This is a genomic window from Actinoplanes sp. NBRC 101535, assembly GCF_030269225.1.
Lineage (GTDB): Bacteria > Actinomycetota > Actinomycetes > Mycobacteriales > Micromonosporaceae > Actinoplanes > Actinoplanes rectilineatus.
This window is the reverse complement of sequence record NZ_BSSY01000016.1, coordinates 56341-113056: the sequence shown is the minus strand read 5'-3', so window position 1 is coordinate 113056 and position 56716 is coordinate 56341. Positions and strand designations below refer to the sequence as shown.

The 56716-nt window shown below is 72.2% G+C and carries 55 protein-coding genes (2 of these 55 running past the window's edge); 34 read left to right on the top strand and 21 right to left on the bottom strand.

The features are described 5' to 3' along the window. A protein-coding gene (locus tag QSK32_RS34275; protein WP_285474207.1) for a LysR family transcriptional regulator crosses the window boundary here: on the top strand, positions 1–647 show its 3' portion. It extends 235 nt beyond the left edge of the window; only the last 647 of its 882 coding nucleotides appear in the window; its start codon lies beyond the left edge, outside the window; its stop codon occupies positions 645–647. A 156-nt stretch (positions 648–803) separates the two neighbouring features. Beyond that, positions 804–1712: a phosphatase PAP2 family protein gene (locus tag QSK32_RS34270; RefSeq protein WP_045741925.1), complete on the top strand. Its 909-nt coding sequence runs from the start codon at positions 804–806 to the stop codon at positions 1710–1712. A gap of 10 nt (positions 1713–1722) precedes the next feature. Here the strand turns inward: QSK32_RS34270 and QSK32_RS34265 are convergent, their stop codons facing one another. The 6 genes from QSK32_RS34265 to QSK32_RS34240 all read right to left on the bottom strand — a co-directional run bounded on the left by QSK32_RS34265 (position 1723) and on the right by QSK32_RS34240 (position 6786). After that, positions 1723–2997 carry a flavin-containing monooxygenase gene (locus tag QSK32_RS34265; RefSeq protein WP_285474206.1) on the bottom strand — a complete coding sequence of 425 codons (1275 nt, stop codon included), beginning with the start codon at positions 2995–2997 and terminating at the stop codon, positions 1723–1725. 16 nt (positions 2998–3013) lie between these two features. After that, positions 3014–3661, bottom strand: a complete 648-nt coding sequence (locus QSK32_RS34260) for an amino acid ABC transporter permease (RefSeq protein ID WP_045741923.1) — start codon at positions 3659–3661, stop codon at positions 3014–3016. Continuing rightward, on the bottom strand, positions 3661–4302 hold the full coding sequence (locus tag QSK32_RS34255; RefSeq protein WP_045741922.1) for an amino acid ABC transporter permease: 642 nt from the start codon (positions 4300–4302) through the stop codon (positions 3661–3663). The genes QSK32_RS34260 and QSK32_RS34255 overlap by 1 nt, the downstream gene beginning before the upstream one ends. A gap of 1 nt (position 4303) precedes the next feature. Next, positions 4304–5089, bottom strand: a complete 786-nt coding sequence (locus QSK32_RS34250) for an amino acid ABC transporter ATP-binding protein (RefSeq protein ID WP_045741921.1) — start codon at positions 5087–5089, stop codon at positions 4304–4306. 62 nt (positions 5090–5151) lie between these two features. Then, entirely contained in the window at positions 5152–6021 is an 870-nt protein-coding gene (locus QSK32_RS34245; RefSeq protein WP_052720365.1) for a substrate-binding periplasmic protein, read from the bottom strand. A 48-nt stretch (positions 6022–6069) separates the two neighbouring features. Next, positions 6070–6786 (bottom strand): SDR family NAD(P)-dependent oxidoreductase, encoded by a 717-nt coding sequence (locus QSK32_RS34240; RefSeq protein WP_045741920.1) that lies wholly within the window; start codon positions 6784–6786, stop codon positions 6070–6072. Positions 6787–6910: 124 nt separating this feature from the next. Here QSK32_RS34240 and QSK32_RS34235 point away from each other — a divergent pair, with 124 nt between their 5' ends. The 3 genes from QSK32_RS34235 (at position 6911) to QSK32_RS34225 (ending at position 10190) form a co-directional block, all read left to right on the top strand. Further along, on the top strand, positions 6911–7861 hold the full coding sequence (locus QSK32_RS34235; protein WP_045741919.1) for a LysR family transcriptional regulator: 951 nt from the start codon (positions 6911–6913) through the stop codon (positions 7859–7861). Positions 7862–8043: 182 nt separating this feature from the next. Continuing rightward, entirely contained in the window at positions 8044–9294 is a 1251-nt protein-coding gene (locus QSK32_RS34230; protein WP_285474205.1) for a phospholipase D-like domain-containing protein, read from the top strand. A gap of 128 nt (positions 9295–9422) precedes the next feature. Next, the gene (locus QSK32_RS34225) at positions 9423–10190 is read left to right on the top strand and encodes an SDR family NAD(P)-dependent oxidoreductase (RefSeq protein WP_045741918.1); all 768 of its coding nucleotides are present in this window, start codon (positions 9423–9425) and stop codon (positions 10188–10190) included. A gap of 71 nt (positions 10191–10261) precedes the next feature. Here the strand turns inward: QSK32_RS34225 and QSK32_RS34220 are convergent, their stop codons facing one another. Then, positions 10262–10663, bottom strand: coding sequence for a hypothetical protein (locus QSK32_RS34220; RefSeq protein ID WP_045741917.1), 402 nt, complete (start codon positions 10661–10663; stop codon positions 10262–10264). 73 nt (positions 10664–10736) lie between these two features. On the opposite strand from QSK32_RS34220, the gene QSK32_RS34215 reads away from it, so the two are divergent. Continuing rightward, positions 10737–11207: a MarR family winged helix-turn-helix transcriptional regulator gene (locus QSK32_RS34215; protein WP_045741916.1), complete on the top strand. Its 471-nt coding sequence runs from the start codon at positions 10737–10739 to the stop codon at positions 11205–11207. A 54-nt stretch (positions 11208–11261) separates the two neighbouring features. Here the strand turns inward: QSK32_RS34215 and QSK32_RS34210 are convergent, their stop codons facing one another. From QSK32_RS34210 to QSK32_RS34190, 5 genes are all read right to left on the bottom strand, one after another. After that, the gene (locus QSK32_RS34210) at positions 11262–13349 is read right to left on the bottom strand and encodes an iron ABC transporter permease (RefSeq protein ID WP_285474204.1); all 2088 of its coding nucleotides are present in this window, start codon (positions 13347–13349) and stop codon (positions 11262–11264) included. Continuing rightward, the gene (locus tag QSK32_RS34205) at positions 13346–14404 is read right to left on the bottom strand and encodes an ABC transporter substrate-binding protein (protein ID WP_285474203.1); all 1059 of its coding nucleotides are present in this window, start codon (positions 14402–14404) and stop codon (positions 13346–13348) included. The genes QSK32_RS34210 and QSK32_RS34205 overlap by 4 nt, the downstream gene beginning before the upstream one ends. After that, on the bottom strand, positions 14401–15234 hold the full coding sequence (locus QSK32_RS34200) for an ABC transporter ATP-binding protein (protein WP_285474202.1): 834 nt from the start codon (positions 15232–15234) through the stop codon (positions 14401–14403). Before QSK32_RS34200 ends, QSK32_RS34205 begins: the two co-directional genes overlap by 4 nt. 76 nt (positions 15235–15310) lie before the next feature. Beyond that, positions 15311–16162 (bottom strand): helix-turn-helix domain-containing protein, encoded by an 852-nt coding sequence (locus QSK32_RS34195; protein WP_285474201.1) that lies wholly within the window; start codon positions 16160–16162, stop codon positions 15311–15313. Between the two features lie 174 nt (positions 16163–16336). Beyond that, positions 16337–16660 carry a hypothetical protein gene (locus tag QSK32_RS34190; protein ID WP_285474200.1) on the bottom strand — a complete coding sequence of 108 codons (324 nt, stop codon included), beginning with the start codon at positions 16658–16660 and terminating at the stop codon, positions 16337–16339. 202 nt (positions 16661–16862) lie between these two features. On the opposite strand from QSK32_RS34190, the gene QSK32_RS34185 reads away from it, so the two are divergent. From QSK32_RS34185 to QSK32_RS34120, 14 genes are all read left to right on the top strand, one after another. Then, on the top strand, positions 16863–18143 hold the full coding sequence (locus QSK32_RS34185) for a glycosyltransferase (protein ID WP_285474199.1): 1281 nt from the start codon (positions 16863–16865) through the stop codon (positions 18141–18143). A gap of 122 nt (positions 18144–18265) precedes the next feature. Beyond that, positions 18266–19576: a Na+/H+ antiporter NhaA gene (nhaA, locus tag QSK32_RS34180; protein WP_285474198.1), complete on the top strand. Its 1311-nt coding sequence runs from the start codon at positions 18266–18268 to the stop codon at positions 19574–19576. A 114-nt stretch (positions 19577–19690) separates the two neighbouring features. After that, positions 19691–20584, top strand: coding sequence for an ABC transporter ATP-binding protein (locus QSK32_RS34175; protein WP_285474197.1), 894 nt, complete (start codon positions 19691–19693; stop codon positions 20582–20584). Next, positions 20581–22218, top strand: a complete 1638-nt coding sequence (locus QSK32_RS34170) for an ABC transporter permease (RefSeq protein ID WP_285474196.1) — start codon at positions 20581–20583, stop codon at positions 22216–22218. The genes QSK32_RS34175 and QSK32_RS34170 overlap by 4 nt, the downstream gene beginning before the upstream one ends. Before the next feature lie 171 nt (positions 22219–22389). Further along, positions 22390–22638, top strand: coding sequence for a class I SAM-dependent methyltransferase (locus tag QSK32_RS34165; RefSeq protein WP_285474195.1), 249 nt, complete (start codon positions 22390–22392; stop codon positions 22636–22638). A gap of 37 nt (positions 22639–22675) precedes the next feature. Then, on the top strand, positions 22676–22849 hold the full coding sequence (locus QSK32_RS34160; RefSeq protein ID WP_285474194.1) for a hypothetical protein: 174 nt from the start codon (positions 22676–22678) through the stop codon (positions 22847–22849). Between the two features lie 115 nt (positions 22850–22964). Continuing rightward, positions 22965–23255: an ArsR/SmtB family transcription factor gene (locus tag QSK32_RS34155; protein ID WP_045741911.1), complete on the top strand. Its 291-nt coding sequence runs from the start codon at positions 22965–22967 to the stop codon at positions 23253–23255. A gap of 20 nt (positions 23256–23275) precedes the next feature. Further along, the gene (locus tag QSK32_RS34150) at positions 23276–24277 is read left to right on the top strand and encodes an LLM class flavin-dependent oxidoreductase (RefSeq protein WP_045741977.1); all 1002 of its coding nucleotides are present in this window, start codon (positions 23276–23278) and stop codon (positions 24275–24277) included. A 153-nt stretch (positions 24278–24430) separates the two neighbouring features. Then, positions 24431–25636 (top strand): 4-hydroxyphenylpyruvate dioxygenase, encoded by a 1206-nt coding sequence (gene hppD, locus QSK32_RS34145; RefSeq protein WP_285474193.1) that lies wholly within the window; start codon positions 24431–24433, stop codon positions 25634–25636. A 15-nt stretch (positions 25637–25651) separates the two neighbouring features. Continuing rightward, on the top strand, positions 25652–26428 hold the full coding sequence (locus QSK32_RS34140; protein WP_285474192.1) for a hypothetical protein: 777 nt from the start codon (positions 25652–25654) through the stop codon (positions 26426–26428). Then, the gene (gene fahA / locus QSK32_RS34135; protein WP_285474191.1) at positions 26425–27639 is read left to right on the top strand and encodes a fumarylacetoacetase; all 1215 of its coding nucleotides are present in this window, start codon (positions 26425–26427) and stop codon (positions 27637–27639) included. Before QSK32_RS34140 ends, fahA begins: the two co-directional genes overlap by 4 nt. Positions 27640–27695: 56 nt before the next feature. After that, positions 27696–28265: a PadR family transcriptional regulator gene (locus tag QSK32_RS34130; RefSeq protein ID WP_285474190.1), complete on the top strand. Its 570-nt coding sequence runs from the start codon at positions 27696–27698 to the stop codon at positions 28263–28265. Then, complete coding sequence (locus QSK32_RS34125) at positions 28262–28984, top strand: ABC transporter ATP-binding protein (protein WP_285474189.1); 723 nt, start codon at positions 28262–28264, stop codon at positions 28982–28984. Before QSK32_RS34130 ends, QSK32_RS34125 begins: the two co-directional genes overlap by 4 nt. Next, positions 28981–31644: an FtsX-like permease family protein gene (locus QSK32_RS34120; RefSeq protein ID WP_285474188.1), complete on the top strand. Its 2664-nt coding sequence runs from the start codon at positions 28981–28983 to the stop codon at positions 31642–31644. The genes QSK32_RS34125 and QSK32_RS34120 overlap by 4 nt, the downstream gene beginning before the upstream one ends. Before the next feature lie 10 nt (positions 31645–31654). Here the strand turns inward: QSK32_RS34120 and QSK32_RS34115 are convergent, their stop codons facing one another. Then, complete coding sequence (locus QSK32_RS34115; RefSeq protein ID WP_285474187.1) at positions 31655–34510, bottom strand: hybrid sensor histidine kinase/response regulator; 2856 nt, start codon at positions 34508–34510, stop codon at positions 31655–31657. Between the two features lie 186 nt (positions 34511–34696). On the opposite strand from QSK32_RS34115, the gene QSK32_RS34110 reads away from it, so the two are divergent. The 4 genes from QSK32_RS34110 to QSK32_RS34095 all read left to right on the top strand — a co-directional run bounded on the left by QSK32_RS34110 (position 34697) and on the right by QSK32_RS34095 (position 40319). After that, positions 34697–34879: a hypothetical protein gene (locus tag QSK32_RS34110; protein WP_045741904.1), complete on the top strand. Its 183-nt coding sequence runs from the start codon at positions 34697–34699 to the stop codon at positions 34877–34879. Beyond that, positions 34879–37596, top strand: coding sequence for an ATP-binding protein (locus QSK32_RS34105; RefSeq protein ID WP_045741903.1), 2718 nt, complete (start codon positions 34879–34881; stop codon positions 37594–37596). Before QSK32_RS34110 ends, QSK32_RS34105 begins: the two co-directional genes overlap by 1 nt. Before the next feature lie 150 nt (positions 37597–37746). Next, a complete protein-coding gene (locus QSK32_RS34100; RefSeq protein WP_045741902.1) occupies positions 37747–38865 on the top strand; it encodes a DUF3500 domain-containing protein in 1119 nt (372 codons plus the stop codon). A 209-nt stretch (positions 38866–39074) separates the two neighbouring features. Then, entirely contained in the window at positions 39075–40319 is a 1245-nt protein-coding gene (locus QSK32_RS34095) for a L,D-transpeptidase (protein WP_045741901.1), read from the top strand. A 235-nt stretch (positions 40320–40554) separates the two neighbouring features. Here QSK32_RS34095 and QSK32_RS34090 read toward each other — a convergent pair whose 3' ends face one another. Continuing rightward, positions 40555–40995: a DUF6069 family protein gene (locus tag QSK32_RS34090; RefSeq protein WP_045741976.1), complete on the bottom strand. Its 441-nt coding sequence runs from the start codon at positions 40993–40995 to the stop codon at positions 40555–40557. Positions 40996–41098: 103 nt separating this feature from the next. Between QSK32_RS34090 and QSK32_RS34085 the strand changes: the two genes are divergently transcribed. After that, positions 41099–41533 (top strand): MarR family winged helix-turn-helix transcriptional regulator, encoded by a 435-nt coding sequence (locus QSK32_RS34085; RefSeq protein WP_052720360.1) that lies wholly within the window; start codon positions 41099–41101, stop codon positions 41531–41533. 93 nt (positions 41534–41626) lie between these two features. Here QSK32_RS34085 and QSK32_RS34080 read toward each other — a convergent pair whose 3' ends face one another. Further along, positions 41627–42193, bottom strand: a complete 567-nt coding sequence (locus tag QSK32_RS34080; RefSeq protein WP_045741900.1) for a TetR/AcrR family transcriptional regulator — start codon at positions 42191–42193, stop codon at positions 41627–41629. Positions 42194–42292: 99 nt separating this feature from the next. Between QSK32_RS34080 and QSK32_RS34075 the strand changes: the two genes are divergently transcribed. After that, positions 42293–43372: a saccharopine dehydrogenase NADP-binding domain-containing protein gene (locus QSK32_RS34075; RefSeq protein WP_285474186.1), complete on the top strand. Its 1080-nt coding sequence runs from the start codon at positions 42293–42295 to the stop codon at positions 43370–43372. Here the strand turns inward: QSK32_RS34075 and QSK32_RS34070 are convergent. Next, positions 43351–44025 carry a TetR/AcrR family transcriptional regulator gene (locus QSK32_RS34070; RefSeq protein ID WP_285474185.1) on the bottom strand — a complete coding sequence of 225 codons (675 nt, stop codon included), beginning with the start codon at positions 44023–44025 and terminating at the stop codon, positions 43351–43353. The two genes, QSK32_RS34075 and QSK32_RS34070, sit on opposite strands and share 22 nt — an antisense overlap. Before the next feature lie 88 nt (positions 44026–44113). Here QSK32_RS34070 and QSK32_RS34065 point away from each other — a divergent pair, with 88 nt between their 5' ends. From QSK32_RS34065 to QSK32_RS34050, 4 genes are all read left to right on the top strand, one after another. Continuing rightward, complete coding sequence (locus tag QSK32_RS34065) at positions 44114–45289, top strand: FAD-dependent monooxygenase (RefSeq protein ID WP_285474184.1); 1176 nt, start codon at positions 44114–44116, stop codon at positions 45287–45289. A 191-nt stretch (positions 45290–45480) separates the two neighbouring features. After that, the gene (gene def / locus QSK32_RS34060) at positions 45481–46020 is read left to right on the top strand and encodes a peptide deformylase (RefSeq protein WP_045741898.1); all 540 of its coding nucleotides are present in this window, start codon (positions 45481–45483) and stop codon (positions 46018–46020) included. 109 nt (positions 46021–46129) lie between these two features. Then, the gene (locus QSK32_RS34055; protein WP_285474183.1) at positions 46130–46666 is read left to right on the top strand and encodes an RNA polymerase sigma factor; all 537 of its coding nucleotides are present in this window, start codon (positions 46130–46132) and stop codon (positions 46664–46666) included. Beyond that, a complete protein-coding gene (locus tag QSK32_RS34050; RefSeq protein WP_045741897.1) occupies positions 46651–47397 on the top strand; it encodes a hypothetical protein in 747 nt (248 codons plus the stop codon). The genes QSK32_RS34055 and QSK32_RS34050 overlap by 16 nt, the downstream gene beginning before the upstream one ends. A gap of 4 nt (positions 47398–47401) precedes the next feature. On the opposite strand, the gene QSK32_RS34045 is transcribed toward QSK32_RS34050, so the two are convergent. Both QSK32_RS34045 and QSK32_RS34040 read right to left on the bottom strand, forming a co-directional pair. After that, positions 47402–49006 carry a methyl-accepting chemotaxis protein gene (locus QSK32_RS34045; RefSeq protein WP_045741896.1) on the bottom strand — a complete coding sequence of 535 codons (1605 nt, stop codon included), beginning with the start codon at positions 49004–49006 and terminating at the stop codon, positions 47402–47404. A 242-nt stretch (positions 49007–49248) separates the two neighbouring features. Further along, positions 49249–49842, bottom strand: a complete 594-nt coding sequence (locus QSK32_RS34040; RefSeq protein ID WP_045741895.1) for a TetR/AcrR family transcriptional regulator — start codon at positions 49840–49842, stop codon at positions 49249–49251. A 63-nt stretch (positions 49843–49905) separates the two neighbouring features. Between QSK32_RS34040 and QSK32_RS34035 the strand changes: the two genes are divergently transcribed. After that, complete coding sequence (locus tag QSK32_RS34035) at positions 49906–50970, top strand: FAD-dependent monooxygenase (RefSeq protein ID WP_285474182.1); 1065 nt, start codon at positions 49906–49908, stop codon at positions 50968–50970. A gap of 219 nt (positions 50971–51189) precedes the next feature. On the opposite strand, the gene QSK32_RS34030 is transcribed toward QSK32_RS34035, so the two are convergent. Together QSK32_RS34030 and QSK32_RS34025 are read right to left on the bottom strand one after the other, a co-directional pair. Then, a complete protein-coding gene (locus QSK32_RS34030; protein WP_285474181.1) occupies positions 51190–51690 on the bottom strand; it encodes a hypothetical protein in 501 nt (166 codons plus the stop codon). Positions 51691–51890: 200 nt separating this feature from the next. Continuing rightward, positions 51891–52094, bottom strand: a complete 204-nt coding sequence (locus tag QSK32_RS34025) for a cold-shock protein (protein WP_045741892.1) — start codon at positions 52092–52094, stop codon at positions 51891–51893. A gap of 513 nt (positions 52095–52607) precedes the next feature. On the opposite strand from QSK32_RS34025, the gene QSK32_RS34020 reads away from it, so the two are divergent. Further along, complete coding sequence (locus QSK32_RS34020) at positions 52608–52919, top strand: hypothetical protein (RefSeq protein ID WP_045741891.1); 312 nt, start codon at positions 52608–52610, stop codon at positions 52917–52919. A 433-nt stretch (positions 52920–53352) separates the two neighbouring features. Next, positions 53353–55446, top strand: coding sequence for a HelD family protein (locus QSK32_RS34015; RefSeq protein ID WP_285474180.1), 2094 nt, complete (start codon positions 53353–53355; stop codon positions 55444–55446). 82 nt (positions 55447–55528) lie between these two features. Here QSK32_RS34015 and QSK32_RS34010 read toward each other — a convergent pair whose 3' ends face one another. Continuing rightward, positions 55529–56377 carry a DODA-type extradiol aromatic ring-opening family dioxygenase gene (locus tag QSK32_RS34010; RefSeq protein ID WP_285474179.1) on the bottom strand — a complete coding sequence of 283 codons (849 nt, stop codon included), beginning with the start codon at positions 56375–56377 and terminating at the stop codon, positions 55529–55531. A 204-nt stretch (positions 56378–56581) separates the two neighbouring features. Between QSK32_RS34010 and QSK32_RS34005 the strand changes: the two genes are divergently transcribed. Next, a protein-coding gene (locus QSK32_RS34005; RefSeq protein ID WP_285474178.1) for a DUF8746 domain-containing protein crosses the window boundary here: on the top strand, positions 56582–56716 show its 5' end (the start). Its footprint extends 522 nt past the window's final position; only the first 135 of its 657 coding nucleotides appear in the window; it begins with the start codon at positions 56582–56584; the stop codon falls past the right edge of the window.

Below are 56716 nucleotides of genomic sequence, written 5' to 3'. Positions count from 1 at the left end.
CGGAGCAGGAGGTGCACAGCTCGGGCGGGCGCCTGCGGGTGGCCGCCTTCGCCACGGCGACCACCCGGTTCGTGGCCCCGGCGCTGGGGGCGATGCGGCGGCGGCATCCCGCGCTGCGGTTGACCTTCACCGAGCTGGAGCCGGAGGCCGCCCTGCCGACGTTGCGGGCGGGGGAGATCGACGTGGCGGTCACCCATCGATATGCGCCGTCGCCGGAGCCTGATCTGCGTGGGCTGGTGCAGAGCCCGCTGGTCGCCGACCCGATGGTGCTGGCCGTGCCGCCCCGGCTGCGCCCGGCGGGGGACGCGCCGGTGCGCCCGGCCGACTTCGCCGACGCCGAGTGGATCGCCGCCCGGGCCGAGTCGGGGTTCCAGGCGGTGACCGAGTCGGTGGCGCGGGCGGCCGGGTTCACGGCGCGGATCAGCCATCGGGCCGACAGCTACCAGGCGGTGCTGGCGCTGGTCGCGGCCGATCTCGGCGTGGCCCTGATCCTGCGGTCGGCGGTGACGTCACTGGCCGGGATCGCCCTGCTCGAGATCGCCGGGCCGCCGAACATCGTCCGGCAGGTCCAGGTGACCAGCCGTCGCGGCGACCGCAACCCGGCGATCGGGGAGCTGCGCCGGGAACTCACCCGCCGGGTGCGGTGACCACCGTCGCGCAGGTCAGTTCAGGTCGGGCCGCGGGCGAAGCGCGTCAGGTCGACGGCGGACGCCGTGCGCGCAGCCCGGCGACGCGGCGGCTCCGTACACCTCGGTTACTATGCGCACCTCCCGACCACTAACTTGATCTTGGGGGTGACGCCGATGACCGGCCTGAAACCGACGGAACGACGCGCCGCGCGCCCGGTGACGCCGCTGATCATCGGGGTGCTCGCCGTGCTCGGCACGGCGGCGACCTACCGGGTGTTCGTCGGCACGATCACCGGGCAGTGGGTGGACACCGCCGCGATGCTCGGCGGCGACGTGCAGGATCCCCGGGTGGTGCGGGTGCTCAGCCAGGTGCTGTACGGCACCAGCCTGGGCGGTCTCGTGCTGGTCTGCGTGGTCGCGGCCGCGGTCGGCGTGCTGCGCCGGCAGTTCGGTCTGGCCGCGGCGGCCGCGGTGCTGGTGGTGGGCGCGAACGGGACCACCCAGGTGCTCAAGGGCTGGCTGCCCCGCCCCGAGCTGGACGGTCTGGCGTTCGCCAACTCGTTCCCCAGCGGGCACACCACGGCCGCCGCGTCGGTGGTGTTCGCGCTGGTCCTGGTGTTGCCCGAGGCGGTCCGCGGGGTGGTCGCGCTGATCGGCGCCGGTTACACCGGGGTGATCGCGACCGCCACGGTGTGGGCGCGATGGCACCGGCCCAGCGACACGATCGCGGCCGTGCTGGTCGTGCTGGGCTGGGGAGCGCTGGTGGTCCTGGTGGTCCGGGTGCTGCGGCGTGCGGAGCGGACCCCGGTGAACCGGCTCGGCCGGTTCACCGTGCTGCCACTGGTGGCGGCCGGCACGATCGCGGCGCCGGCCGGGCTGCTGGGCATGACCGTGCTGGCCATGTCCGAGCCGCAGGGCACCCCGACACCGGGGCGGTTCGCCTTCCTCGCCGGGGTGGCGGTCATCGTCGCGGCGGTGGCGGGGGTGTTCCTGCTGTGGCCGTGGCTGGCGTCCGACGTACTCCCGCCGTCACGGCCCGGACCCCGGCGGGGCGAAAGCGTTCCGCAGACCGCCGGGGTGTGACGGGCCGTCGTCAGGCGCGGGCGGCCCTCATCGCGTCGAGCAGGCGCCCGGTGTCGGCCCGCTGTTCGTCCCAGACCGCGCGGACGATGTCGATCCGGTCGTCGGCTTCCTGGAGTTCACCCAGGTAGGCGGCGATGCCGGCGAACCGCTCGGGTTCGGCCTCGTGCAGGGCGATCATCCGCAGCACCAGTTTGGTCTGGACGCCGTACACCGGGATCTGCGGTCCCCGGGGTCCGGTCAGGCCGATGTAGTACAGCTTCTCCAGGCCGTGCGGGACGATGCCGGCGCCGTAGCGCAGCGGGGTGCCGTTGCGGCGGGCGACCAGCGACTCGTCGAGGAAGGGCAGGCTGGACCGGAATCCGGTGGCCCACAGGATCGTCGGGTAGTCGCGCTCGGTGCCGTCGGTGAACCGCACGGTCGTGCCCTCGATGCTCGCGATGCCCGGGACGACCCGGACCCGGCCGTGCTGGATCCAGTACAGCAGCAGGTCGTTGACGACGGTGCGGCCCTCGGCCAGGGTGCGGTGCGCGGGGGTGGGCAGGCCGGGGTAGTCGCCGTTGGTGCCGATGGAGACCCGGGCCAGCAGCCGGGCGATCAGGTCCTGCTCCTCCGGGGAGAACTGGCCCATCCAGGGGATCTGCTGCCGGGGTACGCCGAAATAGGTCTTCGGCTGGAAGTAGGTGCCCTCGCGGATGACGATGTCGGCCGCGATCCGGTGGGCGGCGGCATCGGCGGCCAGGTCGCATCCGGAGTTGCCGGCGCCGACCACCAGGACCCGGTCGCCGTCGATGTCGCCGGTGTTGCGGTAACTGCCGGAGTGCAGCTGCCTGCCGGTGTAGTGCTCGGCGATCCCGGGGGTCTTCTGGTCCCAGAGGTGGCCGTTGGCGATGAGCACCCCGTCGTAGTCGATCCGCTCCCCGGTGCCCAGGTGCACGGTCCAGCCGGCCGAGCCGACCGGGCCGTCGGTGGCGATCGGGACGACGGAGACGACCTCCGCGCCGAAGCGGATGAGGTCCTCCTGACCGTGGTGGGCGGCGTAGGAGTGCAGGTAGTCACGGACCTGGTCGCGGCTCGGGAAGTGCGGGTACGACGACGGCATCGGGAAGCCCTCGTAGCCGGTCGTGTCCCGGGAGGTGATCAGGTGCAGGGCGTCGTAGTCGGTGTTCCAGTGACCACCGACCCGGTCCGACTTCTCGTAGCAGTCGACCTGGTGGCCGGCCTCGCGCAACTGCTGGAGGGCGGAGATGCCGGCGGCTCCGGCACCGATGACGCAGTAGCGGGTCATGGGGGGTGTTCCCTTCTCAGGAGAGGTAGCCGCGGGACAGGCGGCGTTCGGCGTGGACGGAGAGCCAGGTCGCGGGGATCGCGATGACGGCGTAGAGCAGGCCGGTGATCGCGTACACCTCCAGGTAGCGGAAGGTGACCGCACCGGCCTGGTAGGCCTGGCCCATCAGCTCGTTCACTGAGATCGAGTAGGCCAGGGAGGTGGTCTGGAAGGACTGGACGGCCAGGCCCATCAGGGCGGGGATCGCCGAGCGCAGGCCCTGCGGCAGGATCACCCGGCCGAAGGCGGTGGCCCGGCCCAGGCCGAGCGCCTGGGCGGCCTCGCGCTGGCCGGCGGGCACCGAGCGGATCCCGGCCCGGATCGTCTCCGAGGAGTACGCCGCCGCGGTGACGGTGAGCCCGATCGCGGCCGCCGGGAAACTGTCGAAGAGCAGGCCGACCGCGGGTAGCCCGTAGTAGACGATGTAGAGCACGACCAGGGCCGGGATGCCGCGGCCGATCTCCACCAGGGTCACCGTCGGCCAGCGCACCCAGGGGTTCGCCGATGAGACGCCGAGGGCGAGGAGCAGTCCGAGCGCGTACCCGCAGACCACCGAGATGACGGTGAGTTGCAGACTGACCAGCAGGCCGTCACCGAGCCGGGGGAGATAGTCGCCCAGTTCCATCAGAGACTCCGGGACAGTCGGGCGTCGAGGACGCGGGCGGCGATCGCGAGCGGGACGCTGATGGCGATGTAGACGCCGGCGGCCACGAAGAACGGGGTGAGCCCGGCGGTGCCGACGTTCTGCCGGGAGAAGGCGGTGGCCTGGGCGGTCATCTCCAGCACGCCGACGGTCGACGCGAGGGACGAGTCCTTCAGCAGCATCAGCAGGTACGTGGTGACCGACGGCAGTGCGGTGCGCAGCGCCTGCGGGGCGAGCACGCGCAGGAAGGTGGTGGTGCGGCCCAGGCCGAGCGCCTGGGCGGCCTCGCGCTGGCCCTTCGGCACGACGGCGAAGCCGCCGCGGTACATCTCCGCGAGGTACGCGCTGGCCACCACGCCGAGGCCGAGGATCGCCGCGCCCAGCGAGTCGAGCCGGTAGTCCCCGACGGCCAGGCCGAAGTACAGCAGGAACAGCCACACGATGGTGGGGACGCCGCGGAGCAGGTCGACGGCGAACCGGAACACCAGGCGCACCGGGGTGTGCCGGGAACGCAGGCCGAGCACGAGCGGGATGCCGCCGACGGCGCCGATCGCGAAGGCGGCGGCGGTGACCAGCAGGGTCAGCGGCAGGCCGATCAGGACGGCGGACAGTGCCTCCGCCATGTCAGCGCTCCAGCACGGCGCTGAGGAAACGCCGGGTGCGTTCCTGGGCGGGCTCGGCCATGATCGCGGCGGGGTCGCCCTCCTCGATGATCTTCCCGTCGGCCATCACCACGAGGTGGTCGGAGACGTCCCGGGCGAACTGCATCTCGTGCGTCACCACGATCATCGTCATGCCGTCGTGGGCCAGTTCACGCATGACGGCGAGGACCTCGACGCCGACCTCCGGGTCCAGGGCGCTGGTCGGCTCGTCGAAGAGCATCGCCCGGGGCTCCAGCGCGAGGGCCCGGACGATCGCGATCCGCTGCTGCTGGCCGCCGGAGCAACGCTGCGGGTGCTGGTGCGCCTTGTCCTTGAGCCCGACCCGGTCGAGCAGGGCCAGGGCCCGCGCCTCGGCCTCCTCCCGGCCGCGGCCGAGGACCTTGCGCTGCGGCAGCACGACGTTCTGCAGCACGGACAGGTTCGGGAACAGGTTGAACGACTGGAAGACCATGCCGACCTGGCGGCGCAGGGCCAGCAGATCCCTCTCGGAGATCTTCTTTCCCGCGTGTACGGTCCGCGAGCCCACCGTGATCGTGCCGGCGTCCGGGGTCTCCAGCAGGTTGACGCAGCGCAGCAGGGTGCTCTTGCCCGAGCCGGACGGCCCGATCAGGGCGGTCACGCCGCCCGGCCGGACGGTGACGGAGATGTCGTCGAGCACCAGGTGGGAGCCGTAGCTCTTGGCCAGGTTCGCGATGGTGACGCCGGCGGTGGCGGCCTCGCCCGCCGGCGTGAACAGGGATTCGGTCATGGCGTGGTCCCTCGGGTCGGTCCGGCCGCCGGGTACGGGCGTACCCGGCGGCCGGGCTGGCTTCAGCGGAGCGACGTGGCCGCCGCGTCGGCGGGCACCACCAGGTCGGCGGCGAGGCCGTACTCGCCGGCGACGGTGACGAGCGTGCCGTCGGTGCGGTAGCCGTCGATGAGCGTGCTCAGCGCGTCGGAGAGGGCCTTGTTGTTCTTGTCGATCGGGAACGCCGAGATGGGCTTGTCGGTGGTGATCGCGATCCGGGTGTCGGCCTGCGACTGCTTGACCTGGAAGTCGGTGCCCCGGTACGCCTCGACGGCGACGCCGTACCCGTCGAGCGCGGCCTGGATGCGGCCGGCCTGCAGGTCCTGCTTCATCTCGGCGGTGCTCGGATAGGTCTTGAGCTTGTCGCCGAGGACCTTGGTCATGTCGTCCTGCCAGGAGAAGCCGGTGCCGGAGCCGACGGCGCCGATCGTCTCCAGCCCGGCGACCGTGTCGACCCCGGTCTTCGAGATGATCGCCATCTGGTCGTAGTAGGTGGGCGTGGTGAAGCCGACCTGCTGGGCGCGGGCCTCGGTCACGTACCAGCCGCCGGTGATGAGGTCGGTGCGCTTCTGGTTGTTGATCATCGCGATGCCGTTGGCGTAGGTGATCGGCACCCAGGCGACCGCCAGGCACTCGGCCGCGGCCAGCTTCTTCACGATGTCGATCTCCATGCCGGAGGCCTCGGCGCCGGTGAGCTTGGTGTACGGCGGGTTCTCCGGGACCCCGACGGTCAGGGTGCCCGCGGTGAAGGTGGTCAGCCCGGCGGTCTGCGGGGTGCAGTCTGCGGCCGGCGCGGCGGTGGTCGACGACGTCTTGGTGCAGCCGGTCAGGGCGAGGGCCGCGACACCGGTGAGGGCGGCGACGCGAACGGCGGTGCGGGAGAAATCAACCATGGTGGGAGTCGCTTCCTGGTTAGGGCGTGCTGGTCGGGGAGGTTCCGGTCAGCGCATCGCGGCGCCGCCGGAGAGCATGAGGGTCTCGCCGGTGATGAAGGCCGCGTGCTCGCCGACCGAGAGCAGCCACACCCACTCGGCGATCTCCTCGGGCTGGGCGACCCGGCCGAGCGGGATCGAGGCGGCGGCGGCGTCCATCCGGCCGGTGGCGGCGTTGCCCGGGGTGGCGACCCAGCCGGGTGCGATCCCGTTGACCCGGATCCGTGCCGGGGCCAGCTCCAGCGCGAGGGACTTGGTGAGCATGACGACCGCGGCCTTCGACGCGCCGTAGAGCAGCTGCCCGGGTGAGACGGTGAAGGCGTCGGTGGAGGCGAAGTTGACGACGGAGGAGCCCTCGCGGAGGCGGCCGCGGACGGCGGCGGTGACGTTCAGGACGCCGAGGACGTTGATGTCGAAGATCCGGCGGTACGTCGCCTCGTCGTAGGTGTCGAGGGTGGTGGGCGGGTAGACGCCGGCGATGTTGGCGACCACCTCGACCGCGCGGTCCGGCCCGAGTGCGGCGTCCAGGGCGGTGGTGAGGGCATCGCGGTCCCGGACGTCGGCGACGACCGGGATCAGCGTGCCGGGGGAGCCCGCCGGGGCGGTGGACGCGACGAGGTCGACGGCGACGACCGTCCAGCCCCGGCGCAGGAACGCCTCCACGGTGCTGCGGCCCATGCCGCTGGCCGCACCCGTGACGACGGCGGTACCTGCGGGTGAACTCATCGGCTTCCCCTGACGTTGCGGTGATGTCCTGGCTGCGCACAGCTCACCAAACCGCGCAGACCAAGGGCAAGCCTCAAGATCTTGTGGTAGGTATAGGCTCAGCCTTGAGGAAAGGGGTGCGTCGATGGCCTTGCCCACCGTGCGCCAACTGCAGTACTTCGTCACCGCGGTCCGTCTCGGCACGTTCGCCGCGGCCGCCGCCGACCAGCACGTGGCCCAGCCCAGCCTCTCGGAACAGATCCGTGAGCTGGAGAAGACCCTCGGACTGCCGCTGTTCACGCGCACCTCGCGCAGGCTGCTGCTGACGGACGCCGGAAAACAATTGTTGCCACTCGCGGAAAAGGTGCTGGCCGGAATCGCGGAAATGGCGGAGACGAGCAACCGGATTCAATCCATCGAGCAGGGCACGGTCACTTTCGGCACCTTCAACAGCGCCCATCTCTACCTGTTGACCGACCTGATCCGCGACTTCCGGGCCCAGCATCCCGGCGTCCGGATCCGGGTCATCGGCCTCAACTCCGCCGAGGTCGCCGACCTGGTCCGCGACGGTGAGATCGAGGCCGGCATCGTTCAGCTCCCGATCGACGACCGCGAACTGAACGTGTCTCCGGCGGTCTTCACCGACCAGGTCGTCTACGTCACCAAGACCAGGGAGAACGCCGAGCAGCCGGTCGACATCGCCACCCTCGTCCAGCGGCGGCTCATCCTCTCCGAGGCCCGCTGGTCGCAGGACGATCCGCTGCGGGTCTCGCTGCTGGCCAGGGCGCAGAGCGCCGGCGTCGTCCTGGAGCCCATCGTGGAGGTCGAATTCCAGACCCACGCCCTCGAACTCGCCGCCCAGGGCATCGGCGACTCGCTGGTCTCCTTCCACGTCGGCCATTCGATGATCGCCCGGCGGGGCCTGTTCTGGGTGCCACTCGACCCGCCGGTGGTGGAGACGTTCGCCTTCATCACCCGCCGTTCCGGCGCGATCTCACCGGCCACGGCGGAATTCATCCGGCACGCCCAGGGCATTCTGACCCGCATTCAGGGATCGGCGCCCAACTGGCGACGTGCCGGTGCACACGAGGGGTGATCGCCGGCGTGCGGTGAACGTCCCGGCGCCCGCCTGCCGCCGGGCCGCGCGAGGGTGACGGTCTGAACCCGTGATCGGTTTGTGCCGATCTCCGGGGTCGCTGTGATCATCGGCATTGACGGATGTCCACGATGGATCAATACTTCCCCATGAATTGATCATGAACAACGGGGAGAACCATCGTGCGGCATCGCCATGTCCTCCGGGCCGGAGCAGCTCTGCTCATGGCCGGGATCGCCCTCATCACACCGACCGCGGCGTCCGCTGACGACACCGTGTCGGCGCTCGCCACCGCCGGCACCGCGGCGACGATCGGTGGTTACCCGGTCTGGGCACACTTCAACAACCCGGGCATCGAGAAGGATGGCGTCGCCGACGACACCATCCACCTCGAACTCGAGCGCCTGATCGACGCGGCACCGGCCGGATCGACGATCCAGGGCAGCATCTACTCGCTCACCCTCAACTCGGTCGCGCAGGCACTGGTGGACGCGCAGACCCGGGGCGTCACGGTGCGCGTCGTCCTCGACGGCAAGAACGCGACCACCGGGGCCACGGCTGTCACCACCATCAAGAAGCTGACCAACCACCGGTTCTGTTCGTACGGCACCGGCAACGCCTGCATCAGCACCAGCGCCACCGGTGACATGCACACCAAGATGTTCACCTTCAGCGCCACCACCGACCCGAACGGCGTCAACCGCACCCAGGTGGCCTGGTTCGGTTCGGCGAACCTGACGACGGCGACCGGCCCGAAGTCGTTCAACAACGCCATCACGGTGTACGGCGACGCGGCGCTGACCGCGGGACTGAACGCGAACTTCACCGACATGTGGAACCAGGCGCACTTCGACGGCAACGACTACTACGACGCCTTCGCACCACGCGGCTACTTCGTGGCGAGCGCGGCGAGCGGATACTCCTCGCCGGAGGCGGAGGGCCAGACGGATTCGATCGTGACCCGCCTCAACGACGTCACGCCGGACGAGAACTGCCGGCTGCGGATCAGCGTGGCCTTCGTGACCGCGGGCCGTCCCGAGCTGCTCGCCCAGATCCTGAAGATGCGTGCCGCCGGCTGCCAGATCTGGATGGTGGCCAGCACCACGGACACCGGCGACATCTGGGTCAACTCGACCGTCTACAACGAGCTGCTCACCGCCGGCGTCAAGATCCGCCGGCAGTACAACGTGCACGACAAGTACTTCGCGCTCTACGGCAAGTTCACCGACACGTACCGGTACCGCATCTACACCGGATCGCAGAACTGGACCGCGGACGCGCTGAGCGGCAACGACGAGCTGTTCGTGAAGATGGCGTGGGAGACGGGCACGACGCACCCGCTCTACACGGCGTACTACAACCACTTCATGGACACCTACAACGAGGGCACCACCTGCACGATCGCGAACTACCCCTGCCGGGAAGTGGTGTAACCGGTCAGCCGAGGCCCTCTTCGCCTCGCGGGCGGCGGGATCGCTGATCCCGCCGCCCCTCCGCATCATCGAATCTCGATGGTGCGGGCCCGCTGCGACGGACGGCCGTGCTGTTAGGGTCCACGCCTGTGGCGAGAATTCTTCTGACCGGGTCGACCGCCGGGATCGGGCGAGCGGCGGCCGTCGCGCTCGTCCAGCAGGGACACGAGGTGATCGTCCACGCGCGCGACGAGCGCCGCGCGGCCGCCTCCGCGGTGCCCGGCGCCGCCGGGGTGGTGACCGGTGACCTGGCCTCGCTGGAACAGACCCGGGCGCTGGCGGCGCAGGCGGCCGCGATCGGCCCGTTCGACACGGTGGTGCTGAACGCGGGCCTGGCCCGCATGACGGCGACCGAGCGGGACCTCACCGAGGACGGCATCGAGTCGACGTTCCAGGTGAACACCCTGTCGGCGTACGCGCTGGCCGCCCTGCTGCCACGCCCCCGCCGGATCGTCCTCACCTCGTCCGCGCTCGCCGGCGACGGCAGGCTCGATCTCGACGACCCGAGCTACGCCCACCGCGCCTTCCACGGGCGTGAGGCCTACGCCACGACGAAACTGCACCTGGTCCTGATCGCCCTCGGCCTCGGCCGGCACTGGCCCGGGACCGACGTGCTCGCCTTCGACCCGGGCTGGGTCGCCACCGCCATGACGGCCCGCAACGGCGACCGTGCCCCGCTCACCCCGGAACACGCCGGTGAGCGCCTCGCCCGTCTCGCCACCGGCGGCACCGTCCCGCCGGACTCCTACGACACCGAGCGTGCCTGGACCCCCGGCCCGTCCGAGCACGACGTCGCGACCCAGGACGCGCTGCTGCGCCTCTGCGCCGCACAGACCGGGATCAGCCTCCCCGCGTGATCGATGCGGGGACCCTGCGGGCGACGCTGCCGGGCGGCTACCGGTTCCGGCGGGGTACGCGGTAAGCACGGTCACCGATGCTCGCGGACCTTGCCCACCGGCCAGCCCACGAAGTCGGCGATCTCCTGATCGGGGGTGGCGGGTGCGAACAGCCACTCCTCGATCGCCGCGCTCAGCGACGGCGGCACGCCCGGTGTCCACGGGTCGGGCGCCGGGACGTCGTCGAACAGGCCGTCGGCGTGGTAGGCCCCGGCGAGCGCCGCGAGCAGCCCGGCCCGTCCGTCGTCGCCGCTCGCGGCCGGCGTGCCGGTGAGCCAGTCGTGCAGCTGCCAGCCGGTGGCCGAGACCATGCCGCCGGTGACGACGCGCCGCCCGCTCCGGATGAGTTCCTCGGCGTACGCCCGGCGGGCCGCGTCGGCACGGAACGGCGCCTCCAGCAGCAGCCGGACATGCCGCTGGACGACTTCGGTCACGGGCGGAACCTCAACATGTCTAGGGAAACTAGCTACCAGCTCACCTAGTTGCAAGGTGTGATGAAATACAGTCATGCAGGATGACGAGGCGTTCGCCGGACTCGACCCCGTGACCCTGGCCGTCCGCGACATGATCGGCGGCTCGCGGGAACTGGTGGGCCGCATGGCCGTACGGATGAGAATGAACGCCACCGACATGTCAGCCATCGGCGCGCTGGTGCAACACGGGCCGATGGGCGCCACCGACCTGGCCCGCAACCTCGGCATCCGCACCGCCTCGGTGACCCTGCTGATCGACCGCCTCGAACGCGACGGCCACGTCGAACGCACCCGCGACACCACCGACCGCCGCCGGGTCACCGTCACCGAGACGGCGGCCGCCCGGCGCGCCTCGGTCGAGGCCTGGGCCCCGGTCATCCACCGCATCGACGAGGTCTGCGCGGCCCTGTCCACCGCCGACCGCGAGGTCGTCCTGGCCTTCCTCGGCCGCCTCACCGAAGCCGTCGCCGAGGGCGAGGGCCAGGGCACGGGCGAGAAGGGATGAACCACCCCTGCGCCCGGGTGGTGGTGCACGCGATCCCCGGGCGGCGGGTGTCCTTTACGCGGTGCTGCGGGAGCGGTGCAGCAGCCAGACGAAGTACGGGGCTCCGAGCAACGCCATCATCAGCCCCGCAGGGACCTGCGACGGCGCGATCACGGTGCGCCCGAGCGTGTCCGCCACCCCCACGAGCAGGGCACCGAGCAGCATCGCGACCGGGATGATGCGGGCGTGGCGGACGCCGACCAGCGCTCGTGCCAGGTGCGGGGCGACCAGGCCGACGAAGCCGACCACCCCGACGGCGATGACGCTGACGGCCGCCGCGGTGGCCGCGATCGCCAGGAGGACCAGCCGGGTGTGCTCACGGCGTACCCCGAAGATCTGTGGGGTGTCCTCGTCGATCGACAGGAGATCCAGCTGGCGGCGGAGGCCGAGAACCAGCGGGGTCGCCAGCAGGAGCACGACGGCGACCGGGAGCACGTCGGTGAACGTACGGCCGTAGGTGGTGCCGGACAGCCAGGTGAAGATCCGGGGCGTGTCGTACGGATCGGCGCGCAGCAGCAGGAACGTGCTGACGCTGCTGAGGGCGTAGCCGCAGCCGATGCCGATGAGCAGGAAACGGTCGGGGAGGAAGCCGCCGCGCCAGGCGAGCACGGTGATCAGGGCGAAGGTGGCGAGGCCGGTGAGTACGGCGGCCGCGATCAGGGTGGTGCGGCCGCCGGGCAGGCCGGAGGTCACCACGATGACGGCGCCGAGCCCGGCTCCGGCGGTGATGCCGAGGATGCCGGGTTCGGCCAGCGGGTTGCGGACGGTGCCCTGCACGACGGTTCCGGCGAGGGCGAGGGCCGCACCGGCGGTGACCGCGGCGGCGACCCGCGGGGCGCGGTCGTCGAGAGCCCGGGCGATCAGGTCCGGGGCGGTGCCCTGCAGCCAGAGGGTGAGGTCGCCGGTGCGCAGCCACAGGCTGCCGGCCAGCAGGCCGGCGAGCACGGTGGCGGCCAGCAGGACGACGGCGACGATCATGACGATCACGAAGCGGGGGTACGAGCGGACCGGCACGTGAGCGCGTGGCGCCGAACCCCGGTCGCGCAGCCGGAGCGCGAGGATCACGATGACCACGGCGCCCAGCAGCGACGTCGGGATGCCGGTCGGGATCGACGCGGCGGCCTGGGCACCCATGATCGCGCGCAGGGTCACGTCGGCGAGCAGCACCAGGAACGCTCCGGCGAGACCGCAGGCCGGGATCAGGAAACCGTGGCGGCTCAGGACGCCGATGCGGACGGCGGCCAGGCGTACCGCGACGGGCGCGGCCAGGCCGACGAAGGCCAGCGGCCCGGCCAGGGTCACCGAGATGCTGGTCAGCAGGACGGCGCAGAGCACCGCCACGATCCGGGTGGCGCGGACCGGGACGCCGAGGGAGGCGGCCGCGTCGTCGCCCAGCCCGAGGACGTCGAGGCGCCGGGCCAGCAGGACGGCGACGGCGAGGACGGCGACGACGACCGGGGCGGCCCGGGTGGCGGCGTCCAGGTTGAGTTGGGCCAGGGAGCCGCTGCCCCACGCGTACAGGCCGGTGGTGCCCTCCCGGAACAGGATCAGCAGCATCGCGGCGGCCGCGTCGAGGGCCATCGCGACCGCCGAACCGGCCAGGATCAGCCGGGTCGTGGCGGCGCCCGCGCCGGCGCCGGCCAGGCCGAGCACGAGGCCGGCGGCGAGCAGGCCACCGGTGAAGGCCACCGCTCCCGAGGCCACCAGCGGGATCGTGATCCCGAACGCGGCGACCGCGCACAACGCGAAGTAGGAACCGGCGGTGACGGCCAGGGTGTCCGGGGCGGCGAGAGGGTTCCGGGTGACCGACTGGAGCAGGGCCCCGGCGGTGCCGAGCGCCACGCCGACCGCGACACCGGCCAGCAGGCGGGGCAGGCGGGAGCCGGTGAACACGTCACCGACCGGTACGCCGCCGACGGTCTCCCGCGCGCCGAGGGCGTAGCGCAGCAGATCCCCGAAGCCGGCCCCCGAGGTGCCCTGCGTCAGGTGCCACAGTCCGACCGTGAGGACCAGGACGAGCAGGGCGACGAGGACGGCCGCCCCGCTCGCGCCGCGGCCGAACCCGACTGCGGGTAACGGCCGCGGCGCGGGGGTGTCGCTCACTTCGAGGTCAGGATGTCGACGTAGGCGTCGATCGCCTGCTCGTTCGACTTCGGGCCGCCGGCGCCCCAGACACTGTTCGGGAAGGTGTGCGCGCGGCCTTCCTTCACCGCGGGCAGGGCGTTCCAGATCGGGCTCTTGGCCAGCTCGGTGACGTAGTTCTCGGCGGTGCCGTCGTTGGCGTAGAACAGGGTCGCGTCGCCGACGGCGGTGAGGCCCTCGATGTCGGTCTGGGCGAGACCGTAGGAGGCGTCGACGCCGCCGCTGCCGTACGTCGAGTTGATCTCGTCGGTCCAGGCCGAGGTCATGCCGAGCTGCTCGCCGATCTCGGTGAACAGGGCACCCTTGCCGTAGGGCCGGATGACCACGTTGCCGCCCTCGATCCACCCGTCGAAGAACAGGAACTTCGTGGCGGGTACGTTCGCCGCGGCGAGCTTCTGCTTGGCCGCCGCGAAGTGCGCGTCGAAGTCCTTCAGGACCAGGTCCGCGCGTTCGGTGCGGCCGGTGGCCGTACCGATCATGGAGAAGACCTTCTTCATGTTGTCGATCTGCCCACTCGCGTCGGCGCCGATGGTGGCCAGCACGGGGACGCCACGCTTCTCCAGCTTGGCCAGCAGTTCGTCGTCGGCCTTGTAGACCTCCATGACGATCAGGTCGGGGTTCGTCGCGTACAGGGCGTCGAGGTCGGGCTCACCACGCTCGCCGGCGCTGGCGACGCCCTCGGGCAGCTTCTCCGCGGTGACGTACTGGGTGTAGCCGTCGGGGCTGGCGACCGCGACCGGGCTGACGCAGAGGGTGAGCAGGTCCTCGGTCTGCTGCCACTCCAGGACGGCGACCCGCTCGGCGGGCTTGGCGAGTTCGACCTTGCGGCCGACGCCGTCGGTCATCGACACCGGGCCGGTCGCGGTGGTCGTGGTGTCGTCGGCGCAGGTCTGTGATGCGGGCGCGGACGGGGCGCTGGTGGCCTCGTCGACGTTCGTGGTGCCGCAACCGGTGAGGGTCATGGCGAACACGGCGAGTGTCGCGGTGCCGGCGGCGAGTCTATTGACAGGGATCATGCGGTCGTCTCTTTCACGGTGACTTGGAGGTTCCGGGCGGGATGCCGCCCGATGGGGTCGATGCGCAGGCGTCCGGTGTGCGGGTCGGTGCCGACCTCGACGCGCAGGCCGTAGACCTCGGTGAGGTGCTCGGCGGTGAGCACCTCCCGGGGGTCGCCCGCGGCGTGGATGCGCCCGGCGCGCAGGAGCAGCAGGGTGTCGGCGACCCGGGCGGCGTGGTCGAGGTCGTGCAGCACGATGCCGACGGCGACGCCGTGGTCGTCGGCGAGGTCGCGGACCAGGTCGAGGGTCTCGATCTGGTAGCGCAGGTCCAGGTGGTTGGTCGGCTCGTCGAGCAGCACGACGCCGGTGTCCTGGGCCAGGCAGGCGGCCAGCCAGACGCGTTGCGCCTCGCCGCCGGAGAGTTCACCGATCGGGCGCCCGGCCTTGTCCTGGACGCCGGTGACCCGCATCGCGTGCTCGATCGCGGCCTGGTCGGCCGGCGCGGGGCCGGCGAACCGGCGCCGGTGCGGGTGCCGTCCGAAAGCGACGACCTCGCTGACCGTGAGCCCGGGCGGGGCCTGCCGGGACTGGGTGAAGAGCGTCACCTCGCGGGCGAACTGACGCACGGTGAGCGCCGACACGGGTTTGCCGTCCAGGAGCACGTCGCCGGCGTAGACGCGGTGCAGCCGGGCGAGGGCGCGCAGCAGGGTGGACTTCCCGCTGCCGTTCGGGCCGACCAGCGCCGTCACATGCCCGGGTGTCAGCACCGCCGAGACGCCGTGGACGACGGTCGTGGCGCCGTAGCGGAGCACGAGCTGGTCGCCGGTCAGGACCGCGGGTGAGGACATGGATCGGCTCCGTCAGGTAAGGATTGCCTTGCCTAACGGAGAGTAATTCAAGATCAAATTGTCGACAATCCCGCGCTCAGGACACCTGATACGGGATTCCGGACAGCGACGCCTTGGTCAGCAGTCCCGGCGTCACCTTCATCACCCGGCGGAACGCGGCGATGAACGTGCTCGGCTGCGAGTAACCGAGTAGCTCGGACACCTCCTGGACCTCGGCGCCCGCGGACAGCAGCGCCAGTGCCTCGTGGATGCGCAACGCCTGCCGCCACTGCGCGAACGACAGCCCGGTCGCCTCCCGGAACGCCCGGGTGATGGTGCGGTCGCTCACTTTCAGGTGCGCGGCCCACTCCGCCAGGCTGCGGTCGTCAGACGGGTCCCGCAGCAGCGCCTCGGCGATCGCGTCGATCCGCCGGTCGCCGGGCAGGTCCAGCGCGAACTGCCGGTCCGCGGCCTCCAGCACGTCGAACACGACCGCCTCGGTCCGGGCTCGCTCATCGTCACCGAGATCTGAGCGTCCCAGTCGCAACAGAAGAGACTCCAGTAATGGGGTGATGATTATCGTCGTCGGCCCGTCGAACACGACCGGCGTTCGCTCGGGGACGAAGAAGGCGTCATGAAACTCCGCGGCGTACGTCACCCTGCCCCCATGCACCATCCCGGCCGGCATCCACATGCCGAATCCCGGTGGCACCGTGAAGATCCGGTTCCCGATCCGGGAGGTCAGTGTTCCACCGCGGACCCACACCAGCTCATGCATGAGATGCACGTGCGGCGACCACTCCGTCGGCACGACATGCGCCCACGACTCGGCCACGATCGCCAGCGAGCCCGGATCCCGGAGCGGCGTCGCCGCGCCCTGAAGCACCACCGTGCCGGGATCGCGGCGCCAGGTGCCCAGGCCGAGATCATCATGCCGCGGCGTCTCCATGCCGACGAGCCTATGCGGCGCCACCCCGCGCCTCCGCGGGCAGCGGGTCGATGTGACGGACCCGTGCCGAGCGGATGGAACTGTCGCACTCTGTCAGGATCCGCGACTGACGTGGCGCCTCACACCGTTCCGGGTGTGCTCACGTTCGGCACACGGACGGATTGGGTGCTGTCGTCAGGCGTTGCGGGCACATGCCAGGGTTTGGAAATTGTGCGTTACCGGCAGCGGGTCACGGAGATCGCCGTGATTGGCTGGTGCGCGGTTCCGTCTCCGATAGTCCTTGATCAGGCCGACGGCGAAGCTGGCCAGGTGCGCGATGGCGCTCTGCTTGGCCTGGGCGGTCCAGGTGTCCAGGTGCTGGCCCTGGAGTTGGCGCAGCATCCCGGCGAATTCGCTGACCAGCCGGTCGTCTCGCTGAGGATCGCAAGCCTCGGGCCGGTTGTCGTGGATGTTCGCATCGGGAGCAGGCGTGCTGCCGGCCACCGCGACGGTCCGCAAGCGGCGCTGTTGCCCGGGCACGACGATGCGTCTCTCGATCCTCCCGTCGGCCTGTCTGCGTGGCCGGGCAATGGTTGATCATCCGTCCTGCTCCCCGTAGAGCTGATGGTGTCGGTGCGCACTGGCGGGGCGTACGCTCGTCGGTGGTGAGCCGGGAAGCCTGGTCGGCGCGTGATGACGTGTCGGCGGCGGGAGGCTCGCGGTGAAGGTTCTGATTCTGACGATGGGCACGCGTGGTGACGTACAGCCGTACATCGCTCTCGCCCAGGAGTTGCACAGACGCCGTCACGACGTGGTGCTGGGGGCCCCGGAGCGCTTCGCCGATCTGATCACCGAGCACGGTGTGGCGTTCGCCGGCATGGATGACGGCCCGCTGCGAGTGCTTGACACCAGCGCCACCGTGGGTGAGGTGGCCGCGGGCGGGCTGCGGGCGAAGGCGGCGCTGATGCGCCGGATGCCGGCGATGTTCGCCCGGGTCTTCGAGGACTGCTGGCAGATTGCGTCAACGGGGCCGGGTGCCGACGCTGACCTGATCGTGCACAACGGTCAGATCATGACGGGCCGGCATGTCGCCGAGAAGCTGGGTGTGCCGGCGGTCCTGGCCCTGCCGATACCGCTGTACGTGCCGACGCGGGAGTTCGCGTGGCCGGGACAGCAGCTGCCGTCGTGGCTGCCGACTGCGGCGAACCGGGCGAGCTATGCCGGGATGAAGGCGCCGGCGCTGATGTTCGGCCGTACAGTCGATCGGTGGCGTGCCGGGCTGGGCCTGCCCCGGCGGCGGGGCAGGCATGATCCACTGCGGACTTCCGGCGGTGGACGGTCACTGGTGTTGCATGCGGTGAGCCCGCAGGTGGTGCCACGTCCCGCTGACTGGCCGGTGTCAGCGCAAGTCACCGGTTACTGGTTCGCCGACCGCCGGACCACCGTCACGGAGACGCTGCCCGTGCGGCCGGCAACCGCGGACGGGGGTGACCCGCTGGTCTTCGTCGGATTCGGCAGTATGGCCGGGCCGGACCCGGCGGCCGTGACCCGGGAGGTCGTGGCGGCGTTGCGGATGGCCGGAGTGCGCGGCATACTTGCCGCCGGCTGGGGCGGGTTGAGTGAGGTACCGTCACCGCCGGATGTGTTCCTCACCGGCGAGGTCCCGCATGAGACGCTGTTCCCACAAGTGGCGGCGGTGGTGCATCACGGCGGTGCGGGTACGACGGCAGCGGCGGTCCGTGCAGGTGTCCCGCAGGTGGTGTGCCCGTTCGTCGCTGATCAGCCGTTCTGGGGTCGGCGGATGCATCAACTCGGTGTGGCTCCGGAACCGATCGCTCAGCGCAGCCTGACCGTTACCACGCTGGCCGCGGCGATCCGCCGCGCGGTCGGTGATCCCGACATGATCGGCGCCGCACGTCGGCTGGGGGAACGGGTCCGGGCCGAGAACGGTGTGGCCGTCGCTGTCGACCTTCTGGAAAGAGCGGTGGCCGAGCGTCGATAAACCCCTGGCCGGAGTGAGGTCAGTCGCTGCCGTGAGCGGTCCGGCACGATAGGTTCGGCTCAGGTGTGCCGGGAAGTCTGGTCGGCGATGTGTTCGCCGTTCCCTTTTCCGGAGGATGTCCTGTGTCAGCTCCGCCGCCTCATCAGCATCGTCATCTGTTCGGCCGGGGTAGCTGGCCGGAGGTCAGCCGGATCGGCGATATCCTGCGCACCGAGACAGCCGGTGGAGCGCTGCTACTGGCCGCCGCGGTCCTGGCGCTGGTGTGGGCGAACTCGCCGTGGTCATCGGGGTATCAGGACCTGGTCGCGTTCAAGGTCGGCCCACACGCGCTGCACCTGGATCTGACGTTGGCGCAGTGGGCCGCGGACGGGTTGCTGGCGATCTTCTTCTTCGTCGCCGGTCTCGAGCTGAAACGTGAGTTCGTGGCGGGTGACCTGCGTGACCCGCGCCGAGCGGTACTGCCGGTCGCCGCGGCGGTCGGTGGCATGGCCGTGCCTGCGCTTATCTACGTCGGGGTCAACGCGGGTATGTCGGGCGGGTCGTTGCGGGGATGGGCGGTGCCGACCGCCACCGACATCGCGTTCGCGCTGGCCGTCCTCGCGGTCATCTCCACGCACCTGCCGGCTGCGTTGCGCACGTTCCTGCTCACGCTCGCGGTGGTCGACGACCTGCTCGCCATTCTGATCATCGCGGTGTTCTACACCAGCTCGCTGAGCCTGCTGCCCCTGGCCGCGGCCCTGATCCCGCTGGGGCTCTTCGCTTTCCTGGTGCAGCGCCGGGTCCGCTCGTGGTGGCTGCTGCTGCCCCTCGCGGCGGCGACCTGGGCGCTGGTGCACGCCTCCGGTGTCCACGCCACGGTCGCCGGAGTGTTGCTCGGCTTCATGGTCCCGGTGATCCGCCGCATTCCCGGGGACGGGCACGGTCTGGCGGAGCATTTCGAGCACCGGTGGCGGCCCGTGTCAGCCGGGTTCGCGGTACCGGTCTTCGCGTTCTTCGCCGCCGGGGTGTCCGTCGCCGGGGCCGGAGGACTCGGAGAGACGCTGCGCGACCCGGTCACGATCGGCATCGTGCTCGGTCTGGTGGTCGGCAAATGCGTCGGCGTTCTCGGCTCGACGTGGCTGGTGCAACGCTTCACCCGCGCCACCCTCGGTGAGGGGGTGAGCTGGTGGGACGTTCTCGGACTGGCACTGCTCGGGGGGATCGGGTTCACCGTGTCACTGCTGATCGGCGAGCTCGCGTTCGGTGTCGGCAGCGAGAAGGACGAACACGCCCGCATCGGCATCCTGGCCGGGTCCTTGGTCTCGGCGTTGCTGGCCATGGTGGTGCTGCGCGCCCGCAACCGCCACTATCGGCAGCTGTGCGCGGCCGAGGCGGTCGACGCCGACGCCGACGGGATCCCCGACGTCTGGGATGACGACCCCGTGCGGCGCTGACCGGCGGGCAGACCTTCCCGTGCGGTGCGGGACAGGCGTACGGTGAGCGATAGGTGTGCCGGGAAGTCTGGTCGGCGGTCATAGCTCCACGCCCCGACCGAAAGGCACTCTGCGATGACCGATCCCGCGCTGCGAGCTGTCCAGCTGACGAAACGCTACGGCCGCCTCACCGCCCTCGACACCTTGGACCTCGACGTCCAGCCGGGGGAGGTGTTCGGGTTCCTCGGCCCCAACGGCGCCGGCAAGTCCACCACTATCCGCCTGCTGCTGGGCCTTGCCCGCCCGAGCGCCGGCCGTGCCGAAGTGTTCGGTGTCGACGCGGCCGACGTGGCCCGCGCCCACCGGCATCTGGCGTACGTGCCGGCCGATGTGGCGTTGTGGCCGCAGCTGACCGGTGCCGAGATCCTGCACCTGCAGGCCCGCACCGGTCCCGGCACCGACACCGCCTACCGCGACGAGCTCGTCGAACGGTTCGCCCTCGATCCGTCGAAACCGGCCCGCACGTACTCGACGGGTAACCGGCAGAAGGTCGCGCTGATCGCCGCGTTCGCCACCCGCGCGCCGCTGCTGGTGCTCGACGAGCCGACCAGCGGCCTGGACCCACTGATGGAACAGCAGTTCCGTGCCGCGGTCCGGCAGGCCCGTGACCGTGGGCAGACCGTGTTCCTGAGCTCCCACCAGCTGGCCGAGGTGGAGGCAGTCTGCGACCGGGTCGGCATTCTGCGTGCCGGCCGCCTGGTCGCGGTGTCTTCTATCAGCGAGTTGCGGGGTCTGCACCGCTCGGAGGTGACGATCACCTTCACCGGCACCGCACCCGACCTGACCTCGATCGCCGGGGTCGCCGGGGTCGAGGCCGCCGGGCAGGGGCGGGTGCGGTTCACGATGACCGGGCCACCGGCTCCGGCGTTGCGAGCACTCGCCGTCGCGGAGGTCACCGCTCTGGCCGTACGGGAACCGAGTCTGGAAGAGATCTTCCTCGACTACTACGGGCAGCAGGTGGCCCGATGAGCCTCGACGCACTCCCGCCCTCGACCACGATCAGCCTGCCCGCCACACCCGCGCCGGGCCGGGCGGTGACCCGGCTGGCGGTCCGGCAGATCCGGCGCGGCGCGCTGCTCGTCGTCGGCCTCACCACGGCCGGGACCGCGCTGGTGGTCGCCAACTACGCGCAGGTGATGGCCGACCCGGCGGCGGCCGGCGGCCTGCAGGCGCTGGCCGCGAACCCGGCGATCCGTACGCTGTTCGGCGCCCCGGTCGGTCTGGACACCGCCGGCGGGTTCACGGTGTGGCGGGTCGGCGCCGTCATCGCGATCGCACTGGGCGTCTGGTCGATCATGACCACCACCCGGATCACCCGCGGCGAGGAGGACGCCGGCCGGTGGGACGTGCTGCTGTCCGGCCGCCTGCGGCTGCGCGACACCCTGATCCGCCACCTGGCCGCCGTGATGGTGGTCTCGGCGGCCACCGCGGCCACCATCACGGCTGTCCTGCTCACCGCCGGCACCCCGCCGGCCGGGGCGATCATCCACGGCGCCGGCACCGGCCTGCTCGGCATGTTCTTCACCGCGGTCGCCGTACTGACCGCACAGGTCTTCCCCGCCCGCCCACCGGCGACCGGCACGGCCGTCGCGGTCCTCGGGGCCGGTCTGCTGGGCCGCATGATCGGCGACGGCGTCACCGCACTGGGCTGGCTGCACTGGTTCTCACCTTTCGGGCTGCTCACCCTCAGCGCCCCGTACGTTCACGACCGCGTGCTGCCGTTGCTGCTGTTGACCGCGGCCACCGTCCTGATCACCCTCGCGGCACTGGCCGTGGCCGGGCGCCGCGACGTGCAGGGCGGCCTGCTGTCCGCGGCGGACGGACGGCCGCCACGGACGCGGCTGCTGACGAGCGTGGAGGCTTTTGCCGTACGCCGGTCGGTGCGGCCGCTGACCGGCTGGATGATCGGCATCGGCGCCTACTACCTGCTGATCGGTCTGACCGCGGTGTCGGTCACCGGCTTCCTGCGCGAGAATCCCGCTCTGGCCGGCGAGGCCGCTCAGGCCGGGTTCACGGGGCTGGGCAGCATCCCCGGGTTCGCAGCGACCCTGTTCGCGATCCTCGCCATGCCCGTCGCCGGTTTCACCACCATCCGGATGACCGCGTTCCTGGCCGCCGAGACCGACCGCCGGCTGGCCCTGCTCGCCAGCCGGCCCGTCACCCGCATACGGCTGCTCGGCGCCGAGATCGCCGTCACCGCAACAGCCGCAGCACTGCTGGTCACTGGTGCCGGGCTGCTCACCTGGGCCGGAGTCACCGCCATGGGCGGTGACCTCACCCTGTCCGCCGCCCTGCACGGCGCCTGGAACGTCTTGCCGATCGTGCTGCTCAGCCTCGGCGTGGCCGTCTTCGCGGTTGGCTGGGCACCACGACTGACCGGACTGCTCAGTGGCCTCCCCACAGTCGGCGGCTTCCTGCTCCTGGTCACCGCCGAAAGCATCGCCGCACCGGCGTGGGGCCGCGACCTTTCACCCTTCGCCCACCTGGCGCCGGTCCCGCTGACCGGACCGAACGTGACGGCGACGACGATCATGATTGCCGTCGCGGTCGCACTGGCCGTCGCCGGCATGGCCGGGTACCGCCACCGGGACCTGCACTCCTGACCCCGACAGCAGGCCGGGCCGCCGATCATCGGCTCGGACCGGCCGCCGGCACACCACGCCCCGCTGAGCGGTCGGCTGCCGAAGAGGGCGAGGCGCCTACCGTCCGGCGAGCGGCTTTTCGGCAACCACCCGTACCCCTACCAGCGGCCTCGCGCCGTCAAGGAGTAGACGATGACGAAAGCACCGGCCGTAGCGCAGACCGCCTTCGGCCCGATGGTGATAGCCGCGTGCGAGCAACACCTGCCCGCACATCAGCGGTTGTTCGACGACCCGGACGCCGCACGCCTGCTGCCCGCCGGGCAACGCATGATCGTCTCCGCCTGCCGGTGGGAACCGGTTCGCCGACTGCTCGTGAAGGCCACCGACAGCAAAGCCGACGGTCTCTGGGCCAGTGTGCTGTGCCGCACCCGCCAGGCATGAATTCGTCACCAGGCGCCGGGTCTGGCACTTCGGGCTCATGCCCGACGACACTCCTGCACTGCTGCGCGAGTTCGGATGGACCGAACGCGAACAGGTCGGGCCCGCCGAATACACCGACCGCTACCTGCGCTCTCTCAGCCGTGACCTGACCGTGTCGCCGATCGAACGATTCGTCTATGCCGATCGTCCGGCCGACGCCGCTCCCGCCTAGGGGCGTAGAAGAGCCGGCGGTGTCGATACTGGTCGAGGCCGAGTTTCGGTGGCGGCGCTGCGACGCGTAGCCTAATTTCGTTATTAAGCGAAATGACGAAAGGCGGTGGGCCGGGGTGCTGGAGGAGTGCAAGGCGCTGTCGAACGAGACGCGCCTGGCGATTCTGGAGTGGCTGAAGGACCCGGCCGCGCACTTCCCCGGGATCGAGGCCGGGGAGGAAGCGGGCGTCTGCGTGGGGCTGATCCAGCAGCGGGTCGGCTGTTCCGCCTCGACCGTCTCGGCGCACCTGGCGATCCTGCAGCGGGCCGGTTTCCTGCAGGCCACCCGGCGCGGGCAGTGGAACTACTACCGCCGCGACGAGGACCGCATCCGCGCTTTCGTCGAACACCTGCAGCACGCTCTGTGAACCCGGAAGGCGGCACCCCGATGTCCCCCGTTCTCTCCCTGCTCGACCTGGCGCCGATCGCCGCCGGGCAGACCGCCCGTGAGAGCCTCGACGCCAGCGTCTCCCTCGCGCAGGCCGCCGAGCGCGCCGGTTACCAGCGGGTCTGGTACGCCGAGCACCACAACATGACCTCCATCGCGTCGTCGGCGACCAGCGTCGTGATCGGGTACGTGGCGGCGCACACCTCGTCGATCACGCTCGGCGCCGGCGGCATCATGCTGCCGAACCACTCGCCGCTGGTGATCGCCGAGCAGTTCGGCACGCTGGAGACGCTGTTCCCGGGCCGGATCGATCTCGGGCTGGGCCGGGCGCCGGGCAGCGACCAGGTGACGATGCGGGCGCTGCGCCGGGACCACTCGTCGGCGGAGTCGTTCCCGCAGGACGTCGTCGAGCTGCAGGGCTACCTGGCCGGCGAGTCGGTGATCCCGGGCGTGCAGGCGGTTCCGCGGGCGGGCCGTCCGGTGCCGCTCTACATCCTCGGGTCGTCGATGTTCGGTGCGCAGCTCGCCGCGAAGCTGGGCCTGCCGTACGCGTTCGCCTCGCACTTCGCACCGGACCTGCTGCACCAGGCGGTCCAGGTGTACCGCCGCACGTTCCAGCCGTCGGCGCAGCTCGCCGAGCCGTACGTGATCGCCGGCGTGAACGTGGTCGCCGCCGACACCCACGAGGAGGCGGAGGCGCAGAAGACGGCGTCGTACCGGGCGCGGACCCGGGCGTTCATCTCCCGCGGCGCGAACGGGCCGGCCTACACCGACGCCGAGATCGACGCGTTCCTGGCCTCGCCGAACGGGCAGAGCCTGGCCGCGATGACCCGGTACACGGCGGTCGGCACGCCGGAGCAGGTCCGCGACTACCTGACCGATTTCGCCGAGTCGTGCGGTGCCGACGAACTGATCACGGCGCATCACGCGCAGTCGGTGCAGGACCGGATCCGGTCGATCGCGCTGACCGGCGCGGCGATGGAGGTGCCGGTCACCGCCTGACGTCCCGACTGGTCGATCTGTACACCGCCATGCGCGGATGAGCGGACGAGCTGCACAATCTGCCCGGTGAAAACTGGGCTTGTTGTGCAGCTCACTCCCGGTGCCGAATGCTGCGAGGTATCAGCGTCCACCGTTGAAGGGAGTGGCAGCGCCATGTCCGTGCACGACACCCTCACCGACACCGAGCGGCTCGCCGAGCTGGATCTCGCCACTCTCAAGCAACTCGTCGGCCTGGTCGAGTACGACTCGGACCGCGACCCGTTCCCGGTCACCGGCTGGGACGCGATCGTGTGGACGGTCGGCAACGCCACCCAGACGGCGCACTACTTCCAGTCCGCGTACGGCATGGAACTGATCGCCTACGCGGGCCCGGAGACCGGCAACCGGGACCACCTCTCGTACGTGCTGAAGAGCGGCGCGATCCGCTTCGTGATCAACGGCGCGGTGGCCCCGGACAGCCCGCTGATCGCCCACCACGCCCGGCACGGGGACGGCATCGCCGACATCGCCCTGGAGGTGCCGGACGTCGACCGGTGCGTGGCGCACGCCCGCGCGCAGGGTGCCACCGTGCTGGTGGAGCCGCACGACGAGACCGACGAGCACGGCACGGTCCGGATCGCGGCGCTGGCGGCGTACGGCGAGACCCGGCACACGCTGGTCAACCGGGACCGCTACACCGGGCCGTACCTGCCCGGATACGTCGTGCGGACGTCCACGCTGCGCCGCCGCCCGGGCGCCCCGAAGCGGATCTTCCAGGCGCTGGACCACGTGGTCGGCAACGTGGAGCTGGGCCGGATGGACGAGTGGGTCGACTTCTACAACCGGGTGCTCGGGTTCACGAACATGGCCGAGTTCATCGGCGACGACATCGCCACCGACTACTCGGCGCTGATGTCCAAGGTCGTCGCGTCCGGCAACCACCGGGTGAAGTTCCCGCTCAACGAGCCGGCCCCGGGGCGTAAGAAGTCGCAGATCGACGAATATCTGGAGTTCTACGGCGGGCCGGGCGCCCAGCATCTGGCCCTGGCCACCAACGACATCCTGCGGTCGGTCGACGTGCTGCGCGACGAGGGCGTCGAGTTCCTGGCCACCCCGGACTCCTACTACGAGGACCCGGAGCTGCGGGCGCGGATCGGCAACGTGCGGGTGCCGATCGCCGAACTTCAGAAGCGCGGCATCCTGGTCGACCGGGACGAGGACGGCTACCTGCTGCAGATCTTCACCAAGCCGACCGGGGACCGGCCGACCGTCTTCTTCGAACTGATCGAACGGCACGGTTCGCTCGGCTTCGGCAAGGGAAACTTCAAGGCGCTGTTCGAGGCGATCGAGCGCGAGCAGGAGAAGCGGGGCAACTTCTAGCGGGGGAGGGAACCGGTGAACCCGCTGTTCCACCAGCTGTTCGACGACGCTGCGATCTTCCCGCCGGGTGACGTGCCGCTGCCGGCGGCGGTCGCGGCGCACCGCGAGCGGGCGGCGTCACCGCTCGCACCGTTGCTCGGCCCGTTCGTCTGCCCGGCCGCCCGCTGGGACGAGCTGGTCGCCGCGGCCGGTGCCGGACCGCCGCTGCGGGTCAGCCTCATCCTGCGGGAACCGGGGGAGCGGATCCCGTCGGCGGCCGGGATCGAGGTGGCCGCGGTAGAGGCCCCGGCCGGCGCCCTCGTGCCGGAGCACCACGGGACGCCCTGTCACGCGTACCACGAAATGCCGGTGGGGGAGATCAGCGTGCCGCGTCTCGCGGCCCTGCGTGACGCGGGCGTGCGTCTGAAGATCAGAACCGGTGGGGTACGCGCGGAGGCGTTCCCGCCGGTGTCCTCGCTCGCGGCGGCGATCGTCGCGGCGGTCCGGGCGGACATCGGTTTCAAGTTGACCGCAGGCCTGCACGACCCGATCCGGCACCGCGACCCGGTGACCGGTTTTGAACATCACGGCTTCCTCAATGTCATCCTGGCCGTGGCCCGCGCGCTGCAGGGCCACGACGCCGCACAGGCCCTCGCCGACGCCGACGGCGCCCGGGTGGCGACCGCGGTCTCCCGGATCGGCGCCGGCACCGCCGCCGCCGTGCGCCGGCACTTCACCGGTTTCGGCACGTGCAGCATCACCGAGCCGGTCGACGGCCTGATCCGATACGGACTTCTGGAGGACCCACGGTGACCTGGACCGACGTCCGCGCCGACCACCCGTTCGGCATCGCCACCCTGCCCTACGGGGTGTTCGGCACCCCGGACGACCCCCGTCCCCGGACCGGCGTCGCGATCGGCGACCGGATCCTGGACCTGACCGCGGCCACCCGGCAACTGGCCCCCGATCTCGTCGCCGTGGTCGCCGGACCGTCCCTGGATGCGCTGTTGGCGGCCGGTCCGGCGCAGTGGGCGTCGCTGCGCGCCACGGTGACCGGCTGGCTCACCGACCCGGCCTGGCGCGGCGTCCTCGGCCCGCACCTGGTGCCGGCCGCGCAGGCCCGGATGCACCTGCCGTTCACGGTCGCCGACTACGTCGACTTCTACGCCTCCGAGCACCACGCGACCAACCTGGGCCGGATGTTCCGTCCCGGACAGGAGCCGCTCACCCCGAACTGGCGGCACCTGCCGATCGGGTACCACGGCCGGGCCGGCACGGTGGTGGTCTCCGGCACCGAGGTGACCCGGCCGCACGGTCAGCGGCGCTCCCCGGACGGCGTGATCAGCTTCGGGCCGGCGCAGCGCCTCGACATCGAGGCCGAGCTCGGGTTCGTCGTCGGCCCCGGCTCGCCCCTCGGCCAACCGGTGTCCATGGCCGAATTTGATCAGCACGTGCTGGGTGTGTGCCTGGTCAACGACTGGTCCGCCCGCGACATCCAGGCCTGGGAGTACGTGCCGCTCGGCCCGTTCCTCGGCAAGTCGTTCGCCACCTCGATCTCCCCGTGGGTCGTCCCGCTCGCCGCCCTCGGCGCCGCCCGGGTCCGCCCGCCGGAACGTGCCGTACCGCTGCTGCCGTACCTCGACGACACCGCGAGCCCGCCCTGGGGCTTCGACATCCACCTGGAGATCAGCCTCAACGGGCACCCGGTGTCGCACCCGGAGTTCGCCGGCATGTACTGGACCGGCGCGCAGATGCTCGCCCACCTGACCGCCAACGGCGCGTCGCTGCGCACCGGTGACCTGTTCGCCTCCGGCACCGTCAGCGGTGAGCGGCCCGAGCAGCGGGGTTCGCTGATCGAACTGTCCTGGGGCGGGCAGGAGCCGCTCAAGCTGCCGGACGGCTCCACCCGCACGTTCCTCGAGGACGGTGACGAGGTGGTGATCACCGCGACCGCTCCCGGTCCGGGCGGTGCCACCATCGGGTTCGGCGAGGTCCGCGGCCGGATCCGGGCGGCCGTGGACTGAGGCGTCCCGGCGGCTGATCTTGCAACATGGATACCGGGTATGCATACTCCGTATCCATGTCGATTCGCCATGGCCTGCTCGCGTTGCTGGAACGCGGGCCGATGCACGGCTACCAGTTGCGCGCCGCGTTCGAGACGAGCGTCGGCGGCACCTGGTCGCTCAACATCGGACAGGTCTACACCACGCTGTCCCGGCTGGAACGCGACGAACTCGTGGCGGCGCTGCCGGAGAACGAGGGCCAGCGGCCGTACACGATCACCGACGGCGGCCGGGCCGAACTGAACCGGTGGTTCGCCACCCCGCTGGAGCGCAGCGACCGGCCCCGCGACGAGCTGGCGATCAAGCTGGCACTGGCGATGACCACGCCGGGGGTGGACGTGGCCGCGGTGGTGCAGGGGCAGCGGACCGCCGGGATGCGAGCGCTGCAGGAGTACACCCGGCTGAAGACCCGGACCGGTCCGGACGACCTGTCCTGGGCCCTGGTCCTGGAGTCGATGATCTTCCAGTGCGAGGCGGAGATCCGCTGGCTGGACCACTGCGAGACCGCCCTGCTGCGCCGCCGCCCGGCACCGGCACCGGCATCTGCCACCGCTCCCGCTCCGGACCGGGAGGGGGCGCACCGATGAGCGACGCCGTCCTCGAGTTCCGCGACGTGCACCGCACCCACGGCACCGGCCCGGCCGCCGTGCACGCCCTGCGCGGCGTGACCCTGCGGGTCCGCCCCGGCGAACTGGTCGCGGTGATGGGGCCCTCCGGGTCCGGCAAGTCCACCCTGCTCAACCTGGCCGGTGGCCTGGACCTGCCGGACGGTGGCGAGGTGCTGGTCGACGGCGTCGCCCTCGACAGCCTGTCGCACCGCCGTCTCGCCGCGGTGCGCCGCCGCACCGCCGGCTACGTCTTCCAGGACTTCAACCTGCTGCCCAGCCTCACCGCCGCGGAGAACGTGGCCCTGCCGCTGGAACTCGACGGCACCGGCGTCCGGGCCGCCCGCCGGGCCGCGTTCGCCGCCCTCGGCGACCTCGGCCTCGGCGAACTGGCCGGGCGCTTCCCCGACCAGATGTCCGGCGGCCAGCAGCAGCGCGTCGCCATCGCCCGCGCCCTGGTCGGCCACCGCCGGCTGGTGCTGGCCGACGAACCGACCGGCGCGCTGGACTCGGAGACCGGCGAGACCGTCCTGCGGGTGCTGCGCGACCGGGTGGACGCGGGCGCGGCCGGCCTGCTCGTCACCCACGAGGCCCGGCACGCCGGCTGGGCCGACCGGGTGATCTTCCTGCGGGACGGCCGGGTGGTGGACACCTCGGGACCGCTCGCCGCGGCCGAGGACCTGCTGGAGCACCACTCGTGAGGACGCCGTTCGCGGGTTCCTGGCGTACCGCCCTGCGGGTCGCCCGGCGCGAGATCGTCCGGGCCCGGGGACGGTCCGCCCTGGTCGTCGCGATGATCGCGGTGCCGGTCTGCGGACTCGGGTACGCGGCCGCCACCTATGACATGTTCACCCCGACTCCCGCCGAACGCGCCACCCGGATCCTCGGCGCGGCGGACGCCCGGATCCAGGCGCACCCGCCCGGCCCGATCCTGCAGGACGTCACCGGCGACCGGTGGCGGCCCGCGCAGGACGGCGTCCACGAGGGCGGGACCGCGCCGGGCGAGGACGAGATCCTGGCCCAGCTGCCGCCCGGCAGCCGCGTCGTGCCGTCCTCGGCGGCCACCCCGGACCTGCGGACCGCGACCGGGGGCCTCGCCGCGGCCGACGCCACCGCGATGGACCTGACCGACCCGATCCACGCCGGCCTGGTGACGCTGCTCGACGGCCGCGCCCCGGCGGCCCCCGACGAGGTGGCCATGTCACCGGCCGCGCGGGAACGGTTCGGCGACACGATCCAGGACGTCGACGGCGACCGGACGTGGACCGTCGTCGGCACCGTCGAGTTCCCCGGCGACCTGGGGGAGAAGCTGGTCTTCGCCCCCGGCGGGCTGCCCGGCGCCGCGGCACCGCAGGACTGGCTGGTGGACACCCCCGAGCCGGTCGTCTGGGCCGACGTCCGCGCCCTGAACCAGGCCGGCCTGGCGGTGACCTCGCGGGCCGTGCTCCTCGACCCGCCGGACGCCGCCGAGGTCCCCCTGGCGGCGGACGAGGAGGAGACCTTCTCCCTGGTCCCGGTGGTCGTCGGCCTGGCCATCCTGGAGATCGTGCTGCTCGCCGGGCCGGCGTTCGCCGTCGGCGCGCGACGGCGGCAACGGTCGCTGGCCCTGGTCGCCGCGAACGGCGGCACCCGGGCCCACCTGCGCCGGATGGTCCTCGCCGACGGTGTGCTGCTCGGCCTGGCCGGGGCCGCGACCGGTCTGATCCTGGCGGTGCTGCTGGCCGTGGTCACCCGCCCGTTCGCCGAACAGTTCGCCGGGGCCCGGGCCGGCGGCTACCGGTTCAACCCTCCGCTGCTCGCCGGCATCGTGGTGTTCGCCGTGGTCACCGGTCTGCTGGCGGCGGCCGTGCCGGCGGTCGCCGCGGCCCGCGCCGACGTGGTCCCGGCGCTGGCCGGGCGCCGGGGAGTGCTGCGGACCCGCCGCCGCTGGCCGGCCGCCGGCCTGCTGCTGGTCGCGGTGGGCGCCGCCGTCGCCACCGGGGGCGCGAACGTCGCGCAGCCGCCGGTGATCGCCGGTGGGCTGGCGGTCGCCCAGATCGGCCTGGTGCTGTGCACCCCCACCCTGCTCGGGGTGATCGCCCGGTTCGGCGCGGTCCTGCCGCCGGCGCCCCGGATCGCCCTGCGCGACACCGCCCGCAACCGGGCCGCGTCCGCCCCGGCGATCTCCGCGGTGATGGCCGCCGTCGCCGGAACCGTCGCGATCGGCGTCTACCTGGCCGGCACCGACGCCCGGGAGCGGGAGAACTACACGGCCTCGCTGCCCGCCGGGCACATCGGGGTGGCCTTCGGGCTCGGCTTCGACGTCTACCGCGACGACACCCCGGCGAAGGTACGCGCCGCCCTCACCGAGGCGGCGCCCGGCGCGACGGTGACCGAGATCCGAGAGCCGGTCTGCCCGCAGGACCGCACCTCGACCAGTTGCCACCTCTACGCGGGCCGGCCGGACGCCAACGTCTGCCCCGGCGAGGAGCACCCGCCGGGCACCCGGGCCGAGGTCGACGCACTCGCCGCCGACCCGCGCTGCGCCGACAGCCACCTGAGCCGGACGCACATCAACCCGCTGTTCATCCGGGCGGTCGGCGACCGGGACAGCGTGGTCGCCCTGACCGGGGCGTCCGGCGCCGAACTGGAGGCGGCGATGGCCGTCCTGGACCGGGGCGGGGCGATCGTCGCCGACCCGTTCGCGATCGTCGACGGCGAGGTCACCCTGGGGGTGTTCGCCCCGCCGGACACGAACCGGGAGATCGTGGTGCCCGGTTACCTGATGCCGGGGGCGGGCACGGACATCATCTCCGAGGGTGCCGTCCGCCGGGCCGGGTTCGCGACCGCGGTGACCGGGATGGTGGCCGCCGGCGACGAGGCCCCGGACGTCGCGGTGATCGACCGGCTGGACGCCGCCCTGACCGACGCGGGCAGCCGTACCTCCTATGTGGAACGCGGCCCGGCCGACGACAGCGAACCGTTGCTGTACCTGCTGGCAGCGGCCTCCGCACTGATCACCCTGGGTGCCGCCGCGGTCGCCACCGGACTGGCCGCCGCCGACGGCCGCGCGGACCTGACCACCCTCGCGGCGGTGGGGGCCGCGCCGGGCGTACGCCGGATGCTGTCGTTGAGCCAGTCCGGGGTGATCGCCGGTCTCGGGTCGGCGCTCGGGGTGGTCGCCGGGATCGGCTCGGGGTTCGCGGTGCTGGCGGCCACGAACCTGAGCCGGGCGGCGCAGTGGCCGCAGCCGACGCCGTACCCGCTGACCGTGCCCTGGCTCAACCTGCTGATCGTGGCGGTCGTCCCGCTGGTGGCGATGGCCGGCGCGGGCCTGCTGACCCGGTCGCGGCTGCCGATCGAACGGCGGCGCCCGTCCTGAGCCGCCGATCCTATTCGCCGGTCCGGGCCCGCGTGATCCGCTGCTGCTCGTCGGCGGTCCCGGGCCGGGCCTCCGGGCGGAGTTCACCGGCCAGGGCCCGGCAGATGGGCTCGTCGAGCCGGAACTCCGCCCGGATGCTGCGCAGGGTGGGATGCGCGTCCGGCAGCCGCCCGGCGTTGGCCAGGTCCTCCAGGTCGGCGAGGAGCTCACTCAGCGCGGTGAACCCGACGTTGGACGCGGAGCCCTTGAGCGCGTGCGCGCGTTCCCGGACGGCGTCGGTGTCACCGGCGGTGAGCGAGTCGGCGAGGCGGTCCAGGGCGGGCGGTGTCTTGGCGGCGAACGAGTTCAGCAGCCGGGCGAGCAACTCGCGTTCCTCGGGTTCCGGATCCGGGCCGCCGATGTCGTCGAGCCGGGCGCGGACGCCGTCCTCCCGCGAACTCGTGGCCGGGAGGACGGCGTCCGGGGCCGCGGCTTCCGGGGCGGGCACCGGGGCGTCGGCGGACTGCAGCAGCGGGGCCAGGGCCGCGGTCAGGTCCGGCATGCGCACCGGCTTGGCGATGTAGTCGTTCATCCCGGCGTTCCGGCAGGCCGTCCGGTCCTCGATGAGCACGCTGGCGGTCATCGCGATGATGTGCGGCTGCTGCTCGGCGGGCAGGTCGGTGCGGATCCGCCGGGTGGCGGCCAGCCCGTCGAGGACCGGCATCTGGACGTCCATCAGCACCACGTCGTAGCGGGCCTGCCGCAGGGCCTGCACGGCTTCGCGGCCGTTGGCGACGGTGTCGACACGGTGCCCGAGCTTGCCGAGCATCAGCTGGGCGACCTTCTGGTTGACGTGGTTGTCCTCGGCGAGCAGGACCCGCAGCGACCCGGGCCGCGCCTGGTCGACGGGGACGGCACGCAGCACGGCCGGCGGTGGCGCGACGGACGGCCCGCTGCCCGGCTCGGTGTCGGCCAGCACCCAGCCGATGGTGTCGTGCAGGGTGCTGGCCCGGGTCGGCTTGGTCAGGGTGGCGTCGAACAGCTCCCGTTCGCCGGGCTGCGGCCGCCAGGTGATGCTGCTGGCCAGCAGCAGCCGCATGGCCTGCCCGGCGGGCGTACGCCGCAGGCTCTGGGCCAGTTCGGCGCCGGTGACCTCCGGCATGTTCATGTCGATCACGGCCACGTCGAAGTTGGCCCCGGTGTCGACCATGTCCAGGGCCTCGGCCGCGGAACCCACGTCGACGCAGCGCAGACCCCACCCGGTGAGCTGCTGGCGCAGGACCGCCCGGTTGGTGGCGTTGTCGTCCACCACGAGCACCGACCGGCCGGTCATCGCCGGCTGTTCCGGGAGGTCCCCGCCGGCCGTGCGGCAGTGCCGCAGCAGCACGGTCGCGGTGAAGGTCGACCCGGCGCCCGGCTCGCTGGTGACGGTGATGTCGCCGCCCATCGCCTGGGCGAGCCGGCGGCTGATGGCCAGGCCCAGTCCGGTGCCGCCGTACACCCGGGTGGTCGACGAGTCGACCTGGCTGAACGACCGGAACAGCCGGCCGATCTTGTCCGCGGGGATGCCGATGCCGGTGTCGCGGACGGCGACGGTGACGGTGAGCAGGTCCCCGTCGCCGGGCTCCGCGTGCACGGTGGTGACGACCTCGCCATGATCGGTGAACTTGACCGCGTTGGAGAGCAGATTCACCAGGACCTGCCGCAGCCGGGTCGCGTCGCCGCGCAGCATCGGCGGGCAGCCGGTGTCGATGCGTCCCACCACCTCGATGTTCTTGAGCCCGGCGGGCACCGCCATCAGGGCCAGGGCGCTGTCCAGGAACTCGCGGGCACTGAACGCGGTGTCCTCCAGCTCCAGCTCACCCGCCTCGATCTTCGACCAGTCCAGGATGTCGTTGATGATGACCAGCAGCGCCTCGCCGCTGTCCCGGACCGTCGTCAGGTACTCGCGCTGCTCCGTGGTCAGTTCGGTGTCCAGCACCAGGCCGGTCATCCCGATCACCGCGTTCATCGGGGTCCGGATCTCGTGGCTCATCGTGGCGAGGAAGGCGCTCTTGGCCGCGGTCGCCGCGACCGCCTCGTTCCGGGCGCTGACCAGCGCCTCGGTGGAGGCGTTGACCGCGACGGCCATCCGGGCCACCTCGGCCGGCCCGTCCACCGGGGCCCGTGCCCGCAGATCCCCGCCGGCGACCCGTCCCGCGGCGGCGGTCACGGCGAGGACCGGCCGGCTCACCCGCCGTTCCAGCCACCAGCCGCCCGCGACGACCAGCAGCAGCGCGCTCAGCGTCCCGGTCAGGACCAGGAACTGGGTGTGCTGCGCGCTGATCGACCCCTGGCGCCGGTACTCCTGCAGCAGAGCACGCTCCTCGGCGATCATCCGGCCCAGCAGCCCCTGGATCTGGTCCATGAAGATGGCGCCGCTGTCGTTGTTGACCACGTCCTGGGCCGCGGGGAAACCCCCGTCGCGTTGCAGCCGGATGGTCCGGGCGAGCTCGCGGATCTTCGCGTTGACCGGCGGCGCCAGATCGTCGATCAGCTTCTCCTGCGAGGGGTTGCCGACGGTCAGCGCCCGCAGGCGGTGCAGCGTGGCGGGCAGCTCACCGACCGCCTCGGTGTAGGGCGCCAGGTACCGTTCCTTGCCGGTGATCAGGAATCCGCGCTGGCCGCGTTCGGCGTCCTGCAACTGCTGGCGGACCTCGGCGATCGTCGCCAGCGCCTGGTGGGAGCGTTCCACCGGGGCGCGATCGGCGAGCAGGGTCTCGATCCGCGCGTACGAGCTGGCGCCGAGCACCACCAGGAGCACGGCGACCGCGGAGCATCCCAGCCACAGCAGCACCCGCAGGGACAGGCTCGACACCCGGGACGCGGCTACGGCGGCGGAGGTCACGACCCCCTATCGGCCGTCCGGACGCCTGCTTTACCGGTCGGCGCCGTGATTTCCGGCTCTGCCCGCCCGGCTGCCGACTAGGTATACCTAGGCCGCTCTGAGCTGCACGGATACGCAACGCCGTCCGATGTGCCGACGGCCGGCACGGACCACGATGGACACATCAGCGAACGAGGGAGACGCGAGATGATGTATCCGGAGATGGCCCTGGCACTGGCGAACGACCGCCACCGGGAACTCACCGCCGAGGCCGACCGTGGGCGCCTGCTCACCCTGGCCCGCCGGGCACGCCGGCGCCGGGCGGAACGAGATCGACCCACCACTATCCTGGCGTCGTGCGAACCCATCGTGGCGGTACCACACCGGTGATGGTCGGACGAGACGGTGAGCTGCGGCGGCTCACCGACCTCGCCGCGACCGGCGAGGCGGCGGTCGCGATCGTCGCGGGGGAACCGGGCATCGGCAAGACCCGCCTGGTCCGCGAGTTCCTGGCCACCGTGCCGGACTCGACCGTGGTCCTGGTCGGTCAGGCCGAGCCCGGCTCTCTCGCCCGGCCCTACGAGGTGCTGCTCGACGCCGTCGACGGCCACGCGGGGGTCGGCGAGGACCAGCTGGCGGCGCTCGCCGACCCCCGGCGGAGCGCGGTCGAACGGTTGCACACCGGTCTCGCCGTGCTGACCGCCCTGATCGGCGACGCGCCCGCCGTCGTGGTCTTCGACGATCTGCACTGGGCCGACTCGGAGAGCGCCGCCCTGTTCGAACGGATCGCCGACCAGCACGGCCCGCGCCTGCTCATCGGGACGTACCGGCCGGACGAGGTGACCCGCCGCCAGCCGGTCGCCGGCCTGCTGGCCCGGATGCAACGCCGGCATGCGGTCACCCACGTACACCTGAACCGCCTGACCCCCTCGCAGACCGCGGCCTTCCTCGCGGCCGCCACCGGGACGCCGGCGTCGCCGCGCGCCGCGGCGGCGCTCCACCAGCGCACCGGCGGCAATCCCTTCTTCCTGGAGGAGATGGTCCGGGCACTTCCCGGGTACGCGCCCGAGGAACTCGTCGAGCAGCCGCTGCCGTGGAGCCTCGCCGAGGTGCTGCGGCGCCAGGCCGACGACCTGGAACCGGCCGCTCTGCGGATCGTCGAGGCGGCCGGCGTACTCGGGCACCGGATCCCGTTCGACCTGCTCGCCGCGGTGACCGGCACCGGCGAGGACGAACTGATCGGGGTGTTGCGCGACCTCGTCGGCCGGGGTGTGCTGGTGGAGTCCGGGGAGGACGAGTTCACCTTCCGGCACGCGCTGGTACGGGAGGCGATCGGTGGGCCGATGCTCGGCCGGCAGCGCCGTCGCCTGCACGAGGCGGCCCTGGAGGTGCTGCTGCGCGCGGGCTCTCCGGACCCCGCCATGGTGGCGCACCACGCCCGCGGCGCCGGCCGGTACGACGACATGATCAGCGCCGCCCGCGGTGGCGCCGAGCTCTACCTCTCCATCGGCTCGGCCTACCAGGCGCTGCAACTGGCCGAGATGGGCCTGGAGGAGGCACCCGGCGACACCGGCCTGCTGGCGTCGGCGGCCCGCGCCGCGTGGCTGGCCGGCCTGCTCGACGACGCGGTCCGTCACGGCCGGCACTGGCGGGACCTGGCCGCCACCGCCACCGATCGCGCCGCATCGCTCTACCTTCTGGTACGCCTGGCGTGGGAGACCCGCGAGACCGACGACATGCGTGCCCTCACCCAGGAGATCGAGACCCTGATCGCGAAGCTGCCACCCGGCGCCGACCAGGCTCGGGCGATGACCGCGATCGCCCAGTCGGCCTACCTGCGCGACGACCACGAGTCCGCCCTGAGCTGGGCGGACCGCGCTCTGGACCGGGCCGCCGAGTTCGGCCTGCCGGCGGTGCGCCGGGCCGCCCTGATGGAGAAGGGCGGGACGTTGCTCGAACATGTGGCGACCGCCGCGCGGGGGCGTGCGATCCTGACCGCCCTGGTCGACGAGGCGGAGCAGGCGGGCGAGTGGGTGCTGGCCGCCCGCGCCCTCAACACGCTGGTGCAGGGCGGCCCGCCCGGAAAGCCGGACGAGCACGCCGCGATCCTGGAACGGATGCGGGTCGACGCCGAACGGGCCGGGTTCGAGTCGCTGGCGGTGGCCGCGTACTTCCAGGGCCGGGCCCGGCTCGCCGTGCACACCGGCGACCTGACCGCCGCGATCACGGCGCTGGAGGAGGGCCGCGATCAGGACCGCGGCTACCAGCGCCGGGGCCGGTGGGCCGACTATCACGGGTTCTTCCTCACCGGTCTCTACCTGGAGGCCGGTGAACTGGACCGGGCCGAGCGGATGGTGGCCGCCCTGGCGGCGCTGCCCGCCAATCCGCCGGGGGCGATTCCCGGCCTGACTCTGCACCTGGCCTGCCGGCGCGGCGATCCGTCCCGTGCCGAGGCGGCCCTGGACGCGTTGTTCGACGCCCTCACCGAGCAGACCTGGCGCAGCGGTGAACAGGCCCACGACCTGGTGTCGGCCGCGCTGGAGATCGGCCTGCCGGGTCACCGGACCGACCTGATGGCCGAGGCTCTGCTCGGGCCCGGCGACGGGGACGGCTACCGCGGTCTCGTCGAGGCACAGGTAGCCGAGTCCCACGGCAGGACCGCCGAGGCGCTGGCGGGCTACCGGTCCGCGGCGGGCGCCCCGGGCCTGACCCCGGCGGCCCGGGGCACGGCCCGTGTCGGCGCCGCCCGCTGCCTGCTCGCCGGCGCCCGGCCCGACCAGGCGGCCACGGAGCTGGAGGCGGCCACCGCGTTGCTGGCCGGGTGGGGCGGCTGGCGGGTCGCGCAGCTCACCCGGATGCGTGCCCGCCTGGGCATGGCCCCGGCCGGCGCCGGGGCCGCGGTCACCGGACCGGGCGCGCTGACACCGCGCGAGCGGGAGGTGGCGGTGCTGGTCAGCGAGGGACTGACCAATGTGGAGCTGGCCCGGCACCTGGTCATCTCCCCGAAGACGGCCGCCGTGCACGTGTCGAACATCCTGCGCAAGCTGGACGTCGCCTCGCGGACCCGGGTGGGCGAGGCGCTCGCCGCCGGCGGGCCGCAGCCCTGAGCCGGGTTCGCCGGTGCCGGGGCGGGCGCACCGGTCGCCGATGCCGCCCTGGTTCCCGTGCGGGCGTTGCCGACCAGCACGCCGGCGTCCCGGGACGCGGGCGCAGCGCTTGCGCAGGCGCCCGGACCCGTGTCCTGAGATCATCGGGGGATGACCGCAGCCGAGCGCATGGTGACCGCCGCGACGGCCTGGATCGCCGCTCTGGATCCCGCCCAGCGGGCCGACGCCGTCCTGCCGTGGCCCGCTGATCAGGAGCGGCGCCGCTGGTTCTACACGCCGACCGACCACGGCGGTCTGCCCCTGCAGCGGATGGGCCCGGAACAGCAGCAGGCCGCCCACCGGTTGGTCGCCACCGGGCTGTCCGGTCCCGGCTACGTGACCGCGGCGACGATCATGGGCTTGGAGAACGTCCTCGACGAGGCCGACGGCTGGAGCGCCTCCTGGGGGCGGCCCCGCGGCCGGGATCCGCAGCTCTACTACCTGACGGTCTTCGGCACGCCCTCGCTGTCCGGCCCGTGGTCGTGGCGTTTCGGCGGGCACCACGTCTCGGTGCACCACCTGGTGCTCGACGGCCGGGTGCAGGCCAGCTCGCCGTGTTTCCTCGGCGCTGACCCGGCGACGTCACCGTTGCTCGGCGGTCACCTGCTGCGGCCGCTCGGCGCGGCCGAGGACCTCGCCCGGGACCTGCTGGCCGTGCTGGACGACGGGCAGCTGGCCGGCGCCGTGATCTGCCCGGTGGCCCCGGTCGACATCGTCGGCGGCAACCGGTCGCAGCTCAGCGACGGAGACCGGGTGCTGCCGCTGCCGGAGGTGTGGCGTGGCCGGTTCACCGACCCCCGGCTGCGGGAGCTCACCGCCGCCATCCACGAGAAGGCCGAGGCCCGGGCCGGCGTCACCGAGCAGCACCGCGACGCCGTGGCACTGACCGGTGTCCCGAAGGGGCTGCCCGCCGCGGCCATGTCACCGGAGCAGCGCGAGGTGCTGCGGGCGCTGCTCGACGTCTACGTGGGCCGGATCCCGGAGGAGCTCGCCGAGCGGGAGGCCGCGAAGTTCGCCGGTGACCGCCTGGACGGCGTGCACTTCGCCTGGGCCGGCGACACCCGCCGGGGCCGTCCGCACTACTACCGCCTGCAGGGCCCGGGTCTGCTCGCCGAGTACGACAACACCCAGCGTGACGCCGATCACGTGCACACGGTGTGGCGCGACCCGGAGAACGACTTCGGCGACGACGTCCTCGGCCGGCACCGGGCCGCCTTCCACCGCTCTTAGCTACGAACAGGGCCGAACGGGGACATCTCGCCGGGGGTGGTGGCGGGCCGGGCCGTGAGGTCGGATACCAGGCCTACCGCGCCAGATCAACTTCTGCCAGGATGTCATTCCTCAGAGTGCGATCTCCATCATTCGATCGACTCGGCAGTCAACGTTTCGGGGGCCGGCCGCGTCTATCTCTGTGCGGCCACCCTTCGATTGCGAGAGCCATGTTCAAACGACGCAAGGTCATCATCGGCGCACTGGGAGTGGCGGCGACCGCCACCGTCGCCGGATGTTCCACCAGCGGTAACGGTTCCGGCGGCGGCACCGCCGGTTCCGGGTCGACCAACTGGGTCGAGCCGGTCGCCGACAACATCGCGGCCCCGGTCACCCCGGTCACCGTCACCACCACGCCGGCGGACGCCGACAAGGACGTCTCGGTGCTCGACCCGATCACGGTCAAGGTCACCGACGGCACCCTGACCGCGGTCACCGTCACGGCCGGCAAGGAGAAGGTCAAGGGCACCCTCGCCGACGGCGTCTGGACCTCGACCGAGAACCTCGACTACGGCAAGACGTACAAGGTGGTCACCGAGGCCGCCGACAGCACGGGCACGCCGACCGAGCACACCGCGAGCTTCAGCACGGTGAAACCGGCGAAGACCGCGAAGGTGACCTTCCAGGCGAACGGTCTGGCGATCCTCAAGGAGGGCAAGGCGTACGGCGCCGGCCAGCCGGTGATCGTCGCGTTCAGCCGGGCCGTCAACAAGAAGGCCGCCGAGAAGGCCATCGAGATCACCACGTCGCCGTCCGTCGAGGGCAAGTTCTACTGGAAGGACGACCAGACTGTGCACTGGCGTCCGGCGAAGTACTGGGCGGCCGGCACCACGGTCAAGGTCAAGGTCAACGCCTTCGGCGTCAAGCTCGGCAAGACGGTGTACGGCGCGAAGAACGCCTCGACCAGCTTCAAGGTCAACCGTCAGCTGATCGCGGTCAGTGACAACCGGACCCACATGACGAAGGTCTACATCGACGGCAAGCTCGTGCGCACCATGAAGAGCAGCCTCGGCAAGGGCGGCGGCACCACCGGCTCCAACGGCGAGAAGATCAGCTACTGGACGGCCGGCGGCCCGCACGTCGTCCTCGAGAAGCTGCGCACCCACGTGATGAGCTCGGCGAGCTACGGCGTCACCGACCCCAACGACCCGAACTACTACGGTGGCGACGAGATCGAGTACTGCACCCGCATCTCGTACTCCGGGGAGTTCCTGCACGCCGCCCCGTGGAACGGCCAGCTGGGCCAGGCGAACCGCTCGCACGGCTGCATCAACCTGAGCACCGCCGACGCCAAGTGGGTCTACGAGAACTTCATCCACGGCGACATCGTCGACGTCAAGAACACCCCGCGTGAGCTGCCGATCTGGAACGGCCTGGGCGACTGGACCGTCTCCTACGACCGCTACGGCAACTGATCGCCGCCGGTTCCGGCGCGGACGGCCGTCGACCTGGTCCGGCCGTCCATCCCGGAATCGTGGACAGGTGATCGCGACGTCGGTCGTGGCCGCTCGTCGCGGGATGAGCCGGCGCTGCCGGCGGCGCCTCATTCTGGCCGTTCCGGCCGGGCCTCCTCTCGGGTACGCCCGGAGCACGCGCCCGTGATCACCCGTGGGGGAGTGCCGGACGCGGAGCCGTCCGTGCTCGCAAGGGTCACCGCGTGGCGTCGTCGGTCGCCGGTGTCCTCGTGGTGCCGGTCGTCGTGGTGCCGGTCCTCGTCGCCGTCCGCCGGAGGCCCGGGACGAGCACGGCCGCGAGTGCCACGTGGGTCAGTGCCAGGACGACCTTGCTGCCGGTCGTCGCCACCACGCTGGTGAACGGCAGGAACGACACCGCCAGGATCAGGGCCGCCGCGATGCTCCAGATGGTGAGGGCTCGGGCGGTGAGCCGCTCGAGGACAGCGAGCGCCGCCCATCCGAGCAGGCTCGCCAGCACCGCGACGAAGGTGATCTCGGCCGCTCCGAGATCCGTGGCCGGCTGACCCGGCGAGGTGACCACCAGGTCGTGGCCGAGCACCGGTTCCCCGATGGCCCAGACCAGGACGGTCGCGAGAACCGCTGCCACGACCACGAGCGCGCGTCTTCCAGCCTGCATCGTCACCACTCCTTGAGTGCGTCAATCATTGAGGTACTCAACTTTCTGGGAGCGTAGCAGATACTTGAGCAACTCAACTATTGATGGGACGTATCATCAGGGCATGAGTGACGCACCCGCCGACGGTCGGCTGGTCGCCGAGCTGTCCGACCTGGTCTTCCAGGCGGCGGGCCGGCTCCGCACGGGTTTCAACGCGATCGCGACCGAGTTGGGCCTCACCCCCGCCCAGGCCCTGGCCCTGGTCAACCTGCGCGGTCCGGCCCCGATGCGGGACCTCGCCGACGTGCTCGGCTGCGACGCCTCCAACGTGACCGGCATCGTCGACGGCCTGGAGCGGCGCGGCCTGGTCACCCGCCGGCCGGGCCCGTCCGACCGGCGCGTGAAACACCTGGTCCTGACCGAGGAGGGCACTCGTCGTCGTGACCAGTTGACCGCCGAGGCCGACGCCCGGGCCGCCGGCCTCTTCGGCGTGCTGGGCGCGGACCAGGCGCACCTGCGCGACCTGCTCGCGGCGATCATCGGCCCGGCTCGCCCCTGACCCGCCCGCCGGGAGGCGTGCCCCGGTGACGTGGGACGCGGGACGGGACCGGCCGGGCTCCTTCTCGGGTACGCCCGGAGCGCCCGCCCGCGGTCAGCCGGCGAGGAGGGTTCGCAGGGTGGCCAGGGCCTCGTCGGTGAACGTGGTGAGCGGCCGGTCGCCGTCCTGGTCGAGCCACTGCTGGATCGACACGTACAGCAGCGTCACGCTGGTCTCGGCGAGTAGGGCGGCGGTCATCGCCGGCATGCCCCGGTCCTGGAACCCGGTGCTGACCGCCTCGCTGATGGCGGCGCGTTTGCGCAGGTCGCGTTCGCCGAGGCCGGGGTCGGAGCGGACGATGTCGCGGCGGCGCAGCAGCTCGGCCCGGCGGCCCTCGAACCGGGTCTGCGCCACGGTGCGCAGCGCGCCGACGATCAGGGTGAGCGGGTCGGCGCCGGGTGGGGCGGCGGCGATCATCGCGCCGGCCATGGCGGGCATCTCGTTCTCGCCGGCGAACAGGACCTCGCGCTTGTCGGCGTAGTGCCGGAAGAAGGTGCGGGTGGTGAGCCCGGCCCGTTCGGTGATCTGCGGGACGGTCGTCGCGGCGAAGCCCTGTTCGGCGAAGAGTTCGAGGGCGGCCTGTCGGAGTCGGTCCGGTGCGTCCGGCTGCCATCTGCTCACCGGGACGATCCTACCGTGATGACATGCCATGTCATGACCGTGTACCGTGACGACATGGCGTGTCATCACGATGCGCCGCCGATGAGAGGTGACGGCGCGATGAGTGCAGAGGTCTGGATTCTCGGTGGCACCGGCCGCAGCGGCCGGGCGGTGGCGGCCGAACTGGCCCGGCGGGGCGTGCCCACGGTGCTGGTCGGCCGGGACGAGAGCCGCCTGGCCGCGGCGGCGGGACCGGGCGGTGCGCGTACCATGGTCGCCGCTTCCCTCGACGACGCCGCCGCGCAGATCCGCAGGCAGCGGCCGGAGGTGGTCGTCAACACGATCGGGCCGTTCACCGCGACGGCCGGCGTCGTCGCGGACGCCTGCCCCGGCCACTACCTCGACCTGGCCAACGACGTCGCCGCGGTCGGCGCCACCCTCGCCCGGCACGACGCGGCCGTCGCCGCCGGGCGCACGCTGATCACCGGCGCCGGGTTCGGGGTGACCGCCACCGAGAGCGTCGTCGTCAAACTGTGCGAGGGCCGGCCCCGGCCTCTGCGGGTACGCGTGGACATGGTCCCGTCGATCGCGATGGAGGCCGGCGTGCTCGGTGACGCGCTGGCCGCGACCATCCTGGACGGTCTGCCCGGTGTCGAGGGCGGCGGCCGGTTCCAGGGCCGGCGGATCGTCGACGGGCGGCTGGCCCCGGCCCGGGTCGGCGGCGACCCGATGCGGCTCACCCTGCCGGACGGGACCGGGGTGACCACCGCGAGCATGCCCCTCGGTGAGCTCCTCGCCGCGCAGCGCGCCTCCGGGGCCCGCCACGTGGTCGCGGCCTCGAGCGAGGTGCCGTCCGGCGGGGTGGCCCGGGCGCTGATGCCGGTCGTGCTGCCGTTGCTGAACTGGCGGGCGCTGCGCGAGTTCGCCCGGCGCCGTCTCGCCGCGGTCCGGGTGGCGGCGGCCGGCCGTCCCCGTGAGCACTCCTGGGGACACGCCGTGGTGACCTGGGCGGACGGTGAGGTCCGGGAGGGCTGGCTGCGGCTGGGCGACGCGCAGGACGTGACCGGCGCGGTTCCGGCTGAGGCTGCCGGTCGGCTGCTGGCCGGTGCGGGGCGGCCGGGGGCGTACACCCCGGCGGCGCTCTTCGGCGCGGAGCTGGCCGAGGCGTGCGGCGGCTCCTACCTGCTGCCGGTGTCCTGAGACGGGCCGCGGCGGGGCCGTGGCGGCTCCTGGTCGCCGGTGTCGTCCCGGGCGGCGGCGCGCCGGCTCGCCAGGACGGCGAGGACGGTGGCGACCAGCCGCCCGGGGTCGCCGGGCATCGCCGGGTCGTCCGGGCGTGGCCGTCCGTTGAGGATCATCGCGGCGATGTAGAGCGGCGAGTGGATCATCTCGAAGACGTCGACCGGGGTCAGCTCGACGGCTCCGGCCGCGTCGAGCATCGCCTGGAACTGCTCCATCCGGGGTCGCCCCAGCGCGTCGGCGTCGGCGAGGCCGAGCACCGGATCGGCCATCGCCGCGATGTACGCCCGGATCAGCCCGAGCCCACCCGGCCGGACCACCGCCTCCGCCAGCCCGTGCGCGTAGGTCAGCAGGTCGGCGCGCAGGTCACCGGTCGCCGGCACCGGGGAGCGCTCGCTGACGTCGGTGAACGCCACGTCCAGCAGCAGCGCCTCGGCGGTCCGCCACCGCCGGTAGACGGTCGCCGGATGCACTCCGGCGCGGGCCGCGACCTCGGGGAGCCCGATCGTCGTGTCGGGGGAGGCGGCCAGCAGTTCGCGGACGGCGGCGTGCACGGCCTCCCGGGTGCGTGCGGTGCGCCCGCCGGGCCGGGTGTTGCCGGTCGCCTGTGTCATGTCCCTGATTCTAACGCGAAGGGAGTTGCGTTAACGAGCGCCGCGGTCCTACCGTTAATGCGAATTCATTCGCAATAGAGGGGGACTCATGAGGAGTGCGCTGATCGTCGGTGCGGGCATCGCCGGCGACACCCTGGCCGTCCTGCTCGGCCGGGCCGGCTGGCGGGTCACCGTCGTCGAGATCGCCCCGCGGCTGCGGACCGGCGGCCAGACCGTCGACCTGCGCGGCGACTCCCGCGAAGTGCTCGACCGTCTCGGCCTGCTCGACGAGTGCCTGACCCGGCTGGTCCCGCAGCGTGGCGCCGCCTGGATCGACGAGACCGGCCGCCTAATGGCCACCATGCCGGTCGAGGCGTTCGACGGCCAGGGCTACGTGTCGAAGGAGGAGCTGCTGCGCACCGACCTGGCCCGGGTGCTGCACCGGGCCGCCGCCGAGCACGTCACGCACTGGTTCGGCGACACCGTCGACACCCTGGAGCCGCTGCCCGGCGGCGCGGTGCGGGCCACGTTCCGCCACCACGAGCCGGCCGACTACGACCTGGTCGTCGGCGCCGACGGCACCCACTCCCGGGTCCGGTCGCTCACCTTCGGACCGGAGGAACGCTACCGCCGGCCGCTCGGCTTCGCGCACGCCTGGTTCACCCTCACCGAACAGCCGGGCACCCCGCCACTGGACGGCTGGTTCCTGATCTGCAACCGGCCCGGCCGGCTGCTCGTCGCCGCCCGCCCCGGCCACCCGGGCCGGCAGGAGATCGGCCTGTCCTTCCCGGCCACCGAGCTGCCGTCGCGCCGCGACCCGCAGGCCCGGTTCGCCCTGCTGGAGCAGGTCTTCGCCGGAGCCGGCTGGCGCACCGCCGAGTTCCTGGCCGCCGCCCGGACCGCCGAGGACTTCGCGCTCGACACCTACGACCAGATCGTCGTCGAGGGCGGATGGCACCGGGGCCGGACCGTCCTGCTCGGCGACAGCGCCTGGTGTGCCAGCCCGCTCAGCGGCCTCGGCACGGCCCTCGCCCTGCAGGGTGCCGAGGCACTGGCCACCGCGGTGCTGGCCGGCGGCCCCGGCGCGCTGCCCGACTACGAGCGGGCGATGCGGCCCCGGGTCGACGCCGCCCAGAAACTGTTCCCCGGCCGGCTGGCGATCTACGCCCCGAACACCGGACTCGGCATCCGCGCGATGACCGCCACCATGCGCGCCGTCCAGACACCCCCGGTCATCCTCCTGCTGAACCGGCTCGTCGCCACCCACGGCCGCGAGCCGTCCTGATCCCGCGGTGCGTCGCCACGGGAACGGCTGCGGTGCGTCGCCACGGGAACGGCTGCGGTGCGTCGCCACGGGAACGGCCGCGGTGCGTCGTGCGGGAACGGTGGCGATGTGTTGCGCGGGAACGAGGCCGGTGGGGCATCCTGGCGATAGATTGCCGTGGTTGGTTCGTCCGGACGAGTGGAGTTCGCAGCGTGACAATCCTGGATATTCGGCGAGTGGGCGACCCCGTGCTGCGGAAGGTCGCCGACCCCGTCCTGCAGTTCGACGAGGAGCTCAAGACCCTGATCGGTGACCTGCGGGAGACCCTCGAACAGTCGCGGGGCGCGGGACTGGCCGCGCCGCAGCTCGGCGTCGGCCTGCGGGTCTTCGCGTTCGCGCCGCAGCTCAGCGACGGGCAGATCGACTACCTGGTCAACCCGGTCCTGGAGTTCCCGGACGAGGAGGTCCAGGACGGTCCGGAGGGGTGCCTGTCGATCCCGGGCGTCTACTTCGACACCCGGCGGCGCAAGAACGTGATCGCCAAGGGGTTCACCCGGCACGGCGACCCGGTGCAGCTGGTCGGCGAGGGGCTGCTGGCCCGCTGCTTCCAGCACGAGACCGACCACCTGGACGGGGTCCTGTTCATCGACCATCAGCCGGCGGCCAAACGGGAGCAGCTGCTCACGATGGTCCGGGACGCGGGCTGGTTCGACGGACTCGACGACCCGAAGATCAAGGTCAGTCCACACTGACCGGGCTTCGCGCGTACGCCATGAAGAGCGGGAGAAAGACCACCGCGGGGTGTGGCAGACGTCCACGCCCCGGACAGGTGGGGGGTATGAAGCATCAAGGATCAGCTCCGTGACGGGGCCCGACGCCGAACAGCGGTTCCGGGACCTGCACCGGGCCACCTTCGCCGACCTGCTGCGGTTCGTGGAACGCCGGATCCCGGTCGACGAGGCCGAGGACGTCGTGTCGACCGTGTTCCTGACCGCGTGGCGGCGCTTCGGTGAGGTGCCCGAGGACGCGCGGCCGTGGCTGTTCGCGGTGGCCCGCCGGACGATGGCCAACCGGACCCGGGGCTGGCTGCGGCGGCGTGCGCTGGACGTGCGCCTGGACGCCGCCGAACCGCGCCACGAACCGGACAGTGCGCCCGGCACCGCGGCCCGCATCGACCTGCAACGCGCCTGGCGGGAACTGAAGGCGGCCGACCGGGAGGTGCTCGCGCTCGTCGCGTTCGACGGCCTCACCTCCGATCAGGCGGCGTCGGTGCTCGGTGTCCGGCGGTCGACGTTCGCGATGCGGCTCGGACGGGCCCGGCAGCGCCTGCAGGCGGCCCTGAACCCGGAGGCCACCCCCACCACCGTGAAGGAGCAAGAGTCGTGGACGACCGCATGAGCGACCTGGACCGTCTCGCGGTCCTGGACCCGGCACCCGCCCGGGAACCCAGCGACCTGCAGTGGGCGCGGTCGTCGGCGATGGTGGAACGGGTGATCACGGGTGCACCGGCCGCCCGCCGGGCGCGCCGGCTGCTGATGGCGGGCGCCCTGGCGGCGGCCGCCGGGGTGGCCGGCGCGGTGGCCCTGCTGCCCAGTACCGGGGAGAAGGCGGTGGCCTCCTGGACGGCGATGCCCACCGGCCGCAGCGGCGCCGACGTGCTCCCGCAGGCGCGGATCTGCGCTGCCAACGACGTCGGCGGCGGGACCTCGACGGCCCGGGCCTCCGACGTGCTCGTCGCCGAGCAGCGCGGCGAGGCCACCCTGCTGGTGATGCGCAAGAACGCCACGATCGTCGAATGCCTGCAGGTGGGGGACACCGGGGTGGCCTCGATGTCGCTGATCGACGAGGCGGACGTGGTCGCCCCGCCGGCCGGCACGGTCACCCTGGAGACGTCCAGCTCGTTCGGCGACGACGACGAACAGATGTCCAACATGATCGGGCTGGCCGCGCCGGACGTGACGGCGGTCACGCTGCGTCTCGCCGGCGGTGGCGTGATCACGGCCAGCGTGACGAACGGCTGGTGGGCGGCCTGGTGGCCGGGCCCGGAGGGCGGCGATCTCTCGGCGGTGACGGTGAACGTTCAGGTGGGGGAGACCACGACCGCCCACCTGTCGTCCGACCTGCCCTGACCGGTCAGCGCCTGAACCCGTTGACCAGGGCGGTCAGCTCGCCGGACACCCGGCTGAGGTCGGTGGCGGCACGCTGCGTGGAGGCGGCGCCCCCGGCGGTGGCGGTCGCGATGGCCGCCACCCCGGACACCGTCCCGGCCACCTCGCTGCTCGTGGTGGCCGCCTCCGCGACCGACCGGCTCATCTCCGAGGTGGTCGCGGTCTGTTCCTCGACCGCCGACGCGATCGTGGTGGTGTAGTCGCTGATCTGCTGGATCACCTCGGTGATCTCCTCGATCGCGGCGGCGGCCGCGCCGCTCGACGTCTGGATCGCCGCGATCCGGGTGGTGATCTCCTCGGTCGCCTTGGCGGTCTGCTGCGCGAGTTCCTTGACCTCGCCGGCGACCACCGCGAAACCCTTGCCCAGCTCACCGGCGCGGGCCGCCTCGATGGTGGCGTTGAGCGCCAGCAGGTTCGTCTGCTCGGCGATCGTGGTGATCAGCTTGACCACGTCGCCGATCTCGGAACTGGCCGTGCCGAGTTCGGCGACCTGCGCGGTGGTGCGGCCCGCCACCGCCATGGCGGTCTGCGCCACCGAGGCGGCCTGCCCGGCACTCGAGGCGATCTCGGTGATCGAGGCGCTCATCTGCTCCGCGCCGGCGGCGATCGACTGCACGCCGGCGTTGACGTCCTCCGAGCCGAGCGACGCCGCGTTCGCCTTGGCCGCGGCGTCCGCGGCGCCGGACTGCAACTCGGCGCTGACCACGGTCAGTTCCTCCGAGGCGCTGGAGAGGGTCACCACCGAGTCGCCGATCGTGGAGACGGTCCGGCGCAGGGTGCCGATCGCGGCGTCGAGAGCCTGACCCATCAGGCCCGGCTCGTCGGTCCCGGTCAGCCCGGACGTGTGGGTCAGATCCCCGGCCGCGAGACTGTCACACACCGCCCGGACCTTCCCGAGCGACCGGACGATGCCGCGGGCGACGAACACCCCCAGACCCCCGGCGGCCAGCAGACCCACGACCAGCAACACCAACGACGAGATCAAACTCGAGGTGTACGCGGACTGCGCGGCAGCGTTGGTGGCGGCGGCATCGGCATCCTCGACCGCTGCCATGCCGGTCAGGTCCTCCGTCATCTCGGTCATCAGCGGGGTGACCTCGTCGTCGCGGATCTGCTCCCACAGGGCGGCAGCCTGCTTTTCGGCGGCCGGGATCAGCTTGTCGGTCGCGATCGTCACATACTGCTGGTAATCGTCGGCCAGTTCGTCGATGGCGGCCACCTCGGTGGCCGGGCCGCTCGCCCGGTACGCGGCGAACGCGGCGGCGGTGGTCTTCTGATCCTCGGCGAACGCCTTGAGATAGGTGGCCTGGTTCGCGGCCGTCTGGGAACTCGCGTGGCTGACGACGTCGAGCCGGCTCTGCGTCACCGCGGACCGCAGGTCCCCGATGGCGTCGACCCCGGCGACGTTGCCGGTGTAGATCCGCTCCGCCGCGGCGCTGGCCTGCCGCAGCCCGTAGACGCCGACCAGCCCGACCGCGAGCGCGACGACGGCGGCGACGGCGACCGCGCCCAGGATCTTGACGCTCACGCTGGTGTTCGCGAAGGGGCGCCCACGGTTCTCCGGTGTCATGGCAGAGGGGCCTTCCCGGAGTCATGTCGGTGTTCGGGCGGCCCCGATGCCGCCCACCTCCCTGCTGTTCGGCAGTCGGGCCCGGACACTGAGCCGCCGCCCCGCGCCGGGGTGTCACGGTGTTCGCGACGCCGCCCCGGTCACCATGGCGGGCGCGGGCGGCCGGTCACTGGTCGACGGTGAAGATCACGGCTCGGCCGGTGTCCGCGGCCTCGCGGTGGAGTCGCGGATCCGGCCCGCGGTCACCGCGTCCCCGGTGTGGACCGGCCGTCCGGATCCCGGGTGGTGTACAGCCGGCGCACGTGGTGCTGGACCGCGTTCTCCCAGTCCGGAGCGAGGCCGGGGAACGCCAGCTGGTGCATGATCACGCCGTCCAGGTAGTCGAGGACCGCCGTGCACTCGCCGTCGGGGTCCGCCGAGCCGAGGGCGCGGAGCCAGCCGGCCGCCCAGCCGCGGATCTCCCGTGCCGTCCCGGTGAGACGTCCCCGCAGTTCCGGTCGTAGCGCCGCCTCGACGAAGAGTCCGTAGCGGGCGACGGTCATGGTCCGTTGCGGGCCGAGCGCGCGGTGCACGTACGCGACGAGCGCCGCGGCGAGTTCCTCAGCGGTCGACGGCCGGACGAAGCCCGCGATCGTCTCCCAGTCGGCCCGGTCGCGTTCCGCGAAGCGGTCGACGACGGCGCTGATCAGGGCGTCGCGGCTCTTGAAGTGGTTGGCGGCGGAACCGGCCGGCATCGACGCGGCGGCGTCGACGGCCCGGTGGGTCAGCGCCCGGGTTCCCTGATCGCCGAGCACGGCGATGGCGGCGTCCAGCAGGAGTTCGCGGCGAGTCGGCACCGCGCCACGATAGCTGTCACAACTGGCATAGTGAAAAAACAACAGGCGTTGTACTTTGAGGTCATGCATCGACAAGCAATGATCATTGGCGGGGGCGTCGCCGGGCTGGCGGCGGCTGCCGCCCTCGGACGCGACGGCTGGCAGGTGACCGTTCGCGAACGGGACGGGGCACCCGCGACGGCCGGCACCGCCCTCGGCATCTGGCCGGCCGCCCTGCACGCCCTGGACGCCCTCGGCGCCGGTGACGAGGTGCGCCGCGCCGGCGTGCCGCAACTCGCCGGCCGGTTCCTGCGCCCGGACGGATCCCGGATCGCCGAGATCGACGTGGGGCGGCTGCACCGGCGGACCGGCGACCACGTGCATCTGCTGTCCCGGCCCCCGCTGCTGGCCATCCTGCAGGAGGCGGCCATCGCCGCGGGCGCGCGGATCCAGCGGGGAGATCCGGTCGACGGGCCCGAGGCCGGCGGGGCCGATCTGCTCGTCGTGGCCGACGGCGTGTTCAGCCGCACCCGGGAGCGACTGTTCGGTCCGGCGTACCGTGCGCGCTACTCCGGCGGGACCGCCTGGCGCGGTGTCGTACCGGACATGCCGGTGGACGCGTTCGCCGAGGTGTGGGGCCGGGGCGTCAAGTTCGGCGTCACCCCGCAGGAGGGCGGCCGGACCAACTGGTTCGCCACCACGGCGGCCCCGGAGGGAAGCTTCCACCCGGGGGCGGAGGTCGCCGTGCTGCGCCGGACCTTCGGGACGTGGGCGGCCCCGGTGGCGCCGGTCCTCGACGCGATCGAGGAGAGCGGCGTGCTGCGCCACGACGTCTACGTCACTCCGCCGCTCCCGTCCTACGTGTCGGGGGCCGCCGTGCTGATCGGCGACGCCGCCCACGCGATGAGTCCCGACCTCGGGCGCGGGGCCTGCGAGGCGATCATCGACGCGGTCACTCTCGCCCGGTGCCTGCGGGGAGCCTCGGCGCAGGCCGAGGGCCTTCAGGGGTACGACCGGAGCCGCCGTCGCGTCACCCGGCGGCTGTCCCGGGTGGCGGCCGCCGCCGCGGGGATGACCCGGGTCCGGCGTGGCCTGCCGTTCCGTGACGGCCTGTTGCGGGTGGGCATGCTGGCCGGTCCACCCGCCTGATCACCGTCCCGGCCCGCCTGATCGCCGTCCCGGCCCGCCTGATCGCCGTCCCGGCCCGCCTGATCGCCGTCCCGGCCCGCCTGATCGCCGTCCCGGCCCGCTCGGTCGCCGCCCCGTCCGTCGGCTGCCCGCTCGGTTGTCGCTCGTCCGTCGGCTGCCGGCGCGGTTGGTGCACCGGGAGCAGCCGTGGCCGCCCGGATGCGTGTTCCCGGTCGTGGGTCAGCGCCACGCCGTGTACTTGACGGTCTGGATCGCCGGGTCGATGTAGTCGACCTGGTAGAGCACCCGGAAGACGGTGCCGTCGGGTACGCCGCTCGCCAGCACCGTGCGCCGCCCGGGTGTCGGGGAGCAGGCCTCGACCGGCTCGGTGTAGGTGGGATCGCCCCCGGTGGGGGACAGGAACGCCAGCAGGAACGTCTGGCAGGTGTCGTCCGGGTCGGCGGCGTCCCGGATGTGGGAGACCGCGATGGTGGTGCATCGTGATGCCGGCACGGTGACCGGGGCGGAGGCGACCCGTCCGGCGGCGTAGAAACCGGTGCCGGGCTGCGTCGGCGCGCAGGGGCCGGCGGAGTGCGCGGTGGTGCCGACGGAGTGTGTGGTGGTGCCGGCGTGTGTGGTGGTGGCCTGTGCGGTGGTGGCGGCCTGTGCGGTGCCGGCGGGCACGAGCGCGGCGGTGCCCGCCACCGTCAGGGCGGTGAGGAAACCTGCTGTCGTGGTCATGCGACCGACGATCCTCCGGCAGGCCCGCGCCGTGTAGTGGCGTGAAGGAGTTGACACTTCTGCCGGGAATCGCGTTCCGGCGGGGATGCGGATGTTTTCACCGAGCGGGAAAACGGGGGATGCGTTCATCCGCGCGGAAACCGTGGGAAAGCCGAACGGCGGCCCGCTGAACCAGTCGGGCCGCCGTTCGCAGATGTTGATCAGAGCGGGCGGATGTTCTCCGCCTGCGGGCCCTTCTGGCCCTGGGTCACGTCGAACTCGACCCGCTGGTTCTCCTCGAGGCTGCGGAAGCCGCTGGCCGAGATCGCGGAGAAGTGGGCGAAGACGTCGGCGCCGCCACCGTCCTGGGCGATGAAGCCGAAGCCCTTGTCAGCGTTGAACCACTTCACGACACCAGTAACCACGTTCATGCTCCTTCGCGAGCTGTCGGGGGCCGCACTGTGCTGCCCCCACGCCGCTGCGTTGATCACCCGCGTCGGAACGACACGAAAAACGAAAAAGCGCCTGGCGGGTCCTCTGAAACCCAACAGGCGCCGATAAACGTCTACGGAAATCAAAACTGCAACACGGCAACCGTAGCACAGAATTTGTCGATCACCGTCAACCGGCGGTCACCGTTCACCGTGCGGCGCGCATTTTCCGGGCGGCACATCGGCGGGATCCGTCCGCCGCGGGGCCCGGCGACCCGGTCCGATGACCGGCGGCGGCACGGCTCGGGCGCAGCGCGCGGGTAGGCTGGTAGTCGATCAGTTCAGCAGTGAAACCCCAAAGACGATCGTCAGTTCCGATGGCCGGAATCCGGCAGCGCTCTCGTCGGGGACAGACTCCACGGAAGCATCCGCTCAGGCGCCGACAAAGCGCGGCAGGCGGCGATGTGACCGCCGGACCGCCGTTACACCGAAATCCCGGAGAATCATGTGACCCTGATGTCGAATGCGTCGACGCTCCCCCCGGCAACGCCGATCCTGCCCGCCAAGACCCTCCGGGAGAAGGAGACCGCCAGTTTCCATGCCGCCCTGGCGGGTGTCCTGACCGCCGGACTGCGGGACGCGCTCGCAGCGGGCGACCACCCGAGGGCGATCGGTCTCATCAACCGGGGCTTCGCCGAGGGCAGCCCGCAACTGGGCTGCGACCTGCTCTGTCAGGCGATGGCGAGCGTGGGACCGGCCCGAACCTGGACGGTCCAGCTGGCACCACTTGCCCAGGCGCGGCAACGGTCCGTGGCGTGAGCAGGGGCGCCGTGTTCCGGCGTGAGGGCCCCACCACCACGGAAACCGGCGACGCCGCCGGCTGAACGCGGGGGCGGGAAGCTCGAGCGGTCAGGTGCCGTCCCGGCGGCGAGGAGACGTTCGCCGCCGGGTTCACGCGGGAGACCGCGGCCCGGGTTCACGCGGGAGATCGCCGCCCGGGTTCCTCGGCGGCGATCGTTTCCGCCCGTCGGCCCTCGGCCACTGTTCCTGGGCGCAGAATGGCGCCGCCCGCGTCATCCCGCCGAGTGGATAACAGCGCCGAGAACAGGCGTGGCGCCGATTGTCAAGAATGAAATACAGGGCGCGAGATCAGCATCGGAGCGCTGAAGGCAAGCAGGTGAGACAACACCCTCTCCCGTTGGGAATCCGCCGTTTGATTTCCTAGCATTGCGCGGCGGAGGTGCTCTGAATAATGAGTCGTGATGCTGAGGAAAACGCGATCGCCGAGGAACAGGCGTTTCTCGACGCGGCGCTCGCCCGGCGGGACCGGGTCGCCGCGGATCTGACCGCCGCACTCGCGGCGCCCGCCACGGACGACGTGGCCCGGGCACGGCTGCGGACACTCGCACGGCAGCACGAGGAGATCACACGGGCCCGCGACGGCCTCGTCTTCGGGCGCATCGACGGCCTCGACGGCACGGTCCGTCACATCGGCCGGATAGGGCTGCGCGACGACGACGAGCAGGCGGACCCGCTGGTGCTGGACTGGCGGGCCGAGGCGGCCCGGCCGTTCTACACCGCGACGCCGGTCGACGCCCAGGGGCAGGCCCGGCGCCGGCACATCCGCACCACCGGCTCGGTGGTGACCGGTGTGGACGACGAACCCCTGGACGGCGCGTCCACCACCGAACTGGTCGGGGAAGCCGCCCTGCTCGCGGCACTGGACCAACGGCGTACCGGGAAGATGTCGACGTCGATCTCCACCCTGCAGCGCGAGCAGGACGACATCATCCGGGCCGGCGCGTCCGGACCGCTGATCGTGCAGGGCGGTCCGGGAACGGGCAAGACGGTGGTCGCCCTGCACCGGGTCGCATACCTGCTGTTCACCCATCGGCGGATGGCCGAGCAGGCGGTGCTGCTGCTCGGACCGTCGCCGCGGTTCCTCGACTACATCGCGCAGGTGCTGCCGGCCCTGGGGGAGACCGCCGCGGTCTCCGCGACCTGCGACACCCTGTTTCCCGGCGTCACGGTGGAACGCGACGAACCCCGCGAGGTGTCCGAGATCAAGGGCCGCGCGCTGTGGCAGCCGATGCTGCAGCGGTACGTCCGGGCGCTGCACCCACGGCCCCGGGACCTGACCCTGCGCTGGGAGGGCGAGGCGTACGTGATCGGGGAGCCGGCCGTGGCCGCCGCCCTCACCTCGGCGACGTCCGGTCGCCCGTACCATCGGGCCCGCGCCGCCTTCGCCGAGCAGGTGCATCAGCTCCTGGCCGACGCCGTCGCGCAACGGCGTGCCGACCTGCTCGACGAGATGGAGGAGGGCCTCGAGGAGCTACTGGCACAGTTCGACCGCCGGGCGAAGACGCGCGTCGACCCGGACCGGCACGCCGGCAGCGACGTCGACGGGCAGATGTCCGACGACGAGATCGACGAGCTGCGCGAGCGGATCGCCGACAGCGCCGCCGTCGCCGCGTTCCTCGAAACCTGGTGGCCGTCCCGGGACCCCGCGACGGCCCTGCGGCGCCTGCTCGGCGACGCACCGCTGATGCTGCGCCTCACCCCGGACCTGTCCGAGGCCGAGGCCGCACTGGTGGCCGCCGAACCGGACCCCTGGGCGTCCAGCGACATCCCGCTGCTCGACGCGGTCGCGGACCTGCTCGGCGACGTCGCCGCACCCGAACAGCAGGGCGAGTTCACGGCCGACCGTGCCCGGCGGCAGCGCGCCTGGGTGTACGGCCACGTCGTCGTCGACGAGGCGCAGGAACTGTCGGACATGCAGTGGCACATGGTGCTGCGCCGCTGCCCCAGCCGGTCGATCACCGCGGTCGGTGACATCGACCAGACCGAGGCGTCGCACCGGCACACCAGCTGGGCGGAGGCGGTCGCGGCGACGATGGGGGAGCGGTGGACCGCCGCCGAACTCACCATCTGCTACCGCACGCCGCGTGAGGTGATGGAACTGACCGGCCCGGTGCTCGCGAAGGCCGGGAGCCGCAACGCCCCGCCGCGGGCGGTCCGGTCCTCCGGCATCGACCCGTGGGAGCTGGCCGTCGCCGAGACCGCCCTGCCCGCCGCTGTCGAAGCCGCCGTCGCGGAGCTGCGGCAACGGTGGGAGGGCGGATCGGTCGGGGTGGTCGCGCCGGTCACGCGTACCGCGGCGCTGCGCGACCTGCTCCCCGGCCTGCCGGTGCTGACCGCCACGCAGGCCAAGGGCCTGGAGTGGGACGCGGCGCTGGTCGTCGACCCGGACGGCATCGCCGCCGAACCGCGAGGCTGGAACGGCCTCTACGTCGCGCTCACCCGCTGCACCCAGGAGCTGGGCCGGATCCTGCCCACCCCGGTCTGACCCCTTTTTCACGGTACGGCGGGCAGACGGCGGCACCGGTTCAGGCGGTGCCGCCGCCGACGCCGTCCGGAAGGCGACCGGCTCAGTCGATGCGGAACGAGCGGATCGAGTTGCCGAACGTGATGCGCTCGATGGCGGACGTGGCCGTCGTCGGGTCGTCGGCGGCACCGACCGCGAGCAGCAACGGCACGTAGTGGTCGGCGGTCGGATGGGCGACGTCCGCGCCCGGCGCCTTGGCCCGGTAGTCGGTGAGCGCGTCGACGTCGCCGCGGGTGACCGCGTCGGCGGCCCACTCGTCGAACGCGGCGGTGTGCCCGGCCAGCCGCGGGTTGCGCATGACGGCGAAGCTGTGCGTCATGAAACCCGAGCCGATCACCAGGACACCCTCCTCGCGCAGGGCCCGCAGGCGACGGCCGAGGGCGAACAGCGCCTGCGGTTCCAGGCTGGGCATCGACACCTGCACGACGGGCACGTCCGCGGCGGGATACATCGCCATCAGCGGGATGAACGCGCCGTGGTCGAGCCCGCGGTTCACGAACTGGTGCACGGGACCGCCGGTGCCCAGGACGCCGGCGACGCGGTGGGCGAGGTCGGTGGCGTCCGGCGTCGCGTACGGCAAAGTGTAGTAACGGGGGTGGAAGCCCCCGAAGTCGTAGAAGAGCGGGGTGCCGGCGGCGGACGCGGACAGCGCGGCCGGGGCGTTCTCCCAGTGGGCCGAGACCACGACGATGGCCCGCGGCTTGGGCATCGACTGCCCCCAGGCGAACAGGTCGTCCAGCCACTGCGGGTCGTCGAGCGTCGGCGGCGCGCCGTGGCTGACGAACAGGGTGGGCATGGTCCCGTCGGCCTGCTCCCAGACGCGCTGCTCGCGGGCCGCGGGCAGCACCCGGGCCAGCAGGTCGTCGTAGGCGCCGGCCGGAGTGTCGGACATGAGCATGATCGGACCTCGGTTCTCAGCGGCGCTCGATGACCCCCAATGTAGGACCAGTTTACTTAAACATGCAAGCGTTAGTGACGTGCGGTTCAGTCAAGCGTTGAAGTCATGGAGCGCCGGCCGTCTTTCGCTGGTCCTGGTCGCCGGCACCGACGCCGACGGCAACCTCGACGTCTCCCCGCGCGGCGGCCCCAGCTGCGGATGCCGGAGCCTACGATCGCCGACATCGAGCAGACCGAGGCCGACGCGACCGGCCGCGCCCACCTGATCACCCAGTCGCTGCTCGGCGGTACGCCCCGCAACCGGGTCGACGAACTGCTGGAGTTCGTCGGGCTG

Coding starts and splice junctions, on each gene's coding strand:
- QSK32_RS34270 (WP_045741925.1), top strand. CDS start 804: ATGACCGGCCTGAAACCGACGGAACGACGCGCCGCGCGCCCGGTGACG.
- QSK32_RS34265 (WP_285474206.1), bottom strand. CDS start 2,997: ATGACCCGCTACTGCGTCATCGGTGCCGGAGCCGCCGGCATCTCCGCC.
- QSK32_RS34260 (WP_045741923.1), bottom strand. CDS start 3,661: ATGGAACTGGGCGACTATCTCCCCCGGCTCGGTGACGGCCTGCTGGTC.
- QSK32_RS34255 (WP_045741922.1), bottom strand. CDS start 4,302: ATGGCGGAGGCACTGTCCGCCGTCCTGATCGGCCTGCCGCTGACCCTG.
- QSK32_RS34250 (WP_045741921.1), bottom strand. CDS start 5,089: ATGACCGAATCCCTGTTCACGCCGGCGGGCGAGGCCGCCACCGCCGGC.
- QSK32_RS34245 (WP_052720365.1), bottom strand. CDS start 6,021: ATGGTTGATTTCTCCCGCACCGCCGTTCGCGTCGCCGCCCTCACCGGT.
- QSK32_RS34240 (WP_045741920.1), bottom strand. CDS start 6,786: ATGAGTTCACCCGCAGGTACCGCCGTCGTCACGGGTGCGGCCAGCGGC.
- QSK32_RS34235 (WP_045741919.1), top strand. CDS start 6,911: ATGGCCTTGCCCACCGTGCGCCAACTGCAGTACTTCGTCACCGCGGTC.
- QSK32_RS34215 (WP_045741916.1), top strand. CDS start 10,737: ATGCAGGATGACGAGGCGTTCGCCGGACTCGACCCCGTGACCCTGGCC.
- QSK32_RS34205 (WP_285474203.1), bottom strand. CDS start 14,404: ATGATCCCTGTCAATAGACTCGCCGCCGGCACCGCGACACTCGCCGTG.
- QSK32_RS34200 (WP_285474202.1), bottom strand. CDS start 15,234: ATGTCCTCACCCGCGGTCCTGACCGGCGACCAGCTCGTGCTCCGCTAC.
- QSK32_RS34195 (WP_285474201.1), bottom strand. CDS start 16,162: ATGGAGACGCCGCGGCATGATGATCTCGGCCTGGGCACCTGGCGCCGC.
- QSK32_RS34175 (WP_285474197.1), top strand. CDS start 19,691: ATGACCGATCCCGCGCTGCGAGCTGTCCAGCTGACGAAACGCTACGGC.
- QSK32_RS34170 (WP_285474196.1), top strand. CDS start 20,581: ATGAGCCTCGACGCACTCCCGCCCTCGACCACGATCAGCCTGCCCGCC.
- QSK32_RS34165 (WP_285474195.1), top strand. CDS start 22,390: ATGACGAAAGCACCGGCCGTAGCGCAGACCGCCTTCGGCCCGATGGTG.
- QSK32_RS34160 (WP_285474194.1), top strand. CDS start 22,676: ATGCCCGACGACACTCCTGCACTGCTGCGCGAGTTCGGATGGACCGAA.
- QSK32_RS34150 (WP_045741977.1), top strand. CDS start 23,276: ATGTCCCCCGTTCTCTCCCTGCTCGACCTGGCGCCGATCGCCGCCGGG.
- hppD (WP_285474193.1), top strand. CDS start 24,431: ATGTCCGTGCACGACACCCTCACCGACACCGAGCGGCTCGCCGAGCTG.
- QSK32_RS34130 (WP_285474190.1), top strand. CDS start 27,696: ATGTCGATTCGCCATGGCCTGCTCGCGTTGCTGGAACGCGGGCCGATG.
- QSK32_RS34125 (WP_285474189.1), top strand. CDS start 28,262: ATGAGCGACGCCGTCCTCGAGTTCCGCGACGTGCACCGCACCCACGGC.
- QSK32_RS34110 (WP_045741904.1), top strand. CDS start 34,697: ATGATGTATCCGGAGATGGCCCTGGCACTGGCGAACGACCGCCACCGG.
- QSK32_RS34105 (WP_045741903.1), top strand. CDS start 34,879: ATGGTCGGACGAGACGGTGAGCTGCGGCGGCTCACCGACCTCGCCGCG.
- QSK32_RS34100 (WP_045741902.1), top strand. CDS start 37,747: ATGACCGCAGCCGAGCGCATGGTGACCGCCGCGACGGCCTGGATCGCC.
- QSK32_RS34095 (WP_045741901.1), top strand. CDS start 39,075: ATGTTCAAACGACGCAAGGTCATCATCGGCGCACTGGGAGTGGCGGCG.
- QSK32_RS34090 (WP_045741976.1), bottom strand. CDS start 40,995: ATGCAGGCTGGAAGACGCGCGCTCGTGGTCGTGGCAGCGGTTCTCGCG.
- QSK32_RS34085 (WP_052720360.1), top strand. CDS start 41,099: ATGAGTGACGCACCCGCCGACGGTCGGCTGGTCGCCGAGCTGTCCGAC.
- QSK32_RS34075 (WP_285474186.1), top strand. CDS start 42,293: ATGAGTGCAGAGGTCTGGATTCTCGGTGGCACCGGCCGCAGCGGCCGG.
- QSK32_RS34070 (WP_285474185.1), bottom strand. CDS start 44,025: ATGACACAGGCGACCGGCAACACCCGGCCCGGCGGGCGCACCGCACGC.
- QSK32_RS34065 (WP_285474184.1), top strand. CDS start 44,114: ATGAGGAGTGCGCTGATCGTCGGTGCGGGCATCGCCGGCGACACCCTG.
- QSK32_RS34045 (WP_045741896.1), bottom strand. CDS start 49,006: ATGACACCGGAGAACCGTGGGCGCCCCTTCGCGAACACCAGCGTGAGC.
- QSK32_RS34035 (WP_285474182.1), top strand. CDS start 49,906: ATGCATCGACAAGCAATGATCATTGGCGGGGGCGTCGCCGGGCTGGCG.
- QSK32_RS34030 (WP_285474181.1), bottom strand. CDS start 51,690: ATGACCACGACAGCAGGTTTCCTCACCGCCCTGACGGTGGCGGGCACC.
- QSK32_RS34015 (WP_285474180.1), top strand. CDS start 53,353: ATGAGTCGTGATGCTGAGGAAAACGCGATCGCCGAGGAACAGGCGTTT.
- QSK32_RS34010 (WP_285474179.1), bottom strand. CDS start 56,377: ATGTCCGACACTCCGGCCGGCGCCTACGACGACCTGCTGGCCCGGGTG.